The 56,178-nt window shown below is 63.4% G+C and carries 53 protein-coding genes (2 of these 53 cut by a window edge); 31 read left to right on the top strand and 22 right to left on the bottom strand.

The features are described 5' to 3' along the window. Positions 1–532, top strand: the 3' portion of a protein-coding gene (locus AB5Y80_RS16300) for a LysR family transcriptional regulator (protein ID WP_368173193.1). It extends 383 nt beyond the left edge of the window; 532 of the gene's 915 nt are visible here — the last part of the coding sequence; its start codon lies beyond the left edge, outside the window; its stop codon occupies positions 530–532. A gap of 61 nt (positions 533–593) precedes the next feature. Here AB5Y80_RS16300 and AB5Y80_RS16295 read toward each other — a convergent pair whose 3' ends face one another. From AB5Y80_RS16295 to AB5Y80_RS16270, 6 genes are all read right to left on the bottom strand, one after another. Continuing rightward, complete coding sequence (locus tag AB5Y80_RS16295) at positions 594–1,376, bottom strand: BPSS1780 family membrane protein (RefSeq protein WP_045525644.1); 783 nt, start codon at positions 1,374–1,376, stop codon at positions 594–596. A gap of 40 nt (positions 1,377–1,416) precedes the next feature. Beyond that, complete coding sequence (locus AB5Y80_RS16290; RefSeq protein WP_223955674.1) at positions 1,417–2,448, bottom strand: fimbrial protein; 1,032 nt, start codon at positions 2,446–2,448, stop codon at positions 1,417–1,419. Then, positions 2,441–3,088, bottom strand: a complete 648-nt coding sequence (locus AB5Y80_RS16285) for a molecular chaperone (protein ID WP_232090076.1) — start codon at positions 3,086–3,088, stop codon at positions 2,441–2,443. Before AB5Y80_RS16285 ends, AB5Y80_RS16290 begins: the two co-directional genes overlap by 8 nt. Before the next feature lie 119 nt (positions 3,089–3,207). Next, the gene (locus AB5Y80_RS16280) at positions 3,208–5,661 is read right to left on the bottom strand and encodes a fimbria/pilus outer membrane usher protein (RefSeq protein WP_233466624.1); all 2,454 of its coding nucleotides are present in this window, start codon (positions 5,659–5,661) and stop codon (positions 3,208–3,210) included. 158 nt (positions 5,662–5,819) lie between these two features. Beyond that, on the bottom strand, positions 5,820–6,578 hold the full coding sequence (locus AB5Y80_RS16275) for a fimbria/pilus periplasmic chaperone (RefSeq protein WP_201968666.1): 759 nt from the start codon (positions 6,576–6,578) through the stop codon (positions 5,820–5,822). Between the two features lie 10 nt (positions 6,579–6,588). Further along, positions 6,589–7,131, bottom strand: a complete 543-nt coding sequence (locus tag AB5Y80_RS16270) for a fimbrial protein (RefSeq protein WP_041215630.1) — start codon at positions 7,129–7,131, stop codon at positions 6,589–6,591. 249 nt (positions 7,132–7,380) lie between these two features. On the opposite strand from AB5Y80_RS16270, the gene AB5Y80_RS16265 reads away from it, so the two are divergent. Continuing rightward, entirely contained in the window at positions 7,381–8,208 is an 828-nt protein-coding gene (locus AB5Y80_RS16265; protein ID WP_039039573.1) for a M23 family metallopeptidase, read from the top strand. Between the two features lie 79 nt (positions 8,209–8,287). On the opposite strand, the gene AB5Y80_RS16260 is transcribed toward AB5Y80_RS16265, so the two are convergent. Further along, positions 8,288–9,622, bottom strand: a complete 1,335-nt coding sequence (locus tag AB5Y80_RS16260) for an MATE family efflux transporter (protein ID WP_048207137.1) — start codon at positions 9,620–9,622, stop codon at positions 8,288–8,290. 153 nt (positions 9,623–9,775) lie between these two features. On the opposite strand from AB5Y80_RS16260, the gene mscM reads away from it, so the two are divergent. From mscM to frdD, 7 genes are all read left to right on the top strand, one after another. Next, positions 9,776–13,051, top strand: a complete 3,276-nt coding sequence (gene mscM, locus AB5Y80_RS16255) for a miniconductance mechanosensitive channel MscM (RefSeq protein ID WP_045525588.1) — start codon at positions 9,776–9,778, stop codon at positions 13,049–13,051. Positions 13,052–13,080: 29 nt separating this feature from the next. After that, a complete protein-coding gene (locus AB5Y80_RS16250; RefSeq protein WP_053288722.1) occupies positions 13,081–13,758 on the top strand; it encodes a glycerophosphodiester phosphodiesterase in 678 nt (225 codons plus the stop codon). Between the two features lie 156 nt (positions 13,759–13,914). After that, a complete protein-coding gene (locus AB5Y80_RS16245) occupies positions 13,915–15,792 on the top strand; it encodes a methyl-accepting chemotaxis protein (protein ID WP_010673807.1) in 1,878 nt (625 codons plus the stop codon). 515 nt (positions 15,793–16,307) lie between these two features. Next, positions 16,308–18,092, top strand: coding sequence for a fumarate reductase (quinol) flavoprotein subunit (gene frdA / locus AB5Y80_RS16240; protein ID WP_048207132.1), 1,785 nt, complete (start codon positions 16,308–16,310; stop codon positions 18,090–18,092). Further along, positions 18,085–18,819 carry a succinate dehydrogenase/fumarate reductase iron-sulfur subunit gene (locus tag AB5Y80_RS16235; protein WP_005298338.1) on the top strand — a complete coding sequence of 245 codons (735 nt, stop codon included), beginning with the start codon at positions 18,085–18,087 and terminating at the stop codon, positions 18,817–18,819. Before frdA ends, AB5Y80_RS16235 begins: the two co-directional genes overlap by 8 nt. 16 nt (positions 18,820–18,835) lie before the next feature. After that, on the top strand, positions 18,836–19,234 hold the full coding sequence (locus tag AB5Y80_RS16230; protein WP_010673804.1) for a hypothetical protein: 399 nt from the start codon (positions 18,836–18,838) through the stop codon (positions 19,232–19,234). A gap of 112 nt (positions 19,235–19,346) precedes the next feature. Beyond that, entirely contained in the window at positions 19,347–19,703 is a 357-nt protein-coding gene (frdD, locus tag AB5Y80_RS16225; protein ID WP_010673803.1) for a fumarate reductase subunit FrdD, read from the top strand. Positions 19,704–19,812: 109 nt separating this feature from the next. Here the strand turns inward: frdD and AB5Y80_RS16220 are convergent, their stop codons facing one another. Beyond that, positions 19,813–20,511, bottom strand: coding sequence for a hydrolase (locus AB5Y80_RS16220; protein WP_368173192.1), 699 nt, complete (start codon positions 20,509–20,511; stop codon positions 19,813–19,815). Between the two features lie 92 nt (positions 20,512–20,603). Between AB5Y80_RS16220 and AB5Y80_RS16215 the strand changes: the two genes are divergently transcribed. Beyond that, positions 20,604–21,245, top strand: coding sequence for a TetR/AcrR family transcriptional regulator (locus tag AB5Y80_RS16215; protein WP_239053113.1), 642 nt, complete (start codon positions 20,604–20,606; stop codon positions 21,243–21,245). 10 nt (positions 21,246–21,255) lie between these two features. On the opposite strand, the gene AB5Y80_RS16210 is transcribed toward AB5Y80_RS16215, so the two are convergent. Both AB5Y80_RS16210 and AB5Y80_RS16205 read right to left on the bottom strand, forming a co-directional pair. After that, positions 21,256–22,476, bottom strand: a complete 1,221-nt coding sequence (locus AB5Y80_RS16210; RefSeq protein ID WP_201894345.1) for a winged helix-turn-helix domain-containing protein — start codon at positions 22,474–22,476, stop codon at positions 21,256–21,258. Positions 22,477–22,550: 74 nt separating this feature from the next. Beyond that, positions 22,551–23,192 carry a class I SAM-dependent methyltransferase gene (locus tag AB5Y80_RS16205; RefSeq protein ID WP_368173191.1) on the bottom strand — a complete coding sequence of 214 codons (642 nt, stop codon included), beginning with the start codon at positions 23,190–23,192 and terminating at the stop codon, positions 22,551–22,553. 187 nt (positions 23,193–23,379) lie between these two features. On the opposite strand from AB5Y80_RS16205, the gene AB5Y80_RS16200 reads away from it, so the two are divergent. The 7 genes from AB5Y80_RS16200 (at position 23,380) to AB5Y80_RS16170 (ending at position 29,880) form a co-directional block, all read left to right on the top strand. Next, positions 23,380–24,045, top strand: a complete 666-nt coding sequence (locus tag AB5Y80_RS16200) for a thermostable hemolysin (protein ID WP_041215639.1) — start codon at positions 23,380–23,382, stop codon at positions 24,043–24,045. Further along, positions 24,042–25,523, top strand: coding sequence for an AMP-binding protein (locus tag AB5Y80_RS16195; RefSeq protein ID WP_368173190.1), 1,482 nt, complete (start codon positions 24,042–24,044; stop codon positions 25,521–25,523). Before AB5Y80_RS16200 ends, AB5Y80_RS16195 begins: the two co-directional genes overlap by 4 nt. Next, complete coding sequence (locus AB5Y80_RS16190; protein WP_039039563.1) at positions 25,520–26,176, top strand: TenA family transcriptional regulator; 657 nt, start codon at positions 25,520–25,522, stop codon at positions 26,174–26,176. The genes AB5Y80_RS16195 and AB5Y80_RS16190 overlap by 4 nt, the downstream gene beginning before the upstream one ends. Then, a complete protein-coding gene (locus AB5Y80_RS16185; RefSeq protein WP_368173189.1) occupies positions 26,173–27,021 on the top strand; it encodes an SDR family oxidoreductase in 849 nt (282 codons plus the stop codon). The genes AB5Y80_RS16190 and AB5Y80_RS16185 overlap by 4 nt, the downstream gene beginning before the upstream one ends. Before the next feature lies 1 nt (position 27,022). Further along, the gene (locus AB5Y80_RS16180) at positions 27,023–27,670 is read left to right on the top strand and encodes a tetratricopeptide repeat protein (protein ID WP_113068846.1); all 648 of its coding nucleotides are present in this window, start codon (positions 27,023–27,025) and stop codon (positions 27,668–27,670) included. 81 nt (positions 27,671–27,751) lie between these two features. Then, positions 27,752–28,444: a response regulator gene (locus tag AB5Y80_RS16175; protein WP_041215642.1), complete on the top strand. Its 693-nt coding sequence runs from the start codon at positions 27,752–27,754 to the stop codon at positions 28,442–28,444. Next, positions 28,441–29,880, top strand: coding sequence for an ATP-binding protein (locus AB5Y80_RS16170; RefSeq protein ID WP_104455468.1), 1,440 nt, complete (start codon positions 28,441–28,443; stop codon positions 29,878–29,880). Before AB5Y80_RS16175 ends, AB5Y80_RS16170 begins: the two co-directional genes overlap by 4 nt. Before the next feature lie 67 nt (positions 29,881–29,947). Here the strand turns inward: AB5Y80_RS16170 and AB5Y80_RS16165 are convergent, their stop codons facing one another. Then, the gene (locus AB5Y80_RS16165) at positions 29,948–30,427 is read right to left on the bottom strand and encodes an ATP-dependent zinc protease (protein WP_041201491.1); all 480 of its coding nucleotides are present in this window, start codon (positions 30,425–30,427) and stop codon (positions 29,948–29,950) included. 391 nt (positions 30,428–30,818) lie between these two features. Between AB5Y80_RS16165 and AB5Y80_RS16160 the strand changes: the two genes are divergently transcribed. The 3 genes from AB5Y80_RS16160 to efp all read left to right on the top strand — a co-directional run bounded on the left by AB5Y80_RS16160 (position 30,819) and on the right by efp (position 33,763). After that, a complete protein-coding gene (locus AB5Y80_RS16160; protein WP_323913718.1) occupies positions 30,819–31,862 on the top strand; it encodes a GMP reductase in 1,044 nt (347 codons plus the stop codon). Between the two features lie 92 nt (positions 31,863–31,954). Next, positions 31,955–33,151 (top strand): elongation factor P maturation arginine rhamnosyltransferase EarP, encoded by a 1,197-nt coding sequence (gene earP / locus AB5Y80_RS16155; RefSeq protein ID WP_368173188.1) that lies wholly within the window; start codon positions 31,955–31,957, stop codon positions 33,149–33,151. A gap of 45 nt (positions 33,152–33,196) precedes the next feature. Continuing rightward, positions 33,197–33,763 (top strand): elongation factor P, encoded by a 567-nt coding sequence (gene efp / locus AB5Y80_RS16150; protein WP_010673788.1) that lies wholly within the window; start codon positions 33,197–33,199, stop codon positions 33,761–33,763. A 94-nt stretch (positions 33,764–33,857) separates the two neighbouring features. Here the strand turns inward: efp and AB5Y80_RS16145 are convergent, their stop codons facing one another. Genes AB5Y80_RS16145 through AB5Y80_RS16130 form a run of 4 tightly spaced genes read right to left on the bottom strand, consistent with a single transcriptional unit; the run spans position 33,858 to position 37,179 of the window. Beyond that, positions 33,858–34,529, bottom strand: a complete 672-nt coding sequence (locus AB5Y80_RS16145; RefSeq protein ID WP_010673787.1) for a methionine ABC transporter permease — start codon at positions 34,527–34,529, stop codon at positions 33,858–33,860. After that, entirely contained in the window at positions 34,514–35,308 is a 795-nt protein-coding gene (locus tag AB5Y80_RS16140) for a methionine ABC transporter ATP-binding protein (protein ID WP_368173187.1), read from the bottom strand. The genes AB5Y80_RS16145 and AB5Y80_RS16140 overlap by 16 nt, the downstream gene beginning before the upstream one ends. Next, complete coding sequence (locus AB5Y80_RS16135) at positions 35,305–36,117, bottom strand: MetQ/NlpA family ABC transporter substrate-binding protein (protein WP_368173186.1); 813 nt, start codon at positions 36,115–36,117, stop codon at positions 35,305–35,307. The genes AB5Y80_RS16140 and AB5Y80_RS16135 overlap by 4 nt, the downstream gene beginning before the upstream one ends. 21 nt (positions 36,118–36,138) lie before the next feature. After that, positions 36,139–37,179, bottom strand: coding sequence for an isopenicillin N synthase family oxygenase (locus AB5Y80_RS16130; protein ID WP_042880267.1), 1,041 nt, complete (start codon positions 37,177–37,179; stop codon positions 36,139–36,141). Between the two features lie 308 nt (positions 37,180–37,487). Here AB5Y80_RS16130 and AB5Y80_RS16125 point away from each other — a divergent pair, with 308 nt between their 5' ends. After that, on the top strand, positions 37,488–38,258 hold the full coding sequence (locus AB5Y80_RS16125; protein ID WP_134996598.1) for a DUF3530 family protein: 771 nt from the start codon (positions 37,488–37,490) through the stop codon (positions 38,256–38,258). A 121-nt stretch (positions 38,259–38,379) separates the two neighbouring features. Then, the gene (locus AB5Y80_RS16120) at positions 38,380–39,336 is read left to right on the top strand and encodes a D-2-hydroxyacid dehydrogenase (protein WP_039041095.1); all 957 of its coding nucleotides are present in this window, start codon (positions 38,380–38,382) and stop codon (positions 39,334–39,336) included. Between the two features lie 87 nt (positions 39,337–39,423). Here the strand turns inward: AB5Y80_RS16120 and AB5Y80_RS16115 are convergent, their stop codons facing one another. Together AB5Y80_RS16115 and AB5Y80_RS16110 are read right to left on the bottom strand one after the other, a co-directional pair. After that, on the bottom strand, positions 39,424–39,897 hold the full coding sequence (locus tag AB5Y80_RS16115) for a YMGG-like glycine zipper-containing protein (protein ID WP_039041096.1): 474 nt from the start codon (positions 39,895–39,897) through the stop codon (positions 39,424–39,426). Between the two features lie 241 nt (positions 39,898–40,138). Then, positions 40,139–41,683 (bottom strand): diguanylate cyclase, encoded by a 1,545-nt coding sequence (locus AB5Y80_RS16110; protein WP_368173185.1) that lies wholly within the window; start codon positions 41,681–41,683, stop codon positions 40,139–40,141. 290 nt (positions 41,684–41,973) lie between these two features. Between AB5Y80_RS16110 and AB5Y80_RS16105 the strand changes: the two genes are divergently transcribed. Further along, positions 41,974–42,576 carry a nitroreductase family protein gene (locus AB5Y80_RS16105; RefSeq protein ID WP_010673779.1) on the top strand — a complete coding sequence of 201 codons (603 nt, stop codon included), beginning with the start codon at positions 41,974–41,976 and terminating at the stop codon, positions 42,574–42,576. A gap of 105 nt (positions 42,577–42,681) precedes the next feature. Next, positions 42,682–44,142, top strand: coding sequence for a diguanylate cyclase (locus AB5Y80_RS16100; RefSeq protein WP_323947652.1), 1,461 nt, complete (start codon positions 42,682–42,684; stop codon positions 44,140–44,142). A 21-nt stretch (positions 44,143–44,163) separates the two neighbouring features. Here the strand turns inward: AB5Y80_RS16100 and AB5Y80_RS16095 are convergent, their stop codons facing one another. After that, a complete protein-coding gene (locus AB5Y80_RS16095; protein ID WP_324018511.1) occupies positions 44,164–44,835 on the bottom strand; it encodes an HAD-IA family hydrolase in 672 nt (223 codons plus the stop codon). Next, positions 44,832–45,056: a hypothetical protein gene (locus AB5Y80_RS16090; protein ID WP_010673776.1), complete on the bottom strand. Its 225-nt coding sequence runs from the start codon at positions 45,054–45,056 to the stop codon at positions 44,832–44,834. Before AB5Y80_RS16090 ends, AB5Y80_RS16095 begins: the two co-directional genes overlap by 4 nt. 114 nt (positions 45,057–45,170) lie before the next feature. Between AB5Y80_RS16090 and AB5Y80_RS16085 the strand changes: the two genes are divergently transcribed. Then, positions 45,171–46,052 carry a LysR family transcriptional regulator gene (locus AB5Y80_RS16085; RefSeq protein WP_368173184.1) on the top strand — a complete coding sequence of 294 codons (882 nt, stop codon included), beginning with the start codon at positions 45,171–45,173 and terminating at the stop codon, positions 46,050–46,052. Positions 46,053–46,088: 36 nt separating this feature from the next. On the opposite strand, the gene AB5Y80_RS16080 is transcribed toward AB5Y80_RS16085, so the two are convergent. Then, positions 46,089–46,655, bottom strand: coding sequence for a cysteine hydrolase family protein (locus AB5Y80_RS16080; protein WP_368173183.1), 567 nt, complete (start codon positions 46,653–46,655; stop codon positions 46,089–46,091). A 140-nt stretch (positions 46,656–46,795) separates the two neighbouring features. Continuing rightward, positions 46,796–47,959: an FAD-dependent monooxygenase gene (locus AB5Y80_RS16075; protein ID WP_368173182.1), complete on the bottom strand. Its 1,164-nt coding sequence runs from the start codon at positions 47,957–47,959 to the stop codon at positions 46,796–46,798. A 224-nt stretch (positions 47,960–48,183) separates the two neighbouring features. Between AB5Y80_RS16075 and miaB the strand changes: the two genes are divergently transcribed. From miaB to lnt, 5 genes are all read left to right on the top strand, one after another. Continuing rightward, positions 48,184–49,617, top strand: coding sequence for a tRNA (N6-isopentenyl adenosine(37)-C2)-methylthiotransferase MiaB (gene miaB, locus AB5Y80_RS16070; protein WP_368173181.1), 1,434 nt, complete (start codon positions 48,184–48,186; stop codon positions 49,615–49,617). Between the two features lie 50 nt (positions 49,618–49,667). Then, positions 49,668–50,726, top strand: a complete 1,059-nt coding sequence (locus tag AB5Y80_RS16065) for a PhoH family protein (RefSeq protein ID WP_042865110.1) — start codon at positions 49,668–49,670, stop codon at positions 50,724–50,726. Further along, complete coding sequence (gene ybeY / locus AB5Y80_RS16060) at positions 50,723–51,187, top strand: rRNA maturation RNase YbeY (RefSeq protein ID WP_039041101.1); 465 nt, start codon at positions 50,723–50,725, stop codon at positions 51,185–51,187. Before AB5Y80_RS16065 ends, ybeY begins: the two co-directional genes overlap by 4 nt. Positions 51,188–51,282: 95 nt before the next feature. Further along, positions 51,283–52,164: a CNNM family magnesium/cobalt transport protein CorC gene (gene corC / locus AB5Y80_RS16055; protein WP_010673769.1), complete on the top strand. Its 882-nt coding sequence runs from the start codon at positions 51,283–51,285 to the stop codon at positions 52,162–52,164. Between the two features lie 180 nt (positions 52,165–52,344). Continuing rightward, entirely contained in the window at positions 52,345–53,874 is a 1,530-nt protein-coding gene (lnt, locus tag AB5Y80_RS16050; RefSeq protein WP_368173180.1) for an apolipoprotein N-acyltransferase, read from the top strand. 85 nt (positions 53,875–53,959) lie between these two features. Here lnt and AB5Y80_RS16045 read toward each other — a convergent pair whose 3' ends face one another. Then, a complete protein-coding gene (locus AB5Y80_RS16045; protein WP_039041127.1) occupies positions 53,960–54,448 on the bottom strand; it encodes a zinc ribbon-containing protein in 489 nt (162 codons plus the stop codon). A 251-nt stretch (positions 54,449–54,699) separates the two neighbouring features. On the opposite strand from AB5Y80_RS16045, the gene leuS reads away from it, so the two are divergent. After that, positions 54,700–56,178, top strand: the 5' portion of a protein-coding gene (gene leuS, locus AB5Y80_RS16040; protein ID WP_368173179.1) for a leucine--tRNA ligase. Its footprint extends 1,098 nt past the window's final position; only the first 1,479 of its 2,577 coding nucleotides appear in the window; its start codon is at positions 54,700–54,702; the stop codon falls past the right edge of the window.

Raw genomic sequence — 56,178 nt, 5'->3', positions numbered from 1 at the left:
GGACCGGACGGTCAATCTGGTGGAGGAGCGAATCGATCTCGCCCTGCGCATCACCAACGACCTCGATCCCAACCTGGTGGCCCGCAGGCTCGGCACCTGCCACTCGGTGGTGTGCGCCAGCCCCGCCTACCTGGCCCGCCATGCTCCGCCGCAGCAGGTGCAGGATCTGGCACTGCACAACTGCCTCACCTACACCTATTTCGGCAAGAGCCTGTGGGAGTTTCTGGGGCCCGATGGTCCCGAATCCGTCCCGGTGAGCGGCAACCTCAGCGCCAACATCTCCAACCTGCTGCTGGCCGCCACCCTGGACGGGGCGGGGATCAGCCTGCAACCCGCCTACTCTGTTCACCCCCATCTGGCAAGCGGCGCCCTGGTCCCCCTGCTCACCCCGTGGCAGCCCAAGCGCCTCGGCGTCTATGCCGTTTATGGCACCCGCAAACAGATGTCCCCCCTGCTGCGCAGCTTCCTCGACTTTCTCGTGGAGCGGATGGCGGACGCTCCCCTGTGGCAGGAAGCTCCTCCCTCTCTCTGATCCCTGCGAGCCGCACAAAAAAGGGGCCTCGCGGCCCCTCTTTGCTCCATCCTGTGCCCGGTCAGGCTTCGAAACCGAATGCCTTGACCGGGGTCTCTCCCTCCTCGGCCTCCTGATCCTCCAGATAGATGTCGTGATAGGCGGCATAGATGGAGTAGTTGATGGCAGGCAGCACCACCAGCAAGCCCACCAGCATCAGGAGTGCGCCAAAGAAGATCAGCACGGCCCCGAGCAGCCCCCACCAGAGGAAGGGCCACATGTTGCGCAGACATCCCTTGAAGCTGAGCCGGGCTGCCTGCCAGACCCCAACCTGATGGAAGAGGATAAGGGCGGGGGCGAAGGTGATGGCCATCAGCACGGGAACGAACAGTGCCAATCCCACCAGGGCGCAGACGAGGAAACCCTGTGCCTGCTCCGGGGTCAGCGCCAGGGAGCCCGGATCCGCGGACAACAGGCCGGTGAGTCCCCACTGGTGCAGCAGGAACACGCAGATCATCAGGATCCCCATGATGAGGCCGAGCACCATCAGGCCCCCCAGCATCAAGGGGGTCAACCGATGGCGGAAACCGGCAAAGAAGTCGCCAAATTGCAGTGCCTCGCCATGGTGACCCCGCCGCGCCACCGCCACCCAGCCAGCCCCCCACACCATGTAGAGCAACTGGGAGATCAAGCCCCCCGCCGGCAGCTGATCCAGTACGATGCCCACCACAAACCAGAGCACTATCATGGCCACGCTGGCACCCATCCCCTTGTTGAAGATGTCGAATCCGGTGCGGATCCAGATCCAGCCCTGTCCTATGCCATGGCGTTTGGGTTCGTGGCGCAGGGCCCTGTCACTGTTCATCATTGACCTCGTCGAAAAATAGGGGCGAAGCGGCGTCTCCTCAGGGCACGCTCACCGTTACCATGATGGTGCCGGTGTAGGGGCCGGTGCGTACTACCTGGCCCGGCAGCCGGGTCGGGTAGAGCCTCACCTTGTAGTCGGTGGCCTGGGTCGCCGCCGAGTAGGGTACCGCGATGGCGGTATCGAATGGAATAGGGGTCAGGGCCCCCTGCTCGACCATGCCCACCCCGACACCGGCCAGGCTGGTGGTGATGAAGCGGTTGTCGCTCGCGAGCACCCCCGAGAAGCTGTAGCGCAGCGGCACCACGTAGTCGCTCGGGATCTGGCTGCAGGTCACGCTCACATTGACGCTGCGCGGCGCATAGCCCCTGGGGATCTCCCCTTCGATGAAGGCGCTCTGGGCCACGGCGCCCAGATCGATGGGAATGCTGGTACCAGCGGGGAACTGGCAACTGGGGGTCGAGGTGACTGTGATGTTCATCGCCAGGGTGCTGAACGCATTGGCCGGACTGGTATCGGGCAGGCTGCCACGTCGCACGAACAGCTGGGCCACGGTGCCACTGAAGGTCTGGGTGCCCGTGATCCCCTTGAGCAGTTTCAGGGTTGCTCGCCCCCCGTTCACGCTGATCCCCCCCAGCAGGGAGACATTGAGTAGCCCGCCCACACAGGCACTCAGAAGCCCAGTGGTAGTGGTGTTGAAGGGGACGCTCTGGTATCCCCCCGCCGCATTGAACTCCACCTTGAGACCGAGATAGGAATTGAGCTTGATGAGGGTACCGAGGGGATCGGAGACGGTGGGCAGGCTGGTGGTGCCCTGGTAGTAGGCCGTCACCAGCAACCCGACAGAGATACCGATGCAATCACAACTGGCCGTGCCCGTGGTGGCGAAGGTCGCACTGCGGGTATCACCTGGCTGATAGAGATCGCTGACGGTGAGCGGCAAGGTGGCCACGAAGGGGCTGGTGCACTGGCCGTTCACCGCGTTCCCTTCCCCGGGCCAGAGTCCGGCCCCCAGCAACAGCGCCCCCATCAACAGGGAGTCGGGGCCATGACGACCGGTTGCATCACTCATGGTGACCTCCTTGGCTTCTGAGCGGCATGAAGGGCTCCTCACGATAGCTGCCCTCATCGTCTATCCAGCGCAGCCGGCCACTCGCCCCCGCCGGGACAACCCCCATGGGCAGGTGCAGAGTGCCGTAGGGTGGCAGTACGCCCCCCTCCCGCCAGGCAAGCTGCCAGTCCCCCATCGTCAGCAACACTTCGCTCAGACTGATGTGGAAGGGGCCCGGATTGGTGACACCGAGCCCGCCTTCGGAGAGGATCTGCCACTTCAGCTGGCGGACCATCCCAGCCACGGAGCCCGAAAGGCCGGGGGGGCGGTAGAAAAGCTTGATACGGGTGCGATAGGCCAGCTGGACACTCCCCTCGGTGGCATGGACCTTGGGGGGCAGGCCAAGCACGTTGAGCCAGAACAGGGACTCCCTGTCCCGGGGCAACCGGTTCTGCTCTCCTCCGATCACCCTCAGTGTCTGCCCCCTGCCTGGTCCGAGTCGCATCACGGGCGGCAGCACCAGAAAGGGAGTCGCCACCTCGCCAGGCCCCAGGCGCTCGTCTCCCAGGTCAACCCAGGCCTGCATCAGGCTGGGTCCGGTGCCGTCGTTGCGAACCATCAGGGCGGCCTCGCCCCCCTGATGGACGAGACGGGTCTGCATCAGCCGAATCGCGGCCTCCCCCCCCTGGGTCCACAAGAGGGCCCCGAACAGAACAAAACAGCTTGTCACCCCTACCCTGCTCCCACGTCCGCGCGAGTGCAGGTCATCACGGATGCCGTTCATGGTCCCGTCTCCATGTCGATGCAGCGCGCCGCCACCTGCTGGTAGGGCATGGCCGGATCCGGCGGGGGCATCCGATAGTCGAGGCGACACCCTTCATCGCTTGACTCCCCCCACTGGACGTAGAGCGTCCCCTGCTCGCCACGCACGAAGATAAGCCCTCCCTGCCCGACCACGGCCACCGATCCCCCCCGGTCATCGACCACGTCGGCCCCGAAAGGAGGGGCGCTGCCATCGTGTCGCTCGGCCTTGATGAGCAGTGGTTGCCCGACATGAGTCTCATAAGCGAGTTTCACGATGGCGCCCCGGCGGGGGGCCACCATACGGGCGCTGCCGTCGATCTCCACATCCAGTGGCAAACCGGTCGGGTCCAGCCCGATGACGTTGGTGCGATAGGGATTTAGCCCGGCCAGCACCGCATAGCCATCTCCATCCACCTCGCTGCCGATGCCGTGGCTCACCCTGGCCCCCTGGGCACCTTTGGCCTCCACCAGCGCCATGGTCTCTCCCTGGGTTTGCCCCATCACCCAGCCCTCTTCATGCACCAGCAAGGTCCCTTTGGCCGAGGCCACGTACTGGCCATACCCCTCCCCCTGGCTGGTACTGAGTCCCAACTGGGCGAACGCCGTCTGATACTGCACATTGGCCCCATACCCCCGGGTGCTGTCAGCTCCCCCAGGCCCCTGGCTCCCATAGACCCCGTAGTAGAAGCGCCCATCCCCGGAGCCTCCGTTGAGATCCAGTCTGGTGCTGGTCCCCAGTCCCTTCTGATAGGAGAGGGTACTGCCAAGGCGCGGAGCCCCCAGCTTGTCACCGATGGGGATACTCAGGCTCAGTACGTACTGATCGCCAGTGCCCTCTTCCAGAGAGTGGCTGGCCGACAAGGTCAAACTGCCCCAGTCAAATCCCCGGCTGTAACCGAACTGAAGGCTGCTGCTCTCCCCCTGACCGCTCCAGTAATCCCGGCGGATGCCATTGAAATAGAAATCACCCCACTCCCCCACGGGCTGGTTGATGTTGAGCTGGAAGCGATTGCGCTCACGCTGCAGACGATCCAGTGCGCCAGCCTGCATCGCTGCCACATCGCTCAGGTCGAGATAGCCTTCGCTGGAGAAGCGGTAGGCTGCCAGGGTGAAGTAGGTTCGGGTCAAATCCATCTGCTTGCTGTAGGTAAGGCGATAACTCTGGCCGGACAGGGAGGGAGGCAGATCCGCGCCCGAGGGTAAATCACTCGCCCAGGAACCGGTGACATCGAGGGCCAGGGCGCCGTAATCGGACCCCATGGCCGCCCCCCCCAGCAGAGCGGCATACTGTTTTGCGGCTATGGTTCCCCCGTAGAGAGTCAGGGTGTCCGACAGGCCGTGTCGATAGGTGCCTTGCAGAAAATCAGGCCCGTCTGGTCCGGCATCATTGCGATAACGTCCCAGAGTCAGGCTGAAGCGGGAGGTGTCGTGTCGCAGCATCTGCACCACGGAGGAAAACGGCAGGGTGAAGCGCTGCACGCTACCATCTGCCTCCGTGACCGTCACATCCAGGTCGCCGGCGAAACTGGTGGCATAGAGGTCGTCGATGGCGAAGGCCCCCGGCGCCACCTGGGTTTCATAGATGAGGGCATCGCCCTGGCGTATGGTGACCCTGGCATTGCTCTGGGCCACCCCGCGCACCACGGGAGCAAAACCCCGCTCGAAGTCGGGCAGCATGGCGTCGTCGCTGGCGATCTGCACACCGGTGAAAGGCACACTGTCGAAGCTGTCCCCCGGTGTGAAATATTCTCCCAGGGTGAGCTGGGCCGTGCGGGAGGTGACATCCCGCTGCACATAGCTGTTGAGGGGCAGATACCCCCCGCCAGATGTGCCTTGCCAGGAACCGTTGTGGCGCAGGCGCCAGGCCCCCAGGTTGAGACCCGTGTTGAGATTGACGCTGCTGCTGACCGGATCGCCCCCGTCATCCTGGTCGTTGTAGTACAGATTGGCGTTGTAACTGACGAAGGCGGCATTGATCCCCTGTACCCATTGATCCGGCCCGACATAATCGCGCCTGACCCGGCCAAGGTAGGCCTGGGGCAGGCTGAGATCACCGCTCAGGCTGGCAAGGTCGAAGGTAAAGCCGGCTCCCGGCACCAGGGCATTGACCTCGATGCAATCCTGTGCCAGTTGCGCCTTCACTGACGGCTGATCGGGTAGCTTGTCGAGGAGCAAACCCCATTGCGTCAACTGATCGGGCTGAAAACAGAATCTGGGAGTACCGGGGTCCGCCCCTGCTCTCACCTCCACCTGCTGATTCAGGCGCTCCCGGCCATTGAGGGTAATCTCGAGAGAATAGCGACCGGGAGGAATGAAATCGGCGCGGGAGAAGCGGGCCAGATCGATGTTGATCCCCAGACTGTCCAGCAAGCTGTTGTCAAATTCGACCTCTGCGGAGGGGGGGACCTCTGCGACGGGTTCATCAGCCATGACCATCCCTCCCCATCCCCCCAGCACAAGCAACCAACAAATCGATACAGGGAAGCATAAATCCGGGGGGAAATGGCATGAGATAGGCATCTTGAACGTCGCGACAGGGCTGCCGCGTACCAGATTCATGAGCAGGCAAGCGCCGCCATCCACCGAGCTCAATGGAAGACGAATTGGCCCACCTCGCGAGCACCGTAATCGTTGAGCCAATGGAAGGTCACCTTCTTGACATTGACGGCTCCGGAAAGGTGCTCCACGGGAAAGTCGAAGCTGCCACCCGGTACCACCATGCCGCCGCTCAGATTGCTGTAGCGTTTCGACTGGGCTGTCAGCAGTTCAAGATTGCTGATGCTGACGTGATAGAGGCTTGGATTGTGAGCCTGCAGTGCATAGCCTTGCCCCTGGCGGATCAGGCGCCAGCTGAGCTGATGGGCGGCACGCTCCACGTTGCCCGGCAGCCCAGTTGGCCGATAGAACAGCTTTATCCGGGAACGAAAGGCGAGTTGCACCATGTTCTGGCCCGGCTGGGTCGATTTCACGCTCGGCGGCACCTCCAGAACGTTGAGCCAGAACACGGATTCACGATCCTGGGGCAGTCCCCTTCCCACATAGGCGAGGCGCAAGGATTGGCCACGACGGGCTTCGATGCGGGTGATAGGGGGCGTGATGAGGAAGGGGAGCGCCTCGGCGCCGGGCCGGATGCGACGATCACCGGCGTCCAGCCACACCTGCACCAACGAGGGAGCGCTTCCCTTGTTGGTCAGCTCCAGCGTGACCTCCCGCGCACTGGCTGGATAGATGACCCTGGTCCCCGAGATCTGCACATGTCCCCAGCTAAACCAGGGCAGGAGCAGCAGGCACCAGCACCACCAGCCACTCCTTGTCCTGGCGAAAACGTGGGCAAGTAAAGAGCTCATGGCGCATGACTCAGTGATAATCCAGAGAGTAGATGAGGTCTGCCGAGACCAGACCCGCACCAACGGCCCCGGTGGCAATGTACTGGGCGCTGTAGTAAAGCGTTGCCCCGCCGGTAGCACTGAAGTTCACCAGCACGTTGTTGCCTGTATTGGTCCTCAGGTCGATGGGCGTGCTGTTGGCAGAGAGGATCTGCACTTCCACGTTTTGCGCCGGATTCTTGCCTCCCGACGCGACGGCCTTGTTGCTGAGATTGCCCGAGGTCTGCTCCACGCCGATGTTTTCGAAGTAGGCGCGCACCGAGCCCGTGGTCGGGCAACTGGTGAGGGCGAGGTTGAAACCGGTCGCCCCTGCGGTCTGCCCTATGCTGCCGAGGGCATTGGTACTGACGGTGGGCAGGGTGACGGTCGCCGATGCTGTACCCCCGTTGACCGCGATGGCACAGGTACCTGCGGTCACTTCCCCGTTGATGGTAATGACCCCGTTGAAGGCAACGGCGGGCATCGTCACGATCGCCAATGCGAGTCCGAATATCGAGAGCGCTTTCGTCTTCATCACAACCTCCTCTATCCCTGGATGTCGCTGGCGACTACGGTACCCCTGCCAGAGCTTCACAGCCTTGTCGCGGTAGGTGTCATTCAAAGACACCTTTAGTGACACTATAGTAAATAGCATGAAATTCTCATTTCCGCCCTCTACAAGGCAACCTCTGATGCACCCCATGGTCACGGTTGACGGACAGCACCGCCAGAATGTGGCATTATCTCCCCCCTCTTGCTTTCCCCCTGATCCGATGGAGCCATCATGCGCCGCCTCTTCTTTCTTCTCCTGCTGCTCGGCAGCCCTGCGCTTCACGCCGAACCGGGGTTTATCAGCCGCCTGCTCAACCACCCGGTGCCGGGGGGCGTGGCCGTGGTACCACTGGGAAGCGGGGCCAAGGCGCCCGCAGTGCGCTATCAGGACAAACCTGTGCTGGTGGTACAGGAAGACGGGAAGACGTGGATCGCCATCGTCGGCATCCCGCTCAAGAGCGCGCCCGGCCCCCATCAGGTGACCACCAGCGATGGCCGCACCTTGAGTTTCACGGTCGGCACCAAGCACTACCGTGAGCAGCACATCAAGCTCAAGAACAGCCGCCAGGTCAATCCGCTGGCCGAAGACATGACCCGCATCAACCGGGAGCTTGCCGAACAGACCCGCGCCTACCAGACCTTCAGCCCGGCTCAGCCGAGCAACCTGCTGTTTGACAAGCCGGTCCAGGGCCCGCTCTCCAGTCCCTTCGGGCTGCGCCGCTTCTTCAACGGCGAGGAGCGCAACCCCCACTCCGGCCTCGACTTCGCGGTCGGAGCCGGCACTCCCATCAAGGCACCAGCCGCTGGCAAGGTCATCCTCATCGGCAACTACTTCTTCAACGGCAATACGGTGTTCGTCGACCACGGCCAGGGCCTCATCAGCATGTTCTGTCACATGTCGAAGGTGGACGTAAAGCTGGGCCAGAGCCTGCCCCGCGGCGGCATCGTCGGCCGGGTCGGCGCCACCGGCCGCGCCACCGGTCCCCACATGCACTGGAACGTCAGCCTCAACGACGCCCGCGTCGACCCCGCCATCTTTATCGGTGCCTTCAAGCCCTGAGGCCGGCGACCTGCCGCCCACAGGCAGGGAATGAAAAAGGCAGCCGAGGCTGCCTTTTTCATGGACGCATGACCACATCTCAGGCAGCGCTGTGCTGGCGCCCCTCCCTGCTCATCGCCCGCCACATCACCAGGACCAGCAGAGTGCTGCAAGTGGGCAGCGCCAGCCAGACACCGGCCACTCCCCACAGGGAGGAGAAGCCCCACAGGAAACCGCCGATCAGCACCAGCTTGCCGCCGGTGAGCAGGGAAGCGATGCGGGCCCGGTTGATGGCCTGGAAATAGGTGGCCCCCACCAGCAGCAAGCCTTCCATGGGCAGCCCCCAGAAGTAGAGCCAGATACCGAGGGTCGCCACCGGCAACAGGGCAGCATTGTCCCCTGCAAACAGATAAACCACTGCCTCTGGCCACAGATACAGCGGGATCATCCCGCACAGTGCCACCGCCATGGTCACTCCCAATGCCAGGTTGCGCACCCGCAGCACCCGTGCCCAGTTGCCCGCCCCGGCATTGAAGCTGGCGATGGGCTGGATGCCCATGGCGATCCCCTCGAAGATGAGATAAAAGAAGGCCTCGCTGTAGCTGATGACCCCATAGGCGGCCACGTGCAGCGAAGTGCCCACCGAGAGCAGCGCCTTGTTGTGCAGCGCCAGCACCACCGAGAGGTAGAGGTACATCAGAAAACTCGACACCCCGAGTCGCAATGTCTCCCCCATCAGCCGCCAGTCGGGCACCAGGGTATCCCAGCGAATGCGCAACTGGCTGCGGGGGGTAAAAAAGTGCCACAGACACAGGCCTCCGGTGACCGCCTGGGAGAGCATGGTCGCGATGGCGGCCCCCGCCAGCCCCCAGGGGATCACCGCCATCAGCAGGTAGTCGAGCAGCACGTTGAGTACGCCGCCCCCCACCAGGATCCAGGTGGTGAGGCCGGGTCGCCCGTCGTTGCGCAGCAGGGCGGTAAAGGCCATGGAGAGCACCGCGAACACCCCGAGCCAGGCGTACCACTGCAGATAGGCGAAGCCTGCGTCGAAGATGACCCCCTGCGCGCCCATCCAGACAAGCATGGCCTCGCCGTAACGAATGCCAATGAAGGCGAGCAGCGCGGAGGCGATGAGCACCATCACCAGGGCATTGCCGACGATGTGGCGCGCCCTGGCCTGCTCCCCCTTGCCCAGATAGAAGGAGGCCAGCGACGAGGATCCCATGCCAATAAGAGCCCCCACCGCATAGAGCACGGCGCAGATGGGGTACGCCAGCATCATGCCGGCCAGCCCGTCCTGGCCCAGGATATGGCCGACGAAGATGCCGTCAATGGTGACATAGATGCCGGTGACCAGCATGGCGGCCACCGTGGGGGTGACGTAACGCAAGAAGAGGCGGGAAAGGGGGGCCGTGCCCAGATCGACGGAGGACATAAATTGCTCAATGAAGGGGAACGGCCAGAATAATAGCCAAACAAGACCCAGATCACCCGTTATTTGTGCCGTGGATCATTCATCTTGAGGGCTTTACCCGCCCCGGCCCCTGCTTTAGGCTAGGGCGACTTCTCCTGAACGGAAACGTGCGCCATGTTGCAACGCCTGCTCTGTCTGATGCTCTGTCTCAGCCTGTTCCCCTTCTCCGCTGTCCAGGCCGATGATGCCATCACTCAGGTAGAGGAGCTGCTGCAAAGCATCCCCAAGACGGATACCCCGGAAAATCAGCAACTGCGGGAGAGCTACCAGCAGGCGCTGCAATATGCCCGGGATGCCCAGCGCTACCGGGAACAGGGCAAGGCCTACCAGCAGATCCTCATCGACTACCCCAAGGAGTCCGCCCGTCTCAAGGAGGGGCTGCACAACTATCAGCCCCAGTCCCGCCCGTCCCTCTCCTCCCTCAAGGAGGATGCCCTGCGCCAGGCCATCAGCCTGAGCAGCAACCGCCAGCTCAACCTGCGCAAGGAGCGTCAGGCGGTGACCGACAGCCTCAACCAGCTGGAGAGCACGGGCCAGGAGTATCACCTGCGGGTCGACGAGTTGCGCAAGCAGTTGCTCCAGACCCGCTCCCTGCTCGATCGCCTGAGCTTCAGCAACGAGTCGGACAGGTTGCAGGAGGCCCAGCAACTGGCCACCCGACTCAAGGAGCAGAGCCTCTCCGACCGGATCCAGATGCTGGAGCTGGAGCAGCTCTCCGCCCAGCAGCGCAACGATCTGGGCAAGCTCAAGCTGCAGGAGCTCAACCTCGCCATCACCGACGAGGATGAGTGGCAGACCAGTCTGCTTGCCCAGCAGAACCAGCTGCGCCGGGACAAGACCGAGCAGGCCCTGGCCGAGAGCGAACGCCTGCGCCGCCAGCTCACCTCTGACCTACCCCTCTTGCAGGAGCAACAGCAGCAAAACCAGGCCCTCTCCCTGCAACTGGGGGCCCTCGAGGACCAGATTGAACGGGTGCAGGACGAGCAACGGGGGGTGGACACCTCCCTCTCCGGGCTCAACGAGCTGGTCAATTCGGTGCGCGAACAGCTGGAGTGGTTGCAGATAAGCAACGCCTACGGCGAGAACCTGCGCAGCAAGCTGGCCGATCTGCCCGCCTACTTCCCGCTGGAGCGGCTGGAGTCCGCCATCGTCAAGGCGCGCATGGCCAAATACCAGTACGAGACCGAGCAGGATGCCCTGAAGGATCCGGTGCAACTGCGCAACAGCCTGCTCAGTGGAGACGGCATCACCCTGGACAGGGCCCAGCGCGCCGTGCTGGACAACCTGCTCAAGGCGAGACGGCAACTGCTGACCCGGCTCAACGATGCCTCCGATACCCTCATTCAGGAGCAGACCCGCCTCAAGCTGCTCTACAGCCGCCAGAACAGCAAGATCGACGAGATCCGCGAACTCAGCGCCAGCCATCTGTTCTGGATGCCGGACGTGCGCCCCCTGAGCCCGGCGGTGCTGCTCGGCGTCCCGGCCGCCCTCGGCCTTGCCTTCAATCCGGCCAACTGGCTGCAACTGCCCAGGGCCATCGCCGAGAACAACCCCCTGAGCCTGACCCTGGCTGGCCTCGGGCTGCTGGGGCTGGCCTGGTGCTGGCTGAAACTGGCCCGCCACCTCATTCAATACAGCCAGTACATTGCCCCGCGCATCGGCAAGGTAACCCAGGACAAGTTCAGCCTCACCAGCCGGTTGCTGGTGCGCTCCGTGCTCGCCGCCCTGCCGCTGCCCGCCATGGTGCTCATGGTGCACGGCCTGCTGGACGGCGCCTGGCAATATCCCTTCGCGGTGGCGGTGGCCCGGGGCCTGGGTGAAATCTGGTTCCTGCTGCTGGCCCTGCTGGTGGCGCGCCACCTCACCCTGGAGAAGGGGATCCTCATCCTCCACTTCCGCTGGCAGAAGGAGCGGGTGCAGCGAGTGTGGGGACAGTTTCGTACCCTGCTGCTGGTGCTGATCCCGAGCTTCTTCGTACAGGGCATGGCGAGCAGCTATCAGGAACACGCCTTCTACGACTCCCTGGGACGCCTCGCCTTCATCATCGGGGCCCTCTGGCTGCTGCTCTTCTTTGCCCGCCTCAACCGGGAAAAACTGCCCCTCACCTGGGGTCAGGCAGACATGACCAAGCCCCATCTGCTGCACCACTTCATCTGGAACAGCCTGATGCTGGCCCCGCTGCTGGCGGTGCTGGGCGCCCTGTTCGGCTACTTCTACACCTCCCGCACCCTGCTGCGCCAGCTGGAGCTGAGCCTGCTGGCGGGGCTCGGCTGCCTGCTCGTCTACTATCTGGCCCACCGCTGGATGCTGATCCAGCGCCGCCGACTCGCCTTCGATCGCGCCAAGCAGAAGCGGGCCGAGATCCTGGCGCAGCGGGAGCGGGAAGAGGACGATCTCAGCTCCGAGATCCCCGATGTGGTGGAGGAGCCCGAGCTGGATCTGGATACCATCAGCGCCCAGTCCCTCGGCCTGGTGCGCACCCTGCTGATGCTGGGCTTCACCATGCTGGTGGTGGTGCAATGGTCGGATCTCAACTCGGCATTCAGCTTCCTCAGCAGCATCGAGGTGTGGCAGGTGAGCAGCAAGGTGGCCGGCATCGAGCAGCTCTCCGCCATCACCCTGCAGGATCTGATGCTGACCGTCTTCGCCTTCATCCTGACGGTGGTCACCGCCCGCAACCTGCCAGGGTTGATGGAGCTCACCCTGCTCCAGCACCTGAGCCTCTCCCCCGGCACCGGCTTCGCCCTCACCACGGTGAGCAAGTACCTGGTGCTGCTGATTGGCGCCCTCACCGGCTTCTCCATGCTCGGCATCGACTGGTCCAAAACCCAGTGGCTGGTGGCAGCACTCTCCGTGGGGCTGGGCTTCGGCTTGCAGGAGATCTTCGCCAACTTCGTCTCCGGTCTCATCATCCTGTTCGAAAAACCGATCCGCCTGGGTGACACCGTCACCATCCGGGATCTCACCGGCACCGTCACCAAGATCAAGACCCGCGCCACCACCATAGTGGACTGGGACAGGAAGGAGATCATCGTCCCCAACAAGGCCTTCATCACCGAGCAGTTCATCAACTGGTCCCTGTCCGATGCCATCACCCGGGTCCGCTTGCGCATTCGGATCGGCCTGACCCAGAATCCCAAGCAGGTACAGCAACTGCTGGAGCAGAGCGTGCGCGAATCCACCCTGGTGCTGGATACGCCCGCCCCGGAGGTGTTCCTCATCGAGTTCACCGACTCGGCCCTCATCTACGAGATCCGGCTCTACGTCAACAACATGGATCACCGGATGCCCATTACGCACGAGGTACATTCCCTGATCCTGGAGAAACTCGGCCAGGTCGGCATGCATCTGCCACATCAGCAGATCGACATCCGGATGAGCCGGGGATGAAGCCCCCAAAGACGACAACAGGAGCCATCATGCAGATCATTGCCCATCGCGGTGCCAGCGGCCTGGCTCCGGAGAATACCCTCAAGGCGATGAGCCTGGCGCTGGATCTGGGTGCCAAAGCCATCGAGCTGGACGTGCAGTGGGCCGACGGAGAGCTCTGGGTCTTCCACGACCGGCGGCTGGAGCGCTGCACCAACGGCCAGGGTGTACTGACCGGGCAATCCCGGGAGTACCTGGCGAGCCTGGATGCGGGGGACGGGGAGCGGATCCCGACCCTGTGGCAGGTGATGGCACTGGTGGCGGGGCGCTGCGAACTGCACATCGAGCTAAAGGGCGCCCACACCGCCGAGCCGGTGGCCGCCCTGACCAGGCGGGCCGAGGCCGAGCTTGGCTTTACCCAGGCGCACTGGATCGTTTCCTCCTTTCATCATCCCGAGCTGTTACGCTTCAAGGGACTGCGACCGGAAATCAGGATCGGCGCCCTCACGGCCAGCCTGCCCCTCGACGGCGCCGCCTTTGCCGAGACGCTGGGGGCCTGGTCACTGAACTGCGACGTGGATTTCGTCGACGAGACCCTGGTGGCGGATGCCCATCGCCGGGGGCTCAAGATCCTGGTCTATACAGTCGACGAAGTGAGTGATGGGATCGCCCTCGCCAGCATGGGTGTCGATGGCATCTTCACCAACCGGCCAGATCGATTCAGCTGAGTATCGGCGCGGCCTGGCAGGCCACAAGGAGGTGAAAAGAATTGAAAAAATGCGGTGCACCGGGATACATAAAGTCCATAGCCAGCCGATACAGAGTTGGCTCATAACAATAACAAACACCATGGATCTCTGACTGACGCTCACAAGGATGTAAACATGAACCTATCCATCAAGAACAAGCTGGTCCTCTCCATCGGGGCCATCATTCTGGTCATCACCGGCCTGCAGGTCTGGTACAACACCTCCCAGTTGCGCAGTGAAACCCAGCGGCTGATCTGGAGCTTCATCGACGACAGCTCGGTCGCCAACGTCAAGGGGATCTCCCGCTGGCTCGACGCCCGCATCAATCTCGTCACCGCCACCAAGGAAGCCTTCGCCAAGGAAGACGAGCCCCTCAGCCACCTGGCCCAGTCCATGAATGCGGGCAACTTCGATCTCGTCTACGTGGGCACCAAGGATGGCCGGATGATCCAGAGCAAGCCGACCGATCTGCCGGCCGGCTATGATCCGCGCCAGCGCCCCTGGTACAAGGACGCCATGGCCGCCGGCAAGCTCGCCATCACGGCCCCCTATGCCGACATCACCACCGGCCAGCTCATCATCACCATCGCCGAGCCCTTCAGTCGCGGCAACACCGACGGCGTCATCGCCGGTGACGTCTCCATCGACGGCCTGGTGAAAGACGTGCTCGCCATGAACTCGGAAGGCACCTATGCCATTCTGGTGGACAGCAACGGCACCATCATCGCCCACCCGGACAAGGATCTGACCCTCAAACCCGCCACCGCCATCTCCCCGGAACTGACGGCAGCCAAGGTCAACGAGCTGGCCCATGATAACACCATCTCCGAGATGGATATCAGCGGCAAGGCGAGCGTATTCGACCTCACCGAGATCCCCAACACCAACTGGTATTTCGGCATCGTGGTGGACGAAGCGGTCGCCTACCAGTCCGTCTCCCGCATGGTCACCTCCGCCCTCATTCAGGGATTGCTGACCATCCTCATCGTGGCGGGCTTCTCCTATGTCGCCATCAACGGCTCCCTGGCGCCGCTAAAAACTCTGGGCGAGGCAATTGCCGATCTCTCCCGCGGCAACGGCGATCTCACCCGTCGCATCAAGATCGAGCGTGAAGACGAGGTCGGTACCGTCGCCAAGCACGTCAACACCTTCATCGAGCGCATCCACGTCATGGTGCAGGACATCTCCAACTCCTCCACCCAGCTCAACCAGCAGGCCAGGTCTTCCCACGACATGGCGGAGAAATCCAACCAGGGGCTGGCCCGCCAGCAAAACGAGATCTCCCAGATTGCGACCGCAGTACACGAGATGTCCGCCACCGCCGTCGAAGTGGCCAGCAACGCCGAGCAGACCGCGGAAGCGGCCCGCAGCTCCTCCAGCAGTTGCGAGCACGGCAAGCAGGTGATTGCCCGCAACCAGCGCTCCATCACGGATCTCGCCACCCAGGTCAAGCAGGCCTCCGGCATCATTCAGGAACTGGAGAAGAACGCCCAGGAAATCAACACCATCCTCTCCACCATCCAGGGCATCGCCGAGCAGACCAACCTGCTGGCGCTCAACGCCGCCATCGAGGCCGCCCGGGCTGGCGAGCAGGGACGCGGCTTTGCCGTGGTGGCCGACGAGGTGCGGGTGCTTTCCCAGCGCACCCACAGCTCCACCGTCGAGATCCGCAGCATGATCGAGACCCTGCAGCGCAACACCCAGGGCGCCGTCAGTACCATGCACGAGGGTCAGTTGCTGGCCCAGAACAGCGTGGAAGATGCCAACGATGCGACCCAGGCGCTGGAGCAGATCACCACCTCCATCAACCAGATCTCCGACATGGCGACCCAGATCTCCAGCGCCGCCGAGGAACAGCGTGCCGTCACCGACGAGGTGAGCCGCAACATCCAGGCGGTCAAGGATGTCTCGGACGAGCTGGCAGTGGATGCGGACAGCTCCCGCAATCTGTCGGCCCAGCTTAAAAATATTTCAGGTGAATTGAATAATCAGGTCGGCATGTTCCGCATCTGATCGACCATGGGAAGAAAGGGGCCGTTCAGGCCCCTTTTTTTATAAACCCTTTTTGTTTCAACGGTTATAATCCCCTTTCGAGACCCTAAACCCTGTGATCGACATCTCCTTTTACCCATGTGTGGGAGACGGGCCCAGTCTGTCATGGCTATATTCGCATTACTTTTTTGATGCCTAATCTCGATATGTCATCGTGATAATAGTTATCATTAAACTGTTTTGATAAAAAACTTAAAAACTTTATGGGCAATACCCAAAAAGAGAGGCATTTCTCATTTTTTTGAAAGAAAACTACGTATAATCTTGGAGTTAAAATCACCAGAGTAGCGAGTACGGCTGATCCAGATCACTGATGGATGGCGATAATGACGGCATTTTCATCCAAGGAATGGGGTGGTTTTAATAAAAATCACCGTTGCCAAGCACTAAAACAAAGCAGTTTGACTTGCATCAAGCCTGAATTTTTTTCATAGAGCAAAATCGTGCCCAGCAAATCTATCCCTAAGGAGGCAGATGTGGATATTATCAAGACCGATGTTGCCATCATCGGTGCCGGTGGCGGTGGCCTGCGTGCCGCAATCGCCATTGCAGAAGCCCACCCGGAGCTGGAAATCGCCCTGATTTCCAAGGTCTATCCGATGCGCAGCCACACAGTGGCCGCCGAAGGTGGCGCCGCAGGCGTCGTCCGCGATGACGACTCCCTGGAAAACCACTTCAACGACACCGTCTCCGGTGGTGACTGGTTGTGTGAGCAGGACGTAGTCGAGTACTTCGTCAACAACGCCACCAACGAGATGATCCAGCTGGAGCACTGGGGTTGCCCCTGGAGCCGCAAACCGGACGGCAAGGCCAACGTGCGCCGTTTCGGCGGGATGAAGATCCCCCGCACCTGGTTCGCCGCCGACAAGTCCGGCTTCCACATCCTGCACACCCTGTTCCAGACCTCCATCAAGTACCCGACCATCAAGCGCTTCGACGAGCACTTCTGTCTGGATCTCATCGTGGAAGATGGCCGCGTCCAGGGTGTCGTCACCTTTGACATCCAGAACGGCATCACCCGCTTCATCCAGGCCAAGTCCGTGGTGCTGGCCACCGGCGGCGCAGGTCGTGTCTATCGCTACAACACCAACGGTGGCATCGTCACCGGGGACGGCATGGCCCTGGCCTACCGCCACGGCGTACCGCTGCGGGACATGGAGTTCGTCCAGTATCACCCGACCGGTCTGCCGGGCACCGGCATCCTGATGACCGAAGGTTGTCGTGGTGAGGGTGGCATCCTGCTCAACAAGGATGGCTATCGCTACCTGCAAGATTACGGTCTGGGCCCGGAAACCCCGGTCGGCCAGCCGAAGAACAAGCACATGGAGCTGGGTCCGCGCGACCGTCTCTCCCAGGCCTTCTGGCAGGAGCAGCAAAAAGGCCGCGTGATCCAGGGCCCCATGGGCGACGTGGTTCACCTCGACCTGCGCCACCTTGGCGAGAAGTATCTGAAAGAGCGTCTGCCCTTCATCTGCGAACTGGCCAAGGCCTATGTGGGTGTGGATCCGGTAAAAGAGCCGATTCCGGTACGTCCGACCGCCCACTACACCATGGGTGGCATAGAAACCGACGGCAAGTGCGCCACTCGTCTGGCCGGTCTCTATGCCGCTGGCGAATGTGCCTCCGTCGGTCTGCACGGCGCCAACCGTCTGGGTTCCAACTCCCTGTCCGAGATCGTGGTCTTCGGCAAGGTGGCCGGTGAGCAGGCAGCCGAGTATGCCGCCACCCAGCAACACGGCAACACCCAGGCACTGGTCGCCAAGGCCGAGGCGCTCATCAAGCAGCACCTCTCCCTGCTGGACATCGACGGCACCGAAAACCCGGCGGATATCCGCAACGAACTGGGCATGTCCATGGAAGCCGGTGTCGGTATCTACCGTACCGAAGAGCTGATGCAGGGCACCATCGACAAGATCAACGAGCTGAAAGCCCGTTACAAGAAGATCAAGATCAACGACAAGTCCTCGGTCTTCAACACCGACCTGCTGTACGCCATCGAGCTGGGCTACATGCTGGACGTGGCGGAAGCCATGGCGCACTCCGCCATCAACCGCAAAGAGTCCCGCGGTTCCCACCAGCGTCTGGACGGTTACGAGGAGCGCGATGACGTCAACTTCCTCAAGCACACTCTCTCCTTCTACAACGGCGAAGGGGCCCCGACCATCGACTATTCCGATGTGAAGATCACTAAATCCCAACCGGCCAAGCGCGTGTACGGTTCCGAGGGTGAGAAACAAGACGAGGCTAAGAAGAATGGCTGAGATGATCGAAATTGAAATCCTGCGCTACCGTCCCGAGCAGGATAACGAGCCCTGGATGCAGACCTTCCAGGTGCCCTACCTCAAAGAGATGTCCCTGCTGGATGCGCTGCAATACATCAAGGATCATCTGGACTCCACCTTGAGCTTCCGCTGGTCCTGCCGGATGGCGATCTGCGGCTCCTGCGGCATGATGGTCAACGGCATTCCGAAACTCGGTTGCAAGACCTTCCTGCGGGATTACCTGCCGGGCAAGATGACTATCGAACCGCTCAACAACTTCCCCATCGAGCGCGATCTGGTGGTCGACATGTCCGACTTCATCGAGAAGCTGGAGAGCATCAAGCCCTACATCATCCCGTCCGAGCCGCGCAACCTGTGCGATGGCGAGTACACCCAGACCCCGGCTGACATGGCGAAGTATCACCAGTTCTCCATGTGCATCAACTGCGGTCTGTGCTACGCGGCCTGCCCGCAATATGGCATCAACAAGAAGTTCACCGGTCCGGCGGCCCTGGCACTGGCCTATCGCTACAACGCCGACAACCGCGACAGCGCGTCCAAGGAGCGGATGAAGATCATCAGCCAGGACGAGGGCGTCTGGGGCTGTACCTTCGTGGGCTACTGCTCCGAAGTGTGCCCGAAGGGCGTGGATCCGGCCGCCGCCATCCAGCTTGGCAAGGTCGAGAGCGCCAAGGACTACATGATCGCCATGTTCAAGCCGGATTGAGACCAGGAGTGAGACCATGAACAACACTGAGAGCAAACGTAAGCCCTACGTGCGCGAGATGAAGAAAGACTGGTGGCTGAAGAATGCCTTCTACACCGGTTACATGATCCGCGAAGGCACCAGCATCTTCGTCTCCATCTACGCCGTCGTGCTGATGTGGGGTCTGCTGCGCCTGGTACAGGGTCAGGAGGCATTCAACGGCTGGCTGGAATCCCTGCAGAGCCCCATTGCCATTCTGTTCCACGTCATCGCCCTGGCAGCCTGCCTGTTCCACGCCAAGACCTGGTTCGCACTGGCACCGAAAGCCATGCGCATCTTCCGTGGCGAAGACCTGGTGCCGGAGAAGCCGATCGTCATCGCCCAGTATGTGGCGCTGGCGGCGGTATCCCTGCTTGTCCTGATCATCGTGGCCTGAGGAGAAAACCATAAGACGTTCTGACGAACCCGGTTATTGGTGTCTGTTTGGTACCGGGCTCTCACTCAGAAACGTTGGCCACGATCACTCAATCATGATTTGAGGAAAAAATATGAGACGTTCTGACGAGCCAATTTACTGGGGTCTGTTTGGTGCGGGTGGCATGGTGGTTGCCATGCTGCTGCCGGTCATTGTCCTCATCACAGGTCTGCTGGTGCCCATGGGCATCATGGATGTGGAGACCATGAGCTACGAGCGCGTGCTGGCATTCGCCAGCTCCTGGTGGGGTGCCTGCATCCTGCTGGTGATCATCGCCCTGCCCGTCTGGCACGGCATGCACCGCATCTACCACGGCCTGCACGATCTGGGGATCCACACCACCAAGCTGCACCACTATGTGTTCTATGGCTTCGCCTTCCTGGTGTCCGCCATCACCGTCGGCCTGCTGATGGTGCTGGTGCTCCAGTAAGCACATCCTGACTGCATGACAAACCGGGCGCAGTGCCCGGTTTTTTTATGACCATCTTCCGCGGTTCATCTCCACCCGGCAGCTGGCCTGCGCGCTCGTTCAGCATCCTTCACCAGAGCCTCGGTGCCGGCTCACGACCGTTTTCCGCGTAGTAGAGCGACGGCAGAAACTGCGCCAGATAACTGAACTCGCTGTAGCAGTGGCGCATCAGGTTGAAGCCTATCTCGTCCGGCACCTCGTCAAACGGATTGGCGCAGGCTTTGCCCAGCAGGAAGCGGCTGCGCAGCACACAGCCATAAGGGGTATCGCGCGCCAGGTGCAGCATCTCGCCATCCAGCGGCGCACCGTTGTCATCCAGAGCTACCTCGTCGCCAAAGCCGATACGGGCGCAGATGGCGGCAGAGAGAGCCTGCGTCTCCCGCGCCTCCTGTAGCGATTGCGGGGCGAACACCTCTTCGGCACCGTGGAACTTGAGGCGAGCTGCCACCGGCGGCAGCTCGGCAAGCCACTCCACCGCCTCTATGCTGGCTCCCACATAGCGCTCCCCTTTTTTCCAGTGATGATCCCAGCCCCGGTGCTCGACATGGTCGTGGGGGTGCCACCACCTGATGTGCTGGGTCGTCTCGAAGAAGGTGAACCACCAATCCAGCATGCGCCCCTTGCAGCCGTGCAGATCGGTGCGGATGGCGACCGTCAGCAGGCCGTCGGTGCTGCGGGTCAGACCCATTTCCAGGCGCAGCGGCTGCGGCCTGAGCAACTCGTTGATGTCATTGACGCCCCAGGGGGCAAACAACGGGGAAGTATCCATGATGAGACTCCAATAAATTACGAAACGAAATTCGTTTCTTAAATTACGCTATGCCTGTATGCTTAGTCTGTCAATGCTTTCCAGGAGCCCATATGTCGCACCAGAACGATGAAGAAACACGCTCACGAGGCCGTCCGGTCACCCCGGAAGCCGACCTTCGCGCCGCCCTCGCCGAGGCGACGCTGACTTTGTTGCTCAAGGGAGGCTACGGCGCTGCGACCGTGGATGCGGTGGCCAAAGAGGCGGGAGTTGCCAAGAAGACCCTCTACCGCTTCGCCGCCAATCGCGACGAGCTGGTGGCGCAGGCGGTGCGCAGCTGGACCGATGCCTTCCAGCCGGCCTTCGAGCAGGATGCCGCTCATCCAGGCGCCCTAGGGGAGATGCTGGAGCTGGGCTTGCAGGCCATAGCGGGACAGGTGCTGAGCGCACCGGCGGTGGGCATGTTCCGGCTGCTGCAGCATGAGTTCGCGGGGCGGGATGCCCTGCTGGCGGCCTATCAGGAGAACGGTATTGCCCGCGGCAGGGCGACGCTGGCGGCGTGGCTACAGCGCCAGCAGCAACTGGGCTGGCTTCGGGAGCTGGACACCGCCCAGACCAGCGATCTGTTGCTGGCGATGACCATGGCGGAGCCGCTGCGCCAGATGGCGCTCGGCTTGCTGGCGCCGGGCAGCGACATTCGCGAGCGCATCACCGCGGCCGTTGCGCTGGTGCTGCCCGGCTTGATGCGAGGGTAGGCGTCCTTCCTCAGCGTGCCACCTCCTGCCATTGAGCCAGCAAGGGCGCAGGGATGGCGCCGTAGCGCAGGGTCGGGGTCTGGTGCCACTGCGCCAGCTTCTGGATGGCCTTGCCCAGATCCTGGGCCAGGGTCCGGGTCACCCTGACCCCGTCTTCCAGATAGAGGCTCTTGACCTCAAACACCCCCTCCTTGCGATGGGCCTTGGCGTCCATCCTGCCCACCAGCTTGCCGCGATGCAGCAACGGCAGCACGAAATAACCGTACTGGCGCTTGGGGGCCGGGGTATAGCACTCGATGCGATAGTCAAAACCAAACAACTCGCTGGCCCGCTTGCGATCCCACACCAGCGGGTCAAAGGGCGAGAGCACGGCGGTGTGGCTCGCCTTGAGGGAGCCCGCCTGGGCCCGGACCAGTTCATCGGCCAGGGAGGCGTGAACGAAGGCTCCGTGCTGCCACCCCTCCACTCGTACCGGCAACAGCTCCCCCTCGTCCGCCAGCTGGTGGAGCAGGGCGTCGTATTTCCCCCGTTTAAGGCGATAGTAATCCGCCACCCAGCCGGTCTTGACCAGCCCCAGCGCCCGGCAACTGGCTCGCACCATGTCCCGCCGGGCGAGATCAGGACTCGGCAGATCCCGCTCGTCATTCCACTCCGGCATGACCCGCTCGGCGAGATCGTAGACCCGCTGGAAATTGCGCCGTTCGCGCACCATCAGCTGGCCTGCGGTAAACAGCACCTCCAGGTGGCGCTTTTCGGGCTTCCAGTCCCACCAGCCGTTGCCCTTGTCCCCCTTGCGCTCGAAGTCTGCCGCCCGCACCGGGCCATCCTGGCGTATGCGCTCCACTATCTGCGCTATCTCGCCGCCGTGGGTCTTGAGCCACTGGGCGGAGAACTTCCAGCCCATGGCTGCGGGATCCAGCATGCGATGGCGCAGCAGCCGGTAATCTTCCCGGGGGACGAAACAGGCCTCGTGGGCCCAGTATTCGAAGAGGTCACCATCGGCCAGCAGTTGTTCCAGCCAGCGCGGATCGTAATGGCCGAGACGGCTGAACAGCACCAGATAGGGGCTGCGGGCCACCACGGAGATGGTGTCTATCTGCAGCAACGCCATGCGGCGAATGCAGGCGAGCAGGTCGGCGGGGGTTGCTCTGGCGCGGCGCGGGGTCAGCAGCCCCTGGGCCGCCAGTTGCAGGTGGCGGGCGTCTTGCAATGAGAGGTGGGGGATCGACATGGAGATAGGGGCATCCGTTCCTGGGTATCAGGCCACCAGCATGCCCAACTCATGGCCAAATGAAAACGCCCGGCTCAGGGTTTGGTGAACACCGCCACATCGGCATGAGGAAACTCGACCTCTGCCTGCCAGCGGACCGCCAGGGCACGGAACGAGGCCTCGGCGAAGAAGACGATGTGGGTGGGATCGTGGCGATAGCGCCAGGTCTTGAAGCGCTCGTCCCCCAGCACCCGCTGGGTCTGCAACACCAGCACCCCGCCGGGCTTGAGGCAGCCCCAGAGCGTGTCCAGCACGGCGCGGGGGGTGGCGATGTGCTCTATCACCTCGGTGCTGGTGATGAAGTCATATTGCCTTGTCAGGCACTCTGGGTCGTCGGCATAGAACTTGTCGTAGCCCGCCATCTCGAAGCCCGCCTCCCGCCCCATGGCGATGAGGGCAGGCCCGGGGCCGCAGCCAAAATCGAGGCCGCTGGCAGGAGGCGACACCCGGGCCAGCACCTCGCCAAAGGCACGCATCAGAAAGGCCCGGTAGCGGGGATCGTCCACCCGGTTGTCGTGCCCGTCATAGACCGCCTTCTCAGCCCCCTCGTCCAAGTGGTCCGCCTCGTCCATCCAGACCAGCTCGCACGCCAGGCAGCGGTAATAGCCCTTGCCCGCCACCGGCAGGACATGGTGCCGAGGGGAGAGACACAGGGGACAGTGAACAGGGGATGACATGGCAACTCCTCGGGTGGCGACAGCGGGGCAGATTGCCTGCCACGCCCGCTGCTGGCAACTGTTTTGTCTGGTGCCCCCATCGACCCCCGTTCACCCCCCGCCAGTTTTTTTCGTCTTTTTTTGCGCCTTAAGGGTTTCTTAAGTTTGCCCTTTTACTCTCATCCCATCGCAAGAGAAGGAGCCAACCATGACCATCGAGATCCAAGCCCCCTACCGGTTGATCCTGGCCGAATCCCCGCAGCAGGTCATGGCGCTGCAAACCTATATCCAGGCCGCCTACACCCTCGAGTTCAACGCCCGCATTCCCCATTTTCTGCCCTGCCTGCTCGGGCTATACCGGGCAGATGGCGTGCTGGTCGGTGCCTGCGGCCTCAATCAGGCCTGCCATGGCGAGCACGAGCAACCTCTCTATCTGGAGCAATATCTGGAGCAGCCTGTCGAGGCCGCCATCGAGACTCGTCTTGGGGTACGTCCGGCCCGCCACCGCATCATCGAAGTGGGCAATCTTGCCTGCAGCGAACCGGGTCACGCCCGCCTGATGTTTGCCGCGCTGTGCCGTCTGCTGTGTGACAACGCCCTGGACTACGTGGTGTTCACCGGCACCGCCAAGCTGCGCAACAGCTTTACCCGCCTGCGTCTCAACCCGGTGGAGCTGGCACTCGCAGAGGCCCATCAGGTGGGAGAGGATGCCAGCGCCTGGGGCGAATACTACCGCTGCCAGCCCAAGGTGATGGCAGGCGACATCAACCAGGGGCGCGAGGTGCTCGCACAGAGCAGCCTGCTGCTCAACCTGCTGGGGCCCATGCCCCGCCTTTTTAACCATGCCGACATCGACAGGAGGTGCGCGCAATGACGCTGTTCGACACCATCGCCCACCATGCCAGCCAGACCCCGCACCAGCCTGCGCTGCTAGGCAGCCAGGGTGAGCTGGATTACCAGAGCCTGTGGCAGCAGATCCAGCAACTGGCTGGCGTGCTGCAAGGGGCCGGCATCCGCCGCCTGGCCCTGCAACTCGACAACGGCCTGCCCTGGGCGCTGATCGATCTCGCCTGCACCTGGGCCGGCATCGTGGTCATCCCGGTTCCCCACTTCTTCAGTCCGGCGCAGCAGACGTGGCTGCTGGAAAGCAGCGGAGCAGACGCCCTGGTCGGCCCGGAGCACCAGGGGTGGCAAGCCGCCTCACCCCTCGTGCTCATGGCAGGCAGGCCCGATGAGCAGGCCGTGCCCCTGTGGCGCCGCATCCCGGCCCGCCTCCCCGAGTTGCCTGCAGGCACCGCCAAGATCACCTATACCTCGGGCACCACGGGGCAACCCAAGGGCGTCTGCCTGTCGCTGGAACAGATGACGGCGGTCTGCGGATCCCTTGCCCTGCGGGTGGCCCCTGCCCGGGTTGAGAAACACCTGACCCTGCTGCCCCTCACCACCTTGCTGGAGAACCTGACCGGCTTGTATGTACCGCTGCTGACCGGCGCCTGCAGCCGCATCCCCTCCCTGGGGGAACTCGGCTTCTCGGGCTCCAGCAAGCTGGATCCTGCGGCCCTGGCCCAGGCACTGCTGCGCTGGCCCAGCCACAGCCTGGTGCTGGTCCCCGAGTTGCTGCGCCTGCTGCTGGCCCTGTGCCTCAATACCCCTGCCCTGGCAACACAGCTCGGCACCCTGCGCTTCGTCGCCGTGGGCGGCGGCAAGGTCGCCCCCGAACTCATCGCTCACGCCCGTGCGGCGGGGCTGCCGGTCTTCGAGGGATACGGTCTCTCCGAATGCGGCTCCGTGGTCGCCCTGAACGGCCCCCACGGGGATCGTCCCGGCAGCGTCGGCCTGCCTCTGCCCCACTGCCAGGTGACGATCGCCGCAGACGGTGAAGTCATGGTCAGCGGCAGCGCCATGCTGGGCTACCTGGGGGAAGAGGGCGAGACGGGCAGCCAGATCGCCACAGGGGATCTGGGTCGGATCGACGAGGAGGGCTACTTGCATATCACGGGGCGCAAGAAGAACGTGCAGATCACCGCCTTTGGTCGCAACTTCTCCCCGGAGTGGGTGGAAGCCCAGGCCCAGCTCTGCCCGGCCATCGCCCGCATCGTCATCTTCGGTGACGGTCAGCCCGCCAACGTGGCCCTTATCCAGCCGCTGCCGGGCAGCCAGTCCCAATTGCCAGAGCAGATTGCCCGGCTCAACCAGCAGTTGCCCGATTACGCCCGCATCCATCACTGGTTGCCGGTCGCCCTGGATCAGCTCCCTGGCCTGCTGACGGCCAACGGGCGCCCCCGTCGCAACGAGATTTATCACCATTTTTCCCGGCAGATCAGCCAATGCCTCACAGGAGAGACCTCATGAGCTTCTACCAGACCCTGCAACAAGCCACCGCCTGCGAACGCGAACGCCTGTTCAACGCCCCCATCATCGAGGCCTGCCGCCGCGGCGACATCAGCCGTGACACCTACCTCGCCTTCCTGGCACAGGCCTACTACCACGTGCGCCACACGGTGCCGCTCCTGATGGCCACCGGCGGCAAGCTGGGGCAGGAGTACGAATGGGTGCGTGGCGCCATCAGGGAGTACATCGACGAGGAGTACGGCCATCAGGAGTGGATCCTGAACGACATCCGTGCCTGCGGCGGTGATGCCGAGGCGGTGCGCCACGGCCAGCCGGGCCTGCCCATCGAGCTGATGGTGGCCTTCCTCTACGATCAGATCCAGCGCGGCAACCCCATGGGCTTCTTCGGCATGGTGCAGGTGCTGGAAGGCACCAGCGTCGCCATCGCCCTGACCGTCGCCGACCAGCTCAAGAGCGGTCTGGGTCTACCACCTCAAGCCATGAGCTACCTGAGCTCCCACGGGGCCCTGGACCAGGAGCACCTCAAATTCTTCGAATCCCTGATGAACCGGGTGGAAGATGCCGCCGATCAGGCCGCCATCATTCACGCCGCCAAGGTGGTCTACCGCCTCTATGGCGACATGCTCTATCAGCTCACGGGATCCTGCCAATGAAGCTTGAAGGCAAACGCATACTGCTGACTGGCGCCAGTGGCGGCATTGGTGAAGCCCTGGCCCATGAACTGGCGGCCCAGGGTGCCCATCTGCTGCTGCACGGTCGTCGGGCCAGCGCCCTGGAGCGCCTGCGCCGGGAGCTGCCTCATCCGGATCGCCACCAGACGGTGACGGCCGATCTCGGCTCTCCCCATGAGCGGGCGCAGCTGCTGCAACATCCGGCCCTGGACGAGGGGCTGGACGTGCTCATCAACAGTGCGGGTTGCAACCAGTTCGCCTGGCTGGAAGATCAGAGCAGCGAGCAGGTGACACGCCAGTTGCTGCTCAACGTCGAGGCGCCCATCCAGCTCACCCGGGCCCTGCTGCCCCGGCTGCGCAAGCCCGCCATCGTCATGAACATCGGCTCCAGCCTCGGGGCCATCGGTTTTGCCGGCTACAGCGTCTATTGCGCCAGCAAGTTCGCCATGCGCGGCTTCAGCGAGTCCCTGGGGCGGGAGCTGGAGGGAACCGGCATCAAGGTGCTGCACTTTGCCCCCCGCGCCACCCGCACCCACCTCAATTCCGAGGCGGCCTATGCCATGAATGCCGAGCTCGGCACCCGGACCGACAGCCCACAGGACGTGGCCGAGGAGGCCGTCATCGCCCTGTGCAACGAGACACGCCGCCGCTGGCTCGGCTGGCCGGAAAAGCTCTTTGTGCGGCTCAACGGCCTGCTGCCCGCCTTGGTGGACATGGCCCTGGCCAAGCAGCGCCCGATCATCGAGCGCCACGCCCGCCGCACCGCCTCCCCAGCCCCCGATCACAGGAGCGATCCCGCCTGTGCGACAAACGAGAAGGAACATTGAGATGAAGCACACCACTTTCCGTCCCCGATTTGGTCACGGCCCCCTGTTGCTCGCCCTGGGAGGCCTGCTGGCAAGCGGTCTGGCCCAGGCCGCCGATGCCCTGCCCACCATTCAGCAGGAGTGGGCCCACTGCCAGTACCAGCAGACCGGAAAAGCCAAGGAGAGCTGCCTGGAGAGCCTGAGTGCCAAGGCCGATGAGGCGAGTGCCAAGGAGGCATTTCGCACCGATCTGCTGATCTGGTCCGCCATCGTCAAGAGCACCTGGGCGGGGGCCAAGGGCGGCCTCGGCGCCCTTGGCCTGGTGAAGGAGGCCAAGGCCAAGCTCGAGATCGCCATCAAGCAGGATCCCAAGGCGCTGGAAGGCTCGGCCTACACCAGCCTGGGATCCCTCTACTACCAGGTACCCGGCTGGCCGGTGGGCTTTGGAGACGACGAGAAGGCAGAGAAGCTGCTCAAGCAGGCGCTGGCCATCAATCCCACCGGCATCGACCCCAACTTCTTCTACGGCGACTTCCTGCTGGATCAGGGTGACAAGGCACAGGCGAAGGTCTATCTGGACAAGGCCCTGGCCGCCCCGGCCCGCCCTGGTCGCGAGGTGGCGGACGAGGGCCGCAGAATGGAAATTCGCGAGCGTCTCGCCAAGCTGTAAACACAAGCAGCACAGTGCGCTATTTCAACTCTGCCCACCAGCTTGCATACTGGTGGGCAGTGTCGTTTGAGGGAGAGAACAATGCGGATCCTGTTGGTGGAAGATGATGTGATGCTGGGAGACGGCATGGTGGATGCCCTGCGCAGCAGCGGCTACACGGTGGACTGGCTCCAGCAGGGGATGCCGGCCCTCTCGGCGCTCAAGAGCGAGGAGTTTGCCGCCCTTGTTCTGGATCTCAACCTGCCGGACATCGACGGCATCAGCCTGCTGCGCAAGTTGCGCCGGGAGGGGCAGACCCTGCCCGTGCTCATCCTGACCGCCCGTGATGCCCTGGACGACCGGGTACTGGGGCTGGATGCAGGCTCCGACGACTACATGGTCAAACCCTTCGCCCTGCAGGAGCTCAACGCCCGGCTGCGCGCCCTGGTGCGGCGCAGCAAGGGGCAGGCCCAGGCGGTGCTGGAGTACGGGGAGCTGCAGCTCTTCCCCGCGTCACAACAGGTCACCTATCGGGGCGAGCCGGTCAAGCTCACCCCCCACGAGTACAAGCTGTTGCAGGAGCTCATCACCCAGAGCGGCCGGGTATTGAGCCGGGATCAACTGCAACAGAGCCTCTACGGCTGGGACGAGGGGGCAGAGAGCAACGCGGTGGAGGTGCACATTCACCACCTGCGCAAGAAATTCTTCCCCGAGCTCATCCGCAACATTCGCGGCGTCGGTTACATCGTGCCCCAGCTCGACGTCCAGGGCGCAAGAGGAGCCTCCGCCCCATGAGCCGTGTCCGTTCCATCCGCCGTTTCCTGCTCTCCGGCATCCTGGCCCTGGTCAGCCTCAGCCTCGCCATCAGCGGCCTTATCGGCTACCTGCAGGCCAACCACGAGATGGAAGAGCTGTTTGATGCCCGTCTCGCCCAGTCCGCCCGCATCACCAACCAGTTGCTCAGCCGCTATCTCAAGCAGAGCGGCGAGCTGCCGCGCAACGGCACCGTGTACCAGGAGTGGGTGCAGGCCGTCCCCGAGACGCCCCACATCGAGAAGGGCGGCTTCTTCCAGTTCGGCCAGGACAACGAGTTCACCCCCTATGGCCATGAATTCGAGCACAACCTCTACTTCCAGTTGCTGAGCGAGCAGGGCGCCGTGCTGCTGCGCTCGCCCAATGCCCCGGCCCAACCGTTGACCACCCTGGAGCGGGGCTTCAACAGCGAGACCAAGGATCACCACGAGTGGCGTACCTTTACCCTCTACAACGAAGGTGAACAGACCTGGCTCATCGTGGCGGAGCGGGATGACGAACGCAGCGAGCTGGCCAGCAAGATGGCCACCCTCACCATGCTGCCCCTCTTCATCACCCTGCCCTTCCTGCTCGGTCTGCTGTGGTGGCTGATCACCCGGGGGCTGTCACCGCTGCACCAGCTGGCGCAAGCCATCGGCGAGCGTCATCCCGCCAACCTGAGCCCCCTCAATCTTGCCATCAAGGCCGAGGAGCTGACGCCGCTGGTGGGGGAGATCAACCGGCTGATGCACGCCCTCGCTGACACCCTGGATCGGGAGAAACAGTTCACCAACGAGGCCGCCCACGAGCTGCGCACCCCCCTCGCGGTGCTGCGCATCCACAGCGAGAACGCCATGACGGCCGAGGATGATCAGAGCCGGGAGCAGGCCCTGCGCAAGATGCTCTTGGCCCTCGATCGCAGCGACCGGCTGATCCGCCAGTTGCTGACCCAGGCCCGCATCGACAACCAGCAGAGCCCGGCCCTCACCGCCCTCCCCCTGTTCCCCCTGTTGCAGGGCACCCTGGCGACCCTGGCCCCCATCGCCCTGAAAAAGGATCAGCAGCTGTCCCTGGAGGGCGCCGAACAGGTGCAGGTAATGGGACAGGCGATGTTGCTGGAGCTGATGTTCGGCAACCTCATCGACAATGCGCTGCGCTACACCCAGGTGGGCGGCGAGGTCGCCGTGGTGGTGAGCCAGGTGGGCAACCGGATCCGGGTGGATGTGCGGGACAACGGCCCCGGCATCCCCACCGCCGCCCTCTCCCGGTTGTGCGAGCGCTTCTTCCGGGTCAATCCCCAGCAGGGGGATGGCGTGGGCCTTGGCATGGCCATCGTCTCGCGCATCGCCCAGCTTCACGGAGCGGATCTCGACATCCACAACCGGCCCGAAGGGGGGCTCGAAGTGAGCGTGCTGCTGCCCACCTCGCGCCAGGCATGAGGGGTCAGCCTTTGCGCACGCCATGAAAAACGGGGGCCAGGCCCCCGTTTTTCATGGCACCACCACCCTAGTCGCAGGTGGGCTGTACCGTGAAGGTCCGGCTCGAATCCACCGGTCCCAGCTCCGCCAGCAGACGGCGCCCCAGCAGCACCGGGTAGATCATCTTGCTGCGATCCCGCAGGGTGAACCACTCCTTGTAGACCTGGTCCCCGACGCAGACGGACATGGTCACCGTCGGGCGCTGCTCCATGCCGCCCGCCCCGCGTACCGTCACGCTGCGCTCCACCGGTCGCTCCACGCTCCGGCGCACCACCTTGTCGGTATTGGCATCGGTCAGCACCAGGTTGAAGCGCACCCAGGGCTTGCCATCCTTCTTGAAATGCTTCAGGTCGCGGGCATCCAGCGACGAAGTGAGGGCACCGGTATCAAGCTTCATCTTGACCGCCACCCCGTAGGGCATCAGCACCCCCTTCTCGATCCAGCCATAGCTGGTCTGGGCCGCCATCGCGCTGCCGCACAGCGCCCACATCATGGCCGCCGCCACCATTCTCTTGCCCATCTTGCTCTCTCGCCTTGTCAGTCTTGCGCCCAGATGTATCACAGCCAACTGCCGGGTCAACCGGATTCTGGCGTGCAGGGGAGCGGGCTCTGGACGCGGTGCCAACAGGCGACAATCCATGCCGGGCACGGCGCGTGAGTGGGGAATGCTGCAGGAAAACGAGGGGAGAACAGGGTGCTGGATGACGCTGGAGGCCATCCTCAGGTTGTGACGCCAAAGGCTACCACAGCGGTGCGTGAATTATCAGTCTTGTTCTGACGGGATTTTTGCCTACACTGCTGTAAACCGGAGGGCCTGAAAACCACCGGTTTTTTTGCGCCTGCCGAAAAGTTGCCACTGCAAAGTGACCTCTCACACAAGGCTCAATAAGGAATTCGCAATGCGTATCGAAGAAGACTTGAAGCTCGGTTTCAAGGATGTCCTGTTTCGCCCCAAGCGCTCTACTCTCAAGAGCCGTTCCCAAGTCAGCCTGACCCGCCAGTTCACCTTCAAGCACACCCAGACCCAATGGCAGGGCGTGCCCGTCATCGCCGCCAACATGGATACCGTCGGCAGCTTCGCCATGGCGCGTACCCTGGCCAGCTTCGAGATGATGACGGCGGTGCACAAGCACTACAGCCTTGCGCAGTGGCAAACCTTCGTCAATGAGACCGACCCGGCCCTGCTGGGCCATGTGATGGTCTCCACCGGCACCTCGGAGGAGGACTTCACCAAAACCCGCCAGATCCTCGCGATGTCCAGCGCCCTGCGCTTCATCTGCGTGGACGTGGCCAACGGCTACTCCCAGCACTTCGTCGAGTTTCTGCGCAAGATCCGCGAGTCCTGCCCGAACCACGTCATCCTGGCGGGCAACGTGGTCACCGGCGAGATGGTGGAGGAGCTGATCCTCTCCGGCGCCGACATCGTCAAGGTGGGCATAGGCCCGGGCTCGGTCTGCACCACCCGGGTCAAGACCGGGGTCGGCTACCCGCAGCTCTCCGCCATCATCGAGTGTGCCGATGCGGCCCACGGCCTGGGTGGCCAGATCGTCGGTGACGGCGGCTGCACCTGCCCGGGGGATGTGGCCAAGGCCTTCGGCGGCGGCGCCGACTTCGTGATGCTGGGGGGCATGCTGGCCGCTCACGAAGAGTGCGGCGGTGAAATCGTCGAGGTCGATGGCGAGCCCTTCATGAAGTTCTACGGCATGAGCTCGGCCAGCGCCATGGACAAGCACGCCGGCGGCGTCGCCGAGTATCGCGCCTCCGAAGGCAAAACCGTGCTGCTGCCCTACCGTGGCCCGGTGGAGAACACGGTGCGCGACATCCTGGGCGGGGTGCGATCCACCTGCACCTATGTGGGGGCCAGCCAGTTGAAAGAGCTCACCAAACGCACCACCTTCATCCGGGTGCGCGAGCAGGAGAACAACGTCTACGGCAAGGAGTAAGTCCCTCCTTCGGCCCCGAGCCGACCGTTAGAAGCCAGCCAACCGGTGTGCTACCCTGCGCACCGGTTTTTTTGCATCTGGGATCCCGCGCCATGACAAGCCCTCTCCCCCCGTTCGACTGGGACATCTTCTGCTGCGTCGTCGACAACTTCGGTGACATCGGCGTCACCTGGCGACTCGCCCGCCAGCTCAAACAGGAAGGCGCGCTCCCGGCGCAGAAGAGTGAGGTGCAGGTGCGGCTCTGGGTGGACGATCTGGCTAGCTTCGCCCGCATCTGCCCGGCGCTCGACCCCGCACAGGACGGTCAGTGGGTCGATGGCATCTATGTCCAGCACTGGCACGAGCGCCTCCCCGCCGACATGACCCCGGCCAGGGTGGTCATCGAGGCGTTTGCCTGCGAGCTGCCCGCCCCCTTTATCGAACGCATGGCCGAGCAGACCACGCCCCCCTGCTGGATAAACCTGGAGTACCTCTCAGCCGAGAGCTGGGTCGAGGATTGCCATGGCCTCGCCTCGCCCCAGCAGGTCGGCAGCCGGCGCCTCGACAAGTACTTCTTCTTCCCGGGTTTCACCGCCAGAACCGGCGGCTTGCTGTGCGAGCACGGCCTCATCGTCGAGCGCGAGCGCTGGCAGCAGGATGAAGCGGGACTGGCCGCCTACTGGGCCAGCCTCGGCCTGCCACCCCAACGAGAAGACGAGCTGCGGGTCAGCCTCTTCACCTACGAGAGCGAGGCGCTCAGGAGCCTGGTCGAGGGCTGGCGCCAGAGCGTCCCCCCCGTCACCCTGCTGCTGCCGCTGGGGCGCTCCCTCGACGACGTGCTCATCGGCGCAGGGCTGGCAGAGGCCATTCCCGGTGCACGGGCCGGAGATCTGCTCCAGGCGGGCAACCTCACCATCAAGCTGCTGCCGATGACCGATCAGAGGGGCTACGATCGCCTGCTGTGGAGCTGCGATCTCAACCTGGTGCGCGGGGAGGACTCCTTCGTGCGGGCCCAGTGGGCGGGGCGCCCCTTCCTCTGGCACATCTACCAGCAGGAAGAGGATGCCCACATGGTCAAGCTGGACGGTTTTCTCGACCACTACCTCTCCCCCTTGCCAGCGCCGGCCGGTCAGTGGCTGCGCCGCTTCAACCATGCCCTCAACCGGGGGGAACACACCGGTGAACTCTGGGCACAATGGCCGCAATACGCGGCCATATGGCAGCAACATGGGCGCACCTGGCCACAGAGGCTGCTGGCGGACGGGGATCTCGTCACGAGGTTGGTGAAATTTTTAGAAAGCCGTATATAATCTGGCAGTTTTTATCCGTCCGTTTCACGAACAGGAATTTTTTACATGAAAACCGCACAGGAAATCCGCGCTGGTAACGTAGTCATGATCGGCACCGAGCCGATGGTGGTCCAGAAGGCTGAATTCAACAAATCCGGCCGTAACTCCGCCGTGGTCAAGATGAAGCTGAAGGGTCTGCTGAACGGCAGCGCCACCGAGACCGTCTTCAAGGCCGACGACAAGCTGGAAGTCGTTCAGCTGGAGCGTAAAGAGTGCACCTACTCCTACTACTCCGACCCGCTGTATGTCTTCATGGACACCGAGTACAACCAGTACGACGTCGAGAAAGACAACCTGGGTGATGCCCTGAACTACCTGGTAGACGGCATGGAAGACCTCTGCGAAGTGACTTTCTACAACGAGAAAGCCATCTCCGTAGAACTGCCGACCACCATCGTGCGTGAAGTCGAGTACACCGAGCCGGCCGCCCGTGGCGACACCTCCGGTAAAGTGACCAAGCCTGCCCGCCTGAAGGGCACCTCCTACGAGCTGGCCGTTGCCGCCTTCGTGGAGATCGGTGACAAGATCGAAATCGACACCCGTACCGGTGAATTCAAGCGTCGCGTCAACTAAGTTGACCCCTTGATGTGATTGCAAAAAAAGCGAGCCAAGGCTCGCTTTTTTATTGGCTGGCACCTCACGGCCGACCTGATGAGAAGCCGTGCCCCTAGCGGCGATGGGCCAGTGCCCGCACCAGCCTGTCCCCCACCCCCTGTACCAGTTGCACCAGCAGCAGCAACATGACCACTGTCCCTGCCATCACCTTGTCGTCAAAGCGCTGGTAGCCGTAGCGGATCGCCAGATCCCCGAGCCCGCCACCACCGACCACCCCCGCCATGGAAGAGAAGCCAATGAGCATCACCACCGTCAGGGTGAGTCCGGCCAGCAGCGCCGGCAAGGCCTCGGGCAGCAGCGCCTTGACGACCACGTGCCAGCCGCTGCCCCCCATGGCGAGCACGGCTTCGACGCGCCCCTTGTCCACCTCATCGAGGGCGCTCTCCACCACCCGGGCAAAGAAGGGGAAGGCCCCCAGGGTGATGGGGACGATGGCGGCGGTGCTGCCCAGTGAGGTGCCGACCACCAGCCGGGTCAGGGGGATCAGGGCGATCAGAAGCACCACGAAGGGGAGCGACCGCCCGATGTTGATACCGATCCCCAGCACCATGTTGAGACGGGGCAAGGGCAGCACGCCCCCGGGACGGGTCACCACCAGCAGCACCCCGGTCGGCAGCCCCAGCAACAGGGTGAACACGGCCGCCACTCCCACCATGTAGAGCGTTTCGAGCGACCCCTGATACATCAGTTCGAGCAAGGCATCGACACTCAGGCGACTCTGCATAAACGCACCTCCTCTGTGACTCCGTGACGCGCCATGAAACGCCGCAGGATCTCGGGATCCGGCAACAGGGCCTGCCGCACACGGGAGTCGGGGTTGGCCAGCAGGGTGCCCAGAGCGCCGCTTTCCACCAGCTGACCCCGTTCAAGCAATGCCGCGTGATCGCAGATGGCCCTGACCACCTCCAGATCGTGGGTGATGAGCACTATGGTGATCCCGAGGCGGCGGTTGATGTCGGCAAGCAGCGCCAGCACCGACTCCGTGGTCTCCGGATCCAGGGCACTGGTCGCCTCGTCACAGAGCAAGTGGCGCGGATTGGCGGCCAGGGCGCGGGCGATGCCCACTCGTTGCTTCTGCCCCCCCGACAACTGGGAGGGAAAGGCGCGACGGTGCTCGCCAAGCCCCACCAGTTCCAACAGCTCGCTGACCCGGGCAGCCCGCTCCCGGCGCGCCACACCGGCGATTTCCAGCGGGACCGCCACATTCTCCTCCACGCTGCGGGCGTGCAGCAGATTGAAGTGCTGGAAAATCATGCCGGTCCCCTGACGGTGGCGGCGCAAGGCCGCTCCCTCCAGGGCCGTGATGTCGCGGCCATCGAACAGGATGCGGCCCCGGCTTGGCCGCTCCAGCAGATTGAGGCAACGAATGAGCGTGCTCTTGCCCGCGCCGCTGCGCCCGAGAATGCCGTAGATGGCCCCATCCGGAATCTCGAGCGACACTCCCTCCAGAGCGGGTTGCCCGTGCCCCGGGTACTGCTTGCCGAGCCCCTCCAGCACTATCATGACTGCCGCCCGGCCACCGGGATCACCGACCCCTTGTAGCTCTTGCGAATGAAGTCGGCGATCGCCCTGGACTCCAGATCCCGCGCCAACTGGCGGATCCGCGGATCATCCTTGAGCGCCGGGGTGGTCACCAGGATGTTGGCGTAGGGATTGTTCTGGGCGCTCTCCAGCCCCAGGGCATCGCGAGCAGGCTCCAGCCCCGCCTCCAGGGCATAGTTGCCATTGATCACCGCCAGATCCACGTCGTCGAGGGAGCGCGGCAGCTGCGGTGCCTCGATCTCCAGGATCCTGAGCGCCTTGGGGTTGGTGGCGATGTCGTGCACCGTCGCCAGATCCCGCGCCGGATCTTCATGGCCGGCCTTGAGGGTGATGAGCCCCTCGTGCTGCAACAGATAGAGGGCCCGGCTCAGGTTGGTGACATTGTTGGGCAGGGCGATCACCGCCTTTTTCGGTACCTCCCTCAGGTGCTTGAACTTCTTCGAATAGATGCCAAGAGGCTCCACGTGTACGGTCGCGGCCACCACCAGCTCGGTGCCGAGCGCCTTCTCCTGATCCCGCAGGTAAGGGACGTGCTGGAAGTAGTTGGCATCCACATCACCCGCCACCAGCAGGGCATTGGCATTGATGCCGCCACTGAGCTCGATCACCTGCAGATCCAGCGAAGGGTCCTGGCGTTTCACCTCGCCGAGGATATCCGCATGGGGCAGTGGATCCGCGGCAACCCGCAGCGCCTGGGCTGCCTGGGCGGAGAGAGAGAGTCCGAGGGCCAATACCAGGCCGCTCAGGGAAAACAGTCCGTGCTTGTTCATCTTGTGCTCCTTGCCATGCAATCAATGGGTGGTTTCGCCGACCGCCAGCGCCCGGGGCGTCGGCAACAGATCGGCATGGTGGCGCAATGCCACGTCAGGGTGGGAACGCAGCCGCCCCTTGAGGTAGTTCCAGCCCACCTCCCGCAGCAGCGGATTGTGCGGGTCGGTGGCAGGCCCTCTGGCTTCACGGGCCAGTGCCTCGGGCAGCGGATAGACGGGCACCACGGCGTCGAGCTGGGCCCCCAGGAAGAAGGCGATGGAGAGACGCTCCTGCCCCGGCGCCGACGGCACCACCCGGTGCACGGTCGCCCGCAGGTAGCCGTTGCTGGCGAGCTCCAGCAGCTCACCGATGTTGACCACGAAGGTGCCGGGGAGCGGGAGCGCATCGATCCAGTGATCCGGCGCCACCTCCACCTGCAGGCCGGGCTGGTCATCCTGCAGCAGGAAGCTCAGGAAGCCCGAATCCTTGTGGGGACCGACCCCCTGGGTGGCGCCCCGCTCACCGGGATAGCGGATCAGCTTGATATGTTCGTTGGGACGCTCTCCGTGCAGGGCATCGAAGGCATCTGGCGACAGTGCGAGCGCCTCGGCAAAAGCCCCGAGCAGGGTACGGGACATCCGGGTCATCTGCCCACGCCAGCGCGTCAGCACGGGTTGCAGTGTCGGCAGCGCCTCCGGCCACTGATTCGGCCCCTGCAACCGCCACCAGGGCGGGTCGCCCGCCGCGCGCGGCAAGGCTGGGCGATCGGCACCGATATCAAACTGCTCTCGCCAGTCGGGTTGACCCCGGGTCAGCTCCGCCCCCGGTCGGTTGTAGCCACGAAAATGGGGAGAGTGGATCATGGCGACCTGCTGCTTGGCCGCCAGAGGCAGCGCAAAGAAGGCCCGCGACAGCTGCTGCACCTCCTGTTGCAGCTCGGGATCGATGCCGTGGCCGGTCAGGTAGAAAAATCCCGTCTCTCTCGCGGCATCGCGCAACGATGCCAGAAAATCGGCCCGAGCGTCGGGCGAGGCATCCAGCTGCCTCAGGTCGAGGATGGGCAAGTGAACCAAGGTGCTCATGGCGATAACGCTCCCTGTCGATGGAAAGTGAGGGTGAACCTCTCGTTCTGACGAGACAGGGGGAGAATTCTCCGCCTGCGGCCAGTGGCGACATGCCCCGGCCCCCTGTCTGTCTGCCCTTACTGAACCATGTATGGGTCACGGGATGGAACAATCAAAACCGGGAATGCTTTGCCATTTGGAACAATCCCGGGCCCGTGTCCGGCCCGCCGGTCAGACCCTCTTCGCCACCGCCGATGCCGATGTGCCCCCTTGCCCTAAAGAAACCCCCGGCGAGGCCGCTATGAGGGAGTGCTGGAGGATCCCCCATGACATTTCGCCCCTATCTGCTGCTGACCCTGCTTGCTTTTGCCGCCCACGGCGCCGGGCAGGCACCGTCAGGCGCCGCCCCGGATCCAGCCCCCCTGGTTCCCCCCGACTACTGGCAGGAGAGCGACTGGCAGGGGATACCCGACAGCACCAGAGTGGACAAGCAACAGGTACTGTTTGCCAAGCACGACAGCGACAACTACGTGGGTCTGGTCATCCTGCTGCCCGACTGGCAGCGCAGCGGCCAGCTGTGGCAACTGACCCGGGAGCTGGGGCGCCTCGGTTTCGATACCCTGCTGCTGCTCCCCTCGCCGCAGCAGACCGAGCTCGACCCCGCCGCCGAGAAGAAACAGCAGGTCATCGACGATTTTCGCAAGCAGTTTGCCTCCCGCATCAGCAAGCTGGGGGATGCCAAGCTGCAGGAGGGGGGCTTCAAGCTGCTGCTGGCCCAGGGTACCAGCGCCGCCTGGGCCGCCAACCTCATCGCCAGCGAACAGTTGCCCGCCCCCGATGCCCTGGTGCTGCTCGACGGCTTCTTCCCCAACCAGCTGAGCAACCAGACCCTCGCCAAGCAGATAGCCCAGGGCAGCATCCCTACCCTGGATCTCTATCAGGAGGAGGGAGGACGCTGGCCCCTGCTGGCGGCCGAAGCCCGCAGAAGCGAGAGCCGCCGCAGCCACAAGCTCAACTACCGCCCCTATGCCCTGATGGATCTGGAGGAGACGCCGGGGCGCATCCAGGGCTGGCTGACGCACCTGGGCTGGATCTGAGTCCCTCCGAGGCACAGCCCCCCGCCTTTTGCCTTCCCCATCGGACTTGGCCCGATGCCACCGCGCTGGTCAGCCGCCCTCCATGTTTGGCATCATGTCCGAACCAATGGCAGGAGGCTTCATGCAGCAAATCGTGTTTCTCGACAGCGACACCCTGGACACCGGCATCAATCTGCGCCGCCCCGATTTTCCCCATCACTGGCAAAGCTACCCGACCACGGCGCCGGATCAGGTGGTGGAGCGGCTCAAGTGCGCCAGCATCGCCATCATCAACAAGGTGCGCATCGGGGCCGATGAACTGGCCCAACTGCCCGAACTGCGCCTGATCGCCCTGGCCGCCACCGGCAGCGACAACCTGGATCTGGAGGCGTGCCGCGCCGCCAATGTCGCCGTGTGCAATATCCGCAACTACTCGGGCCCTTCCGTCCCCGAGCACGCCATGGCCCTGATGCTCGCCCTGTCGCGCAACCTGTTCGCCTGGCGCCAGTCCCTGCTGGAGGGGCGCTGGCAACAAAGCGGCCAGTTCTGCTTCTTCGACCACCCCATCACGGATCTGCATGGCAAGCGCCTCGGGATCATCGGCAAGGGCACCCTGGGACAGGCGCTGGGACAGCGGGCCAGCGCCATCGGGATGGAGGTTTACTATGCCCAGAGCCAAGTCGGCTCCCCGGGGGATGACGACAGGCTGCCCCTGGATGCCCTGCTGCAAAGTTCGGATGTGATCAGCCTGCACTGCCCGCTCACCCCCTACACCCGCCATCTCATCGGGGAGCGGGAGCTGGCCCTGATGAAACCGGGTGCCCTGCTCATCAACGTGGGCCGTGGCGGCCTGGTGGACGAGCAGGCGCTGCTCGAAGCCCTCGGCAACGGCCGTCTGGGGGGCGCCGGCTTCGATGTGGCGAGCGTCGAGCCGCCGCCTCCGGATCACCCCCTGATGCAGGCCCTGCGTTACCCCAATTTCATCCTGACTCCCCACGTGGCCTGGGCCAGCGAAGAGTCGATGCAGCGCCTCGCGGATCAGCTCATCGACAACATCAACGCCTTCTCCCTTGGCAGGCGCCAGCACCGGCTGGTGTAAGAGGCCGCTCGCCGCCCCTCACGGGCCGACAGCGGGATCAAAAAAAGGGGCCAAAGGCCCCTTTTTGTCGGTCAGCTTGCCGCGGCATCAGTCGTCATGCCATCTGTGCTTGCGGTGCTTTTTGTGTTTCTTGTGGTGCTTGTGATAGCGCCTGTCATCGTAATAGCGATCGCCGCGGCTCTCGTGACCATCCCCGGTCCTGGCTCCGATGGCGGAGCCACCGGCACCACCGATACCGGCGCCGATCAGCTGGCCCGTACTGCCACCGACGCTCTTGCCGATGGCTGCCCCGCCCAGGGCACCGACGGCGCCGCCGAGCGCAGCTTCGTTCTTGTTGCCCCTATTGGCCGTGGCCGCACCACCGGCCGCGCCCCCCAGGGCTGCCCCCACCAGGGCGCCGGTGTCGCCACCCAGCTCCTTGCCGATCATGGTGCCCGCCACCCCGCCGGCTCCGCCGCCGAGAATGGTATTGAGGGTCTCGGATGCCTGCACCTGTCCTGTGCCCAACAGCAACGCCCCCAGCAGCGCCAGTGCGCTCATGCCAAACGGTTTCATTTTCATGGGGTACTCCTGTCAAACCTGATGATTGATTATTTTTCCCTGCACTATACAAAGCCCCCTGACCTGCGCCACTGCCGCAAGGGGTACCTCACGGCCAGCCCTCCCTGTCTCCGGTTCGCGACACGACGCAAGAAAGCAGGCTAACCACCTGAAACCACATCAAAAAAAAAGGTCACACGAGAAATCATCCCCGTCATGACCCTTTTCTAGGCCCAAAGGCCCTTTTTTGCAGCGATCACCGTCAGACAGATACTGTCACAACCTCCCCGTCAACGGGCGACGACGCCGCCAGATGCCAGCAATCCCGCCCCTGGTGCTTGCTCTCGTACAGGCAGGCATCCGCCCGCTCGAGCAGCGTCAGGGCATCATCCGGATAGCGCGCTCCGCCGGCGCTCAGGGTGATGGCGTCGGCGAATTCCCGCCATTTCAGGGCCTTCACCCGACCGAGCAGGTGGGTCAGGCGGCATTCCACCTCCGCCTGCTCCCAGGGCAGCAAGGCCGCAAATTCATCGCCCCCGATGCGGTAGACCCGCTCATCCCCCAGGGTTCTCGCCATGATGGTGGCCACCCGAAACAGCACCGCATCCCCCACACCGTGTCCCCAGCTGTCGTTGACGCGCTTGAAGTTATCCACATCGAACAGCACCAGCCAGTAGGGCCTCCCCGCCTGCTCCAGCCCCGCCCGCTGCTGATCGAAGGCTCGCCGGTTCAGGATGCCGGTGAGAGGGTCGTGGAGCAGGGCATCCTGCCCTTGCAGCAGGCTGTTTCGCACCTGTTCTATCTCCCCAAGGCTGCCGTGCACGAACCAGGTTCGCTGACGCCGCTGGATCTCCTTTCTCGCCTCATCCCGGATGAGGCCGCTGAGCGAGCCCTGCACCAGCGCCTGCTCCTGACGAAAGATCCGCACCAGAAACCACAGGCTGCACAGCCAGATGCAGAGCAATGCCAGGGCGGGCAGCACCACCATCAGCAGGGTGTCTTGCAGGTTTTCATGAAAATGGGAGGGGGGAAGATAGACGTTGAGATCCCACTCCATCCCCTCCAGAGCGTGTTGCAGATGGCGTCCTTCCCAGAACCCGTCCAGCCCAGCCGCCTGCGTCTCCCGCTCGAGACGGGGCGGCAACAGCGACAAATTGTGCCCCACCACCAGCTTGCCCCCCTTGCGCTCGGTGATGTAGAGGGCCACCGTATCCTCACCCACCGCCCGGTGCAACGCCCCCTGCAAGGCGCTGAACGACATGTCCACCATCAGCAGCCCAAGCAGTTGCCCCTCATCATCCTTGACCCGCTTGATGAGGGTCAGTACCTCTCCGGCCGAATCGAACTCCGGGTAGGGACCGAACCAGACGAGATCATCACCCTCGCCGGACAGGGTCTGGTACCAGGGCCGCGCCTGTGCCCGGTAGCCCTCCGGTTGCTGCCAGTCGGGATAGCCGTCGAGCCGATGGGTGCGCGCATTGTAGAAATAGAGGAAGTGGGCGTCGTACTTGAACTGATGGGCAATGGGCCAGATGGGATTGATGGCCGATGCCCCGGCAGCGATGGCCTGCTTGTCCAAGGACGCCTCCAGCACGCCAAGCTGGCGGCGGTTGTCCTGCGCCATGTCCTGGAACAGGGTGGCGTCGAGGGCGGCCAGCATGTGACCGTAACCCGCCACCGTCTTGTCGATGCTGCTCAGGTAGCTGGCTGCCGCCAGCAACAGGGTGGCGATCAGCACCAGCCCTCCCAGGAGAAGCGACAGCGGAGTCAGTATGTAATAGCGTTCCTTGATCAGCGCCGCCGTCATGCCACCCTCTATAAAATGTCATACTGGATGAATTTTATAGATTAAAAATCTGCAAAAGATATTGATTGAAGTCATTAACATCCACTGCTAATGATAAAAAAGATATCAAGGTGTCTCGCGGCCATGTTCACATCCGTCATGTGAATATCCATAAAAAGTAGAAACAGTCATTACTCGTCGTTGACGGTTTATTGCCCGCAAGGTGTTATAGTCGATGACTCGAGAAATCGGAGCCAGATGACCTTTGTCGGCAACGCTGGCGGTGATGATTCATCAACCAAGGAGATGTTATGAGCAGTCCGTTTATCGAACAGATCAAAGCACGTCGTACCATCTATGCCCTGGGCAACCGGGTGACCCACTCCGAGGCCCAGCTGACCGCCCTCATCAAGGATGCCGTCAAGCACAGCCCCTCTTCGTTCAACTCCCAGAGTTCCCGCGCCGTCATCCTGTTTGGCGAGCAGCACCACAAGCTGTGGGACATCGTCAAGGCGGAGCTCAAGAAGATAGTGCCGCCGGAGGCCTATCCCCAGAGTGAAGCCAAGATCAACGGCAGCTTCCGCGCCGGGGCTGGCACCGTGCTCTTCTTCGAAGACACCGCCGTCATCGAGGATCTTCAGCAGAAATTCGCTCTCTATGCCGACAACTTCCCCATCTGGTCCGAACATGCCACCGGGATCGCCCAGTTCGCGGTCTGGACCACCCTGGCCCAGGAGGGCATCGGCGCCTCCCTGCAACACTACAACCCGCTCATCGACGATGCGGTCCGCAAGGAGTGGGACCTGCCCGCCAGCTGGCTGCTCCGTGCCCAGATGCCTTTTGGCAGCATAGAGCAACCTGCCGGCGACAAGACCTTCATCGACGACGACGTGCGTTTCCGGGTCTTCAAGTAAGCCTTCACGCCCCCTCCACCAGGGGGCATTTTCATCTCGCACTCGTTCACCCTTGTCACGTGCCAGCCATACTCTGAGCAAACCCTCTCTTGTCAGGAGGTCCCCATGGGGGACATCGCACGCCAACGTACCTCATGCACATTGACGCCCTTGTCCGCTCTGTTGTGTGTCGCCGCCCTGGTACTGCTGTTCTCGCTGATCGGCATCTTCACCCGCCCCCCTAACCTGCTGGCGGCCTTCTGGCCTGCCAATGCGGTCATGCTCGGCTGCATGGTGCGCTATCCACGCCTGGCCACACCGGCAGGCTGGGCCGGCGGCATACTGGGCTTTTTTCTCGCCGCCCTCTTCACCGGTGAGCCCCTGTTCAAAACCATCCTGCTGACCTGCGGCAACCTGGCCGGCATCGGCGTCGGGTATCTGCTGATGCATCGGCTCGCACCTGCCGACAAGCTCCTCAGGCGCCCCACCTCCCTCGTGCTCCTGCTGCGAAACACCCTGGCCGCCTCCCTCGCCGCCGGCGTGGTCGGCGCCATCATCAATCCCATCCTGTCTCTGGGCCCCCCGCTCTACGGGCTGGGCTTCTGGTTTGCCAGCGAGCTGGTGAACTACATGACCATACTGCCGGTGCTCCTGACACTGCCTCCCCATGACAGCGTGCCCCCCTGGCGTACCCTCCTCTACCGCACCGAGTTCTCCTGGACCGGATTGATGCCGCTGCTGAGCCTGGTGGCCTCCCTGCTGCTCACCCTGCTCATCGAGGGGCCGGGATCCATCGCCTTCCCGGTACCGGCACTGCTCTGGTGCGCAGTCACCTACTCCGTCTTCGCCACCAGCCTGCTGACCCTGGGTTACAGCACCCTGATCCTGATCGCCCTCTCAAACGGCCACCTCGTCATCAATCACGATGTCCAGACCCAGTACTGGATGTTCTCCGTCCGGATAGGGGTCATGCTGATCGCTCTCACCCCCCTGACCGCCGCCAGCATCATGGCGGCCCGCAACAGCCTGCTGCGAGAGATGAAACACCTGGCCCACCACGATCACCTGACCGGTGCGCTGAACCGGGCCGGCTTCTGGTCGGCCGCCAATGAACTGCTCCAGCACCTCACGGTGCAGCGCTACCCTGTGGCGATCTGCATGCTGGACATCGATCATTTCAAACGCATCAATGATCGTCACGGTCACGAAGAGGGGGACAACCAGTTGAGCGGCTTCGCGGCCCGGGTGCGCGACCAGCTTCGACCGGGGGACCTCTTCTGTCGCCTGGGGGGAGAGGAATTCGTGGCCATCTTGCCCGGCCTCAGCGAGGAGCAGGCCATGGCGGTGGCCGAGCGGCTGCGAAAAATCGTCGCGCAGCCAGGGGAAGAAAATGGAGCCGAGCCCGCCGTCTGCATCACGGTCAGCATCGGTATCGCCTCCCAGAGAGAGGGCCCCTTCAATCTGGACGAGCTGCTCTCTCGCGCCGATCAGGCGCTCTATCTGGCCAAGCACAATGGCCGCAACCGGGTGGAACGCTACTCGGTCGAGCAGGCTTCCCCCAGCGTAGGGCAATCTTGCGGCACCTGAATGGCGTGGCTCTTGTCGTCATCATCCGGCCTCTGCCGGCAGCGGGGCGGGCAGATGAAGATGGAGCCCGTCCGATGCCACCTCGATCTCGATCCCGCGCCAGTCCCGCAGCCAGCCCTTGAGCCTGTCGTCATACCGCCTTGTTCCCCCCATCTGCACCACCTGGCAACCCGCCTGCAGGGCGCTGGCGATGCCCGCTGGCGCATCCTCGAACACCAGGCAATCGGCCGGAGCCAGTCCCAACCGGCTGGCAGCCAGCAAATAAGGCTCGGGATCCGGCTTGCCCCGTACCACATCCCCGGCGCACACCAGGAGACGGGGCAGCGGCAATCCGGCGTGCAGCAGCCGGTGCTCTGCCACCCTCCGGCTTGCGGAGGTCACCAGCGCCCAGCGCGTCGGCGGCAGCTGTTCGAGCCGTCGCCGGGCACCGTCCAGGGGCATCGGCGCCGCAGCGTATGCCATCTCCAGATCGTCGAGCAGGGCCACCTCCACCGCCATGTCCAGCTGGGGAGCCAGGGCCCCTATCACCTCCCGTGAGCGCACGCCGTGGCACATGGCGAGCACGGGAGCGGGATCCAGCCCATGGTGCTGACACCAGCGCCGCCACACGACTTCCACGTCGCCGGTGGAGTGGACCAGGGTCCCGTCCATGTCCAGCAGCAGGGCCGCGGCCCTCACGCGCACCGCGCTCACAGGGCTCTCCCCGCCAGCGCATCGGCGAAGACCTGCCGCTGGGCAGCGGCCTCGTAACAGGCGAGCGCCTGCTCCGCATTGCTGGCCCACACCGGCAAGGGGGCGACGACGAACCCCTGCTGCAACAGGCTGGTCAGCAGCTCCCCGGTCTCCGGTGCGGCCAGCGGCTGAGCCATCACCAGGCTCCCCTTGATCAAGAACAGATAGCGTTCGCTCGACATGACATGACTCCTTGTGGCTGAACAGCGGGCAAGCAGGCCCGTTTCGAGACCATTAGAACAAGGAGATTAGATAATTTATAATCAATAAATCGCCACATTGGATAACCAAATGGAATGAGATTCGACCTGAGACAATTGCAGGCCTTCGTCATGCTGGCCGAGAGTGCCAACTACCGGGAGGCGGCCAGCCGGCTTTTTGTGACGCAACCGGCCCTGACCAAGCAGATCCAGGGGCTGGAGCAGGCCCTCGGCAGCACCCTGTTCAACCGGGGCCGCCACGGGGCCGAGCTGACCGCCATCGGCCTCCAGTTGCTGCCCCAGGCCAGGGCTCTGGTGGATCACGGCAAGGGATTCGAGCGGCATGCCCTGGCGTTGGCAAGCGGTGCCGCCGGACGCCTCAACATCGGGTTCGGGCTCTCCAGCTTCGCACTGGCCCCTTCCCTGGTGGCCCGTTTCAAACAGCAGGCCCCCGACGTGCTGGTTCACCTGCGGGACACCACCTCCGCCATCCAGCAGGAGCACTTGCTGGCGGGTCGGCTGCAACTGGGCTTCATGCGACAGCCTGATGCGCCACAGCTGAGGGAACACAGGTTGCTGACGGACAGACTGGTGCTGGCCGTCCCCACCCAGGTGGCAGGGCCGGACTTCGACCTGGAGCGGGCGCTGATCCGCGATCCCTTGCTGCAGATGGTGGGCCATCGCTGCCCGGGTCTCAGCCAGCAGATCGCCCGCTTTCTCGGCGCCAACCGGCTGACCGGTCTCATTCAGGAGGCGGAAGACATCCAGACCCTGGTGGCCCTGGTGGCCGCCGGTATCGGCAACGCCATCCTGCCGCGCAGCGTGGGGTTCATCGCGGGCAAGGAGGTGACCCTCTACCCCCTCTCCGGCCCCTGGTCGGAATGGGAAATCAGCCTGGTGTGGAACCCGGAATTTGCCGATCCCATTCGGGATCGCTTCCTCGCCATGGTGAGAGAAACGCACCCCGAGCCCGCATGAGATGCATGAGATTCCTGCAGGAGAGGATGGCCGGGCTCAGTCCAGCTCCGCGACCTTGATGATCTCGGCAATGCGACCGAGCATGCGCAGGGAAGCCTGGTGTTCTGCGGCATCCGCCGCCGCGCAGGCATCCTCCAGGATGGTGATGGCGTAGTCCCGATCGTGGCCATCCCGCACCGCCCCCTGAATGGCCCAGCTGGTGCTCACGCCACACACATAGAGATGCTCGATGCGATTGGCCCGTAGCGCAGGCTCCAGCGCCGTGCCGTAGAAGGGGCTGACCCTGGGTTTGGTCAGCACCAGATCCCCGGGTTGCACATCGAGATCCGGATGAAAGTCGGTGCCGCTGTCCGCCAGGGAGAGGGCCCCGAACTGCCGGGCACGGCCAAACATGGGGGAGCCCTTGGGTTGCAGCAGATAGCCCTCGTCAAACCCCACCTTGATGAGCACCACCAGCCAGCCGTGAGCGCGGGCATGAGCGAGCGCCTGGTTGGCGTGCGCAATGGCGTCCTGCTCGATCACCTGGGCCGCCGAGGCGGCGATGCGCCCGTCCGGGTGGGCGATGTCGTTGATGAAATCGATCACCAGCAATGCCTTGTTCATGATGTGCTCCCCCCTTGCCTGAGGCCGTTTTGCCTCTTCGCCGCCTGGATCACTCCTCGCGGCCATATAAAAAACCGGCTGGCACCATCACACGGATTGATATGCCACCCGATTGGCACCTGGCAGTGCCACGCACTGCCTCATACCAGCCCAAGCGCATAGCGTAGCGCCATCTCCTTGAGGGGGCCCGCCTTGTCCGCCAGATTCAGCGCCAGGTTGCGGGCAAGCCTGAGGGGGCCTATCTCGTTGCTGAAGACCCCGTAGAAGAGATCCATCCCCGACTGCATCAGCAGGTTGTCAGGGCGACGTCGCCCCTCGTAACGCCCGGCCAGCGCCAGCTCGTGCCACTGCGCCCCCGCCTTGCCGAGCAACCCGGCCCAGCAGGCCACGTCCTTGAAACCGAGGTTCACCCCCTGCCCCGCCAGCGGATTGATGGTGTGGGCCGCATCCCCGAGCAGCACCACTCGCCCGGCGTGATAGTCGTTGGCGTGGCGGCGCACCAGGGGGAAGCTCCCCTTTGCCGTCACGGTGAAACCGCCAAGGCGGCTCGGGAAGTGGCGGCGCACCTCGACGGCCAGGGCCTCGTTGCTCATGGCGGCCAGCGCCCGGATGCGGGCCGGGCTGTCATACCAGACCAGGGAGCCATGGCGGCCCGGCAGCGGCAGGAAGGCGCGCGGGCCGCTCGGGATGAACTGCTGCCAGGTGATGTCTTCCTGGGCAAAATCGGTGTCGATGTTGATCAGCATGCAATGCTGGCGGTACTCGAAACGCGACACCCCGATACCGGCCAATCGCCGGGTGTGGGATTCGGCACCATCGCAGGCCAGCACCCAGCGCGCCTGCAGCTCGGTGCCGTCATCCAGGGTCAGCACCGCGTCATCCGCACTCTGGCGCAGACTCGTCACCGCCGCCGGGGTATGGGTCTGGATGGTCGGGAAATCCTCCATCCTTTTCAGCAGGGCGAGCTGGATCAGCCGGTTCTCGATGATGTAGCCGAGCTGGGGCAGCCCGAGATCCACCGCGTCGAAGCGGGTAGCGAAGCCGTCCAGCTCCCAGGTCTCCAGCCGGCGATAGGGGCACAGCCGCATCTGCTGCAGATATTGCCAGGCACCGGCCCGGGTCAGCAGCGCCACCGAGGCCTGACTGATGGCGGAAACCCGCAGATCCAGCGACTGCTCGGGGGCATAGGGCTCGGGCAACCGGGTCTCGATGACCCGTACCGAGAGCCCCTCTGCCGCCAGCAGGCAGGCGGTGGCGGCGCCCACCATGCCGGCGCCGACGATGGCGATATCACACTGTTCCATAACTTGATTCCTGCAAGGAGTCCCCGCGATGAGGGGCAAGGGCCGAACCGAATGGGGCATGATAACGCAAGGAGGCGGCAGAAACAGTGAGGGGGATGCACAATTGCCGACGACAAGCCGGCCCTGATGGCGGCGGGCGGCCCCAGACTGGTCAGCACCGGGATTGCGGAGTAAAATGGCCGGTCCTTTGACCCTGCCGATTTCAAAACCAGTCACGAGAAGCAATGAGCAAGAAACTTCATATCAAGACCTGGGGCTGCAAGATGAACGAGTACGACTCGTCCAAGATGGCGGACCTGCTGGATGCCAGCAATGGCTACACGCTTACCGAGGAGCCGGAAGAGGCAGATGTGCTGCTGCTCAACACCTGTTCCATCCGCGAGAAGGCCCAGGAGAAGGTGTTCCACCAGCTCGGTCGCTGGAAGAAGCTCAAGGCGAAAAAACCGGGGCTGGTGATCGGGGTGGGCGGCTGCGTCGCCTCCCAGGAAGGGGAGAACCTGCGCAGCCGGGCGCCCTATGTGGACATCGTCTTCGGACCCCAGACCCTGCACCGCCTGCCGACCATGATCAAGCAGGTGCAGGAGGGGCGCGGTGCCCAGGTGGACATCGCCTTCCCCGAGATCGAGAAGTTCGACAACCTGCCCGAACCCCGTGCCGAGGGGGCGACCGCCTTCGTTTCCATCATGGAAGGCTGCTCCAAGTACTGCTCCTTCTGTGTGGTGCCCTACACCCGTGGCGAGGAGGTGAGCCGGCCGCTGGATGACGTGCTCTATGAAATCGCCCAGCTCGCCCAGCAAGGGGTGCGCGAAGTGAACCTGCTCGGCCAGAACGTCAACGCCTACCGGGGGCCGACCTTCGACGGGGAGGTCTGCACCTTCGCCGAACTGCTGCGCCTGGTGGCTGCCATCGACGGCATCGACCGCATTCGCTACACCACCAGCCACCCGGTCGAGTTCACCGACGACATCATCGAGGTCTATCGTGATACCCCCGAGGTGGTCAGCTTCCTGCACTTGCCCATCCAGAGCGGCTCGGATCGCATCCTGACCATGATGAAGCGCCCGCACACCGTGCTGGAGTACAAGTCCAAGATCCGCCGCCTGCGCGCCGTGCGTCCCGACATCACCATGAGCTCCGACTTCATCGTCGGCTTCCCGAACGAGACGGACGAAGACTTCGAGGCCACCATGAAACTCATCGAGGAGATCAACTTCGACATGAGCTTCAGCTTCATCTACAGCCCGCGCCCCGGCACCCCGGCCGCGGACCTGCCCGATGACGTCGACATGGAAGTGAAGAAGGCCCGCCTGACTCGACTGCAAAACCGCATCAATCACCAGTCCATGCTCATCGGCCGCGCCATGCTGGGCTCGGTGCAGCGCATCCTGGTGGAGGGGCCCTCCAAGATGGATCCCATGCAGCTCAGTGGCCGCACCGAGAACAACCGGGTGGTCAACTTCGAGGGGCCGCACCGCCTCATCGGCGGCTTCGCCGACGTGGAGATCACCGACGTACGCCCCTACTCCCTGCGCGGCCGCTTCATCCGCGGCGAGGACGAAATGAACCTGCGCATCGCCACGGCCCCGAGCGAGATCCTCGCCCGTCGTCCTGACAACGTGCCCGATGATCTGGGCGTTGCGGCCTTCAGACCCCATTGATGACTCTCTCCCCCGCCCCCTGGCGGGGGAACAACCGATAAGAGGACACCTTGAGCCGACACATCTCCACCCTGAATCTGCACCTTGAACCCGCCGACAACCAGCGCCTCGCCAGCCTGTGCGGACCCTTTGACGACAACCTCAAGCAGCTGGAGCGCCGTCTCGGCATCGAGATAAGCTACCGGGACAACCACTTCCAAGTGATCGGCAAGCAGGCCCAGGTGGAGGCGGCTGCCGTCATCCTCAAGCACCTCTATGTGGAAACCCAGCCCCTCAAGGGGAGCAAGGTGAGCGACATCACCCCCGAGATGGTGCACCTGGCGGTGCAGGAGTCCCGCGTGCTGGAGCAGGACGACGAACCCGCCCCTTCCCTGCCCTATGGCAAGGAGGTCACGGTCAAGACCAAGCGCGGTCTCATCAAGCCCCGCAGCCCGAACCAGGCCCAGTACATCGCCAATATCGTGCGCCACGACATCAGCTTCGGCATCGGGCCCGCCGGGACCGGCAAGACCTACCTCGCCGTGGCCGCCGCCGTGGATGCCCTGGAGCGCCAGGAGATCCGCCGCATCCTGCTGACCCGCCCGGCGGTGGAAGCCGGTGAGAAGCTCGGCTTCCTGCCCGGTGATCTTTCCCAGAAGGTGGACCCCTACCTGCGCCCCCTCTACGACGCCCTGTTCGAGATGCTGGGCTTCGAGCGGGTGGAGAAGCTGATGGAGCGCAACGTCATCGAGGTGGCGCCGCTTGCCTACATGCGCGGCCGCACCCTCAACGATGCCTTCATCATCCTGGACGAGGCCCAGAACACCACCACGGAACAGATGAAGATGTTCCTGACCCGCATCGGCTTCAACTCCAAGGCGGTGGTGACCGGCGACATCACCCAGGTGGACTTGCCCCGCAGCACCAAATCCGGTCTGCGCCACGCCCTGGAGGTGTTGCAGGGGGTCGATGGCCTCTCCTTCAACTTCTTCGAGTCCAAGGACGTGGTGCGCCATCCCGTGGTGGCCCGCATCGTGCAGGCCTACGAGGCATTCGATGCCCAGCAGGCGGCCGAGAAGAACGCAGCCACTCCCCGCAACGAGAACACCAGCAAAGAGAGTGCCCAATGAGCGTGACCCTGGATCTGCAACTGGCCTGCGCCAGCCCGGACGGCCTGCCGACCGAGGCCCAGCTGCAAGGCTGGCTCGACGGCACCATTCTGGGCTTCCAGCCCGAGGCCGAGGTGACGGTGCGCCTGGTGGACGAGGCGGAGAGCCGCGAGCTCAACCATACCTATCGCGGCAAGGACAAGCCCACCAACGTGCTCTCCTTCCCCTTCGAGGCGCCACCGGGTCTCGAGCTGCCCCTGCTCGGGGATCTGGTGATCTGCCGCCAGGTGGTCGAGGCCGAAGCCGTCGAACAGGGCAAGCCCCTGATGGCCCACTGGGCTCACATGGTTGTGCATGGCAGTCTGCATCTGCTAGGTTATGACCATATCGAGGACGAGGAAGCCGAGGAGATGGAGCAGCTCGAGCGCGACATCATGCAGGAACTGGGCTTCGCCGATCCTTATCTGAACGACGAAGAGTAACGAACCGGATGGTCATCGTCTTGAAACAGCTGATGCCCATCCTCATATAGCCACAACGATTTCAAGTGTGTTCATACGAGTAACCAAGAGAGAAAATGACCGACGATCACCCTAGTACCGGCTCGCCGAAGAAAACCTGGCTCGACAAACTCAGCCAACTCTTCCAGGGCGAGCCAAAAGACCGCAACGATCTGGTAGAGGTCATCGCCGATGCCGAAGAGCGGGACCTCATCGATCAGGACACCAAGGACATGATCGAGGGCGTGCTCGAAATTGCCGAGCTGCGCGTGCGTGACATCATGATCCCCCGCTCCCAGATGGTGACCATCGAGAAGTCCCAGCCGGTGGACGAGTTCCTGCCGGTCATCATCGAATCCGGCCACTCCCGCTTCCCGGTGATCAACGAAGACAAGGATCACGTGGAGGGCATCTTGCTCGCCAAGGATCTGTTGCCGTTCGGTTTTGGCGGCCAGCATGCCAGCGAACCGCTCCAGCTGGAGAAGATCCTGCGTCCCACGGTGATCGTGCCGGAGAGCAAGCGGGTCGATCGCCTGCTCAAGGAGTTCCGGGAAGAACGCTACCACATGGCCATCGTGGTGGACGAATTTGGCGGTGTCTCTGGCCTCGTGACCATCGAGGACATTCTGGAGCTCATCGTCGGCGAGATTGACGACGAGTTCGACGACATCGAGGACGAGCCGGAAGAGATCCGCCGCATCAGCAAGCGGGTCTTCTCGGTGAGCGCGCTGACAGAGATCGAGGACTTCAACGACTTCTTCGGCACCCAGTTCAGCGATGAAGAGGTGGACACCGTCGGCGGTCTGGTGATGCACGCCTTCAGCCACCTGCCCAAGAAGGGTGAAGAGATCGAACTCGACGGCTACCTGTTCAAGGTGATGCACGCCGATCGCCGTCGCCTGCAACAGTTGCAGGTGAAGATCCCCGAGCATCATGCGGCGGCGCAGCCGGAGTCCTGATCCCGCCCAGCACCACGCACATCCCGCGCCCCTCTCGTCAGGGGCGCTTTTTTTGCCTCCCTCCCGCCGCGCGACCGCCACTTGGCCCACGCCGACCGCGAGGCTCGCCGTTGACCCGGTTTGCGGTTAAGATGTCGGCCATTGTGTTTCCATTCAGTCCAATTCGAGCCCCGATCCCCCGTGAAATCGAAACTCCTGACCAGCCTGTTTGCCATTGCCAGCGGCGCCATCGCCGTGCTGGCCTTCTCCCCTTTCGGCTACTGGCCCCTGGTGATCCCCTCCCTGCTCGGCCTATACGCCCTGCTGGACAAGGCCACCCCCAAACAGGCAGCCTGGCGCGGCTTCGGCTACGCCATGGGTCTGTTCCTGCCCGGGCAGTGGTGGATCCACGTCAGCATGACGGAGTTTGGCGGCATTCCGCTGCCAGCCGCCTTCGTGCTGCTGGCCGGGCTCTGCGCCTATCTCTCCCTCTACCCGACCCTGGCCTGCTGGCTCTTCGCCCGCTTCTTTGCCGGCCGCCACTGGAGCCGCTGGCTGCTCGCCTTCCCGGCGCTCTGGCTGATGGCCGACTGGCTGCGGGGCTGGGTGATGACCGGCTACCCCTGGCTCTGGTTCGGCTACACCCAGATAGACGGCCCCCTCAAGGGCTTAGCTCCCCTTCTCGGGGTGCAGGGCATCACCCTCGCCCTGCTGCTCACCGCCTCCTCCCTCTGGCTGGTATGGCTGCACCGCAAGCCGGCCTGGCTGCTGCTCCCCGTCGCCCTGGTGGGCGCCGCCCAGGGGCTGATGCAGCTCAACTGGGTGACCCGGGGTGAGCCGGTCAAGGTCGCGCTGGTGCAGGGCAACATCGAGCAGTCCCTCAAGTGGGATCCGGAGGCCTTGGTGCCGACCGTGCGCAAGTATCAGGATCTCAGCCGCGAGAACCAGGATGCCGACATCATCGTCTGGCCGGAGTCCGCCATCCCGGCCATCGAGAAGGAGATGGGTACCTATCTGGAGAGCCTGGACAAGGCGATGAAGGTGAACGACACCGGCCTGCTGGCGGGGATCATCCATTACGATCTGAAACAGCAGCGCTTCTTCAATACCGTGCTCGGCATGGGGGTACAGGATGCTGAGGGCAAGGAGTCCTACTACTACGAGCACAAGAACCGCTACTACAAGTACCACCTGCTGCCCATCGGCGAGTTCGTGCCCTTTGAAGATCTGCTGCGTCCCATCGCCCCCTTCTTCAACCTGCCCATGTCCTCCTTCAGCCGGGGTGACGAGGTGCAGCCGAACCTGATCGCCAAGGGGCTCAAGTTTGCCGCCGCCATCTGTTACGAGATCATCTTCCCGGACGAGGTGCGCCGCAACGTGCAGCCGGATACCGACTTCCTGCTGACCGTCTCCAACGACGCCTGGTTCGGCACCAGCATCGGCCCCTGGCAGCACATGGAGATCGCCCGCATGCGCGCCCTGGAGCTGGCCCGCCCGCTGCTGCGCGACACCAACACTGGCATCACCATCGTCACCGAGATAGACGGCAGCATCATCGCCCAGATCCCGCAGTTCGAGGCTGGAGTATTGCGTGCCGAGGTACGCCCCGCCCACGGCCAGACCCCCTATCTGCGTTTTGGCAGCTGGCCCATGTATGGCCTGGCCGCCGCCCTGCTGGGGCTGGCCCTGTGGCTGCGCCCCCGCGCCCACCCCTGGGCGCGCAAGGGCTAAGACCACACAACCCCGATAAACAAAAAAGGCGCCCTTGGGCGCCTCTTTTTATGGTTTGGCTTATGGCTTGGCACGGTCTGGCGGCTCAAGGAGACAGCGGCTCGCGATGATACTCATCGGCCCCGCACTCCGGGCAGGTGCCAAGCTGCTCTGGATGCAGCACGGTATGGCGCCACTCGCAGTGATCGCACACCAGCACCCCGAGTCCCACCCAGTCCCCCGCCCGGTAGACCCCCTTGTGCTCCAGCTCGTCCGCCAACTCCTGCCACTCCACCTGGGTGCGGTCGGTCACGTCTGCCAGCCAGGACCAGGCGGTGTCCTTGAGCGCCAGCATGAAGGCCGACTCCTCCACCTGATCATCCTTGCGCCCTTCGTCATAGTTGCCCAGATCCCGCTTCACATACTCGGCGATGAGCGCCAGCTCGTCCTGGGTCAGATCCCCGGCCGCCTCCAGATAGGCCTGCACCTTGGCGATCATCCGGTTGAGGCGCTCTCCCTGAAACGCTTCCGTCTCTTCCCACTGCTTCTTGAGCTGGGCGATAAAGGCTTCATACCCTTGTCGACGTTTGTCCATGGCCATCACTCCTCTGCTGAATCCCGATCGAGCCAGACCCTGACCTCGGGCTCGGCGGATACGGGCGGCGGTTGCCATTCTCACTTCGTTGCGACTCTCGCGGCTCTTGCGGCTCTGCAAATCCTCGCGGGTACCGGACCTGGCCCGAGACCGGGCGGATGCTGGCGGTTGTTGCCGCCGCAGGATATGGGTATTCTATCGGGATTTCCCAGCCGTTTTATCTATTCATTTCACAGATCCGGATGTCACCAATGCAAGAGCAATACGTTCCCCAATCCATAGAACCAGCAGTGCAGAAGCACTGGGATGCCAAGAAAACCTTCAAGGCGGTGGAGAAAGTAGACAAGGAAAAGTTCTACTGCCTCTCCATGTTCCCCTATCCGTCTGGTCGTCTACACATGGGGCACGTTCGCAACTACACCATAGGTGATGTGATCTCCCGTTATCAACGGCTCAATGGCAAGAACGTGCTGCAACCCATCGGTTGGGACGCCTTCGGCCTGCCGGCAGAAAACGCCGCCATCAAGAACAACACGGCGCCGGCCCCCTGGACCTACGAAAACATCGAATACATGAAGAACCAGCTGAAGATGCTGGGTCTGGGCTATGACTGGGATCGGGAGCTGGCCACCTGCAAGCCGGACTACTACCGCTGGGAGCAGTGGTTCTTCACCAAGCTCTACGAGAAGGGTCTGGTCTACAAGAAGACCTCCTCCGTCAACTGGTGCCCGAACGACATGACCGTACTGGCCAACGAGCAGGTTGTTGACAACTGCTGCTGGCGCTGTGATACACCGGTGGAGCAGAAAGAGATCCCCCAGTGGTTCATCAAGATCACCGACTACGCCGAAGAGCTGCTGAACGATATCGACAATCTGGAAGGCTGGCCGGAAATGGTCAAGACCATGCAGCGCAACTGGATTGGCCGCTCCGAAGGGGTCAACATCAGCTTCAATATCGACGGTCAGGCCGAGCACCTCGAGGTCTACACCACCCGTCCGGACACCTTCATGGGTGTGACCTATGTGGGCATCGCCGCCGGTCACCCGCTGGCGCTGCAAGCAGCCCAGAACAATCCGGAGCTGGCCGCCTTCATCGAAGAGTGCAAGAACACCAAGGTAGCCGAGGCTGAACTGGCCACCATGGAGAAGAAGGGCATGGCCACCGGCCTCTACGCCATTCACCCGCTGGATGGCCGCAAGGTGCCGGTCTGGGTCGCCAACTTCGTGCTGATGAACTACGGCACCGGCGCCGTGATGGCGGTACCGGGTCACGACCTGCGTGACCACGAATTCGCCACCAAGTACGGCCTCGAGATCAAGCCTGTCATCAAGCCGGTTGATGGTGACGTCGACGTGAGCGAAGCGGCTTATACCGAGAAGGGCGTGCTGTTCAACTCCGGCGAGTTCGACGGCCTCGACTTCCAGGGTGCCTTCGATGCCATCGCCAACAAGCTGGAAGGGCTCGGCAAGGGCAAGCGCACCGTCAACTACCGTCTGCGCGACTGGGGTGTCTCCCGTCAGCGCTACTGGGGCGCTCCCATCCCGATGCTGACCCTAGCGGATGGTACCGTGGTGCCGACCCCGGAAGATCAACTGCCGGTACTGCTGCCGGAAGACGTGGTGATGGACGGCATCCAGAGCCCCATCAAGGCCGACCCCGAGTGGGCCAAGACCACCTACAACGGCCAGGAAGCATTCCGCGAGACCGATACCTTCGACACCTTCATG

It is taken from the genome of Aeromonas sp. R2-1, from assembly GCF_040908425.1.
In the GTDB taxonomy this organism is placed as follows: Bacteria; Pseudomonadota; Gammaproteobacteria; order Enterobacterales; family Aeromonadaceae; genus Aeromonas; species Aeromonas caviae.
The sequence above is the reverse complement of the archived record's forward strand: the minus strand, read 5'-3'. Positions and strand labels throughout refer to the sequence as shown.

What these genes read in the sequence shown, in the direction of transcription:
- AB5Y80_RS16175 (WP_041215642.1), top strand. Translation starts at nt 27,752, where the DNA reads ATGCGGATCCTGTTGGTGGAAGATGATGTGATGCTGGGAGACGGCATG.
- efp (WP_010673788.1), top strand. Translation starts at nt 33,197, where the DNA reads ATGAAAACCGCACAGGAAATCCGCGCTGGTAACGTAGTCATGATCGGC.
- earP (WP_368173188.1), top strand. Translation starts at nt 31,955, where the DNA reads ATGACAAGCCCTCTCCCCCCGTTCGACTGGGACATCTTCTGCTGCGTC.
- AB5Y80_RS16105 (WP_010673779.1), top strand. Translation starts at nt 41,974, where the DNA reads ATGAGCAGTCCGTTTATCGAACAGATCAAAGCACGTCGTACCATCTAT.
- AB5Y80_RS16190 (WP_039039563.1), top strand. Translation starts at nt 25,520, where the DNA reads ATGAGCTTCTACCAGACCCTGCAACAAGCCACCGCCTGCGAACGCGAA.
- AB5Y80_RS16080 (WP_368173183.1), bottom strand. Translation starts at nt 46,655, where the DNA reads ATGAACAAGGCATTGCTGGTGATCGATTTCATCAACGACATCGCCCAC.
- AB5Y80_RS16100 (WP_323947652.1), top strand. Translation starts at nt 42,682, where the DNA reads ATGGGGGACATCGCACGCCAACGTACCTCATGCACATTGACGCCCTTG.
- AB5Y80_RS16265 (WP_039039573.1), top strand. Translation starts at nt 7,381, where the DNA reads ATGCGCCGCCTCTTCTTTCTTCTCCTGCTGCTCGGCAGCCCTGCGCTT.
- AB5Y80_RS16235 (WP_005298338.1), top strand. Translation starts at nt 18,085, where the DNA reads ATGGCTGAGATGATCGAAATTGAAATCCTGCGCTACCGTCCCGAGCAG.
- AB5Y80_RS16205 (WP_368173191.1), bottom strand. Translation starts at nt 23,192, where the DNA reads ATGTCATCCCCTGTTCACTGTCCCCTGTGTCTCTCCCCTCGGCACCAT.
- AB5Y80_RS16125 (WP_134996598.1), top strand. Translation starts at nt 37,488, where the DNA reads ATGACATTTCGCCCCTATCTGCTGCTGACCCTGCTTGCTTTTGCCGCC.
- AB5Y80_RS16285 (WP_232090076.1), bottom strand. Translation starts at nt 3,088, where the DNA reads ATGCAGACCCGTCTCGTCCATCAGGGGGGCGAGGCCGCCCTGATGGTT.
- AB5Y80_RS16270 (WP_041215630.1), bottom strand. Translation starts at nt 7,131, where the DNA reads ATGAAGACGAAAGCGCTCTCGATATTCGGACTCGCATTGGCGATCGTG.
- AB5Y80_RS16045 (WP_039041127.1), bottom strand. Translation starts at nt 54,448, where the DNA reads ATGGACAAACGTCGACAAGGGTATGAAGCCTTTATCGCCCAGCTCAAG.
- AB5Y80_RS16140 (WP_368173187.1), bottom strand. Translation starts at nt 35,308, where the DNA reads ATGATAGTGCTGGAGGGGCTCGGCAAGCAGTACCCGGGGCACGGGCAA.
- AB5Y80_RS16210 (WP_201894345.1), bottom strand. Translation starts at nt 22,476, where the DNA reads ATGTCGATCCCCCACCTCTCATTGCAAGACGCCCGCCACCTGCAACTG.
- AB5Y80_RS16280 (WP_233466624.1), bottom strand. Translation starts at nt 5,661, where the DNA reads ATGGCTGATGAACCCGTCGCAGAGGTCCCCCCCTCCGCAGAGGTCGAA.
- AB5Y80_RS16275 (WP_201968666.1), bottom strand. Translation starts at nt 6,578, where the DNA reads ATGAGCTCTTTACTTGCCCACGTTTTCGCCAGGACAAGGAGTGGCTGG.
- AB5Y80_RS16245 (WP_010673807.1), top strand. Translation starts at nt 13,915, where the DNA reads ATGAACCTATCCATCAAGAACAAGCTGGTCCTCTCCATCGGGGCCATC.
- AB5Y80_RS16165 (WP_041201491.1), bottom strand. Translation starts at nt 30,427, where the DNA reads ATGGTGGCGGCGGCCATGATGTGGGCGCTGTGCGGCAGCGCGATGGCG.
- AB5Y80_RS16115 (WP_039041096.1), bottom strand. Translation starts at nt 39,897, where the DNA reads ATGAAAATGAAACCGTTTGGCATGAGCGCACTGGCGCTGCTGGGGGCG.
- frdD (WP_010673803.1), top strand. Translation starts at nt 19,347, where the DNA reads ATGAGACGTTCTGACGAGCCAATTTACTGGGGTCTGTTTGGTGCGGGT.
- AB5Y80_RS16185 (WP_368173189.1), top strand. Translation starts at nt 26,173, where the DNA reads ATGAAGCTTGAAGGCAAACGCATACTGCTGACTGGCGCCAGTGGCGGC.
- AB5Y80_RS16120 (WP_039041095.1), top strand. Translation starts at nt 38,380, where the DNA reads ATGCAGCAAATCGTGTTTCTCGACAGCGACACCCTGGACACCGGCATC.
- AB5Y80_RS16160 (WP_323913718.1), top strand. Translation starts at nt 30,819, where the DNA reads ATGCGTATCGAAGAAGACTTGAAGCTCGGTTTCAAGGATGTCCTGTTT.
- AB5Y80_RS16250 (WP_053288722.1), top strand. Translation starts at nt 13,081, where the DNA reads ATGCAGATCATTGCCCATCGCGGTGCCAGCGGCCTGGCTCCGGAGAAT.
- AB5Y80_RS16085 (WP_368173184.1), top strand. Translation starts at nt 45,171, where the DNA reads ATGAGATTCGACCTGAGACAATTGCAGGCCTTCGTCATGCTGGCCGAG.
- AB5Y80_RS16230 (WP_010673804.1), top strand. Translation starts at nt 18,836, where the DNA reads ATGAACAACACTGAGAGCAAACGTAAGCCCTACGTGCGCGAGATGAAG.
- AB5Y80_RS16135 (WP_368173186.1), bottom strand. Translation starts at nt 36,117, where the DNA reads ATGAACAAGCACGGACTGTTTTCCCTGAGCGGCCTGGTATTGGCCCTC.
- AB5Y80_RS16170 (WP_104455468.1), top strand. Translation starts at nt 28,441, where the DNA reads ATGAGCCGTGTCCGTTCCATCCGCCGTTTCCTGCTCTCCGGCATCCTG.
- AB5Y80_RS16075 (WP_368173182.1), bottom strand. Translation starts at nt 47,959, where the DNA reads ATGGAACAGTGTGATATCGCCATCGTCGGCGCCGGCATGGTGGGCGCC.
- AB5Y80_RS16260 (WP_048207137.1), bottom strand. Translation starts at nt 9,622, where the DNA reads ATGTCCTCCGTCGATCTGGGCACGGCCCCCCTTTCCCGCCTCTTCTTG.
- AB5Y80_RS16215 (WP_239053113.1), top strand. Translation starts at nt 20,604, where the DNA reads ATGTCGCACCAGAACGATGAAGAAACACGCTCACGAGGCCGTCCGGTC.
- mscM (WP_045525588.1), top strand. Translation starts at nt 9,776, where the DNA reads ATGTTGCAACGCCTGCTCTGTCTGATGCTCTGTCTCAGCCTGTTCCCC.
- AB5Y80_RS16130 (WP_042880267.1), bottom strand. Translation starts at nt 37,179, where the DNA reads ATGAGCACCTTGGTTCACTTGCCCATCCTCGACCTGAGGCAGCTGGAT.
- AB5Y80_RS16110 (WP_368173185.1), bottom strand. Translation starts at nt 41,683, where the DNA reads ATGACGGCGGCGCTGATCAAGGAACGCTATTACATACTGACTCCGCTG.
- AB5Y80_RS16200 (WP_041215639.1), top strand. Translation starts at nt 23,380, where the DNA reads ATGACCATCGAGATCCAAGCCCCCTACCGGTTGATCCTGGCCGAATCC.
- corC (WP_010673769.1), top strand. Translation starts at nt 51,283, where the DNA reads ATGACCGACGATCACCCTAGTACCGGCTCGCCGAAGAAAACCTGGCTC.
- AB5Y80_RS16090 (WP_010673776.1), bottom strand. Translation starts at nt 45,056, where the DNA reads ATGTCGAGCGAACGCTATCTGTTCTTGATCAAGGGGAGCCTGGTGATG.
- miaB (WP_368173181.1), top strand. Translation starts at nt 48,184, where the DNA reads ATGAGCAAGAAACTTCATATCAAGACCTGGGGCTGCAAGATGAACGAG.
- AB5Y80_RS16290 (WP_223955674.1), bottom strand. Translation starts at nt 2,448, where the DNA reads ATGAGTGATGCAACCGGTCGTCATGGCCCCGACTCCCTGTTGATGGGG.
- AB5Y80_RS16180 (WP_113068846.1), top strand. Translation starts at nt 27,023, where the DNA reads ATGAAGCACACCACTTTCCGTCCCCGATTTGGTCACGGCCCCCTGTTG.
- AB5Y80_RS16295 (WP_045525644.1), bottom strand. Translation starts at nt 1,376, where the DNA reads ATGAACAGTGACAGGGCCCTGCGCCACGAACCCAAACGCCATGGCATA.
- AB5Y80_RS16220 (WP_368173192.1), bottom strand. Translation starts at nt 20,511, where the DNA reads ATGGATACTTCCCCGTTGTTTGCCCCCTGGGGCGTCAATGACATCAAC.
- AB5Y80_RS16145 (WP_010673787.1), bottom strand. Translation starts at nt 34,529, where the DNA reads ATGCAGAGTCGCCTGAGTGTCGATGCCTTGCTCGAACTGATGTATCAG.
- AB5Y80_RS16195 (WP_368173190.1), top strand. Translation starts at nt 24,042, where the DNA reads ATGACGCTGTTCGACACCATCGCCCACCATGCCAGCCAGACCCCGCAC.
- ybeY (WP_039041101.1), top strand. Translation starts at nt 50,723, where the DNA reads ATGAGCGTGACCCTGGATCTGCAACTGGCCTGCGCCAGCCCGGACGGC.